Source organism: Qipengyuania benthica, assembly GCF_030717865.1.
GTDB lineage: Bacteria > Pseudomonadota > Alphaproteobacteria > Sphingomonadales > Sphingomonadaceae > Qipengyuania > Qipengyuania benthica.
Genome location: NZ_JAVAIL010000005.1, coordinates 112,691 through 166,946, shown reverse-complemented (window position 1 = coordinate 166,946; position 54,256 = coordinate 112,691). Strand labels below are relative to the sequence as shown.

Here is a 54,256-nt window from a genome sequence, read left to right as displayed (position 1 = left end):
CGCAGGCCGAACAACAACTCGCGATCGAGCGGCTCGATCTCGCGAGGCTGCGCAATCAGCTTGTTGTTCTTTTAGGGGGGGGCGTCCCCCCCGGACTGCCGCGCGGCTTGTCCCTCGCCGCTCAGCTTGACGATCGCCGTCTTGCTGCAGGCCTGCCTTCCGAATTGCTCCTCGTCCGCCCCGACATCATTGCGGCGGAGGAACAGCTACGCGCAGCCCGAGCCAACATAGGCGCGGCCCGAGCCGCTTTCTTCCCCACAATTTCGCTCACGAGCAGCGCCGGCCTCAGCTCCAACAGTCTCGATGGGCTCTTCTCCTCGGGTGGGCTGGGGTGGAGTTTCGGCCCCTCGATCACCTTGCCGATTTTCGACTGGGGCGCGCGTGAGGCCGACCTGAACCTCGCTAGGGCACTCGAAGTTGAGCAAGTGGCCAACTATGATCGCACTGTACAGACCGCCTTCCGCGAAGTTTCCGACGCGCTGGCCGGTCGACGCTACCTCGCCGAGCAGATCGAAACGCTCGAGCGTGCTCTCCTAGCGCAGGAGCGCATCGCGCGGATCGCACGGCTTCGCTACCGGGAAGGTGTGGCGGATTACCTCGAAGTGCTCGATGCCGAACGCAATCTGTTCAATGCACAGCAACAGCTTCTCGCCACGCGCCGCGCCTGGCTGCAGAACCGCGCCACCCTTTTTGTCGCGCTTGGCGGTGGGCTCGAAAAGGCAGGCCCCTTCGAGGAAGATTGAGTTGGTTGCACGGACAAGGCACATGGACGCGGTAAAACGAATGTTGGCATGGCGAGAGTGCTATCTCGGTGAGTGTCCATGGTAGAAAATTCCGAGACGCGAAACCCACGAAGTCACGCCGGCATTCGCTCCGCTGGGCAATGAAGGCACAAGGTCGTAGCCACACAGCGACGTCTCGGACCCACACCGAGAAATTTCCGTAGGAGCAGTTCATGAAGTTCTACTTTGTTGGCGGTGCTGCCGCAGTCCTGCTCCTTGCAGCGGCTCAACCCGCGCTTTCCCAGGATGATGAGGAACCACGCCGGACGAGGATCGCGCTCGGCGTCCAGATTGTGCCGAGCTATCCGGGTTCCGATGACCTGAGTTTTCGTCCGCTTGTCGACGTCGCTCGCGCTCGCGGGACCGATCCTTTTCAATTCGAAGCACCGGATGAAAGTTTCGGATTCCCTCTTATTAGATTTCAGCAACTGACCATCGGCCCCGCCCTGAACTTTGAGGGCAGCCGGGCTGCTGGGGATGTCGGCGTGGACCTCCCGAAGGTGGGGTTCACGGTCGAGCCGGGTGTGTTCCTTCAATACGATCTGTCTGAAAGCGTGAGGCTACGCTCAGAGCTTCGAAAAGGCCTGGGAGGCCACGAGGGGTGGGTCGGGAATATCGGTGCCGACTTCGTGGCCCGTCGGGGGGACGATTGGCTCCTTTCAGCCGGGCCTCGTGTTACCTTCGCGGACGAGACCTACAACAGCGCTTACTTCTCTGTTGCTCCCGATTCGGCATCCGGCCTGCCAGCGTTCTCGGCGGGTGGTGGGATTCAGTCGGTTGGGGCTACACTCGGCTATGTGCAGCAAATCACCAAACGTTGGGGAGTCTACAGTTACGCGAAGTATGATCGACTTGTGGGTGACGCTGCCGACTCGCCGGTGGTGCGAATAATTGGTTCACCAGATCAGATTTCGGGAGGGCTTGGCCTGACTTATACATTCGGCCCAGCCGGCTCCTAACTCCCGATGATGAGGGACTGCAGGTAGCAGCCGCCGCTCCGTATGACCGCCCGCACGACCGTAAGTCTTTGCGACAGCGATCCCGGCGCGTAAAGATGTTGAAGAGGCACGCTTCAGGAGGAGAGTTGGATGAATTTGCGAACGCCCGTCGATCCGGTTCCTGCCGCGACCATGCTGTTGCTGCGCGACGATCCGCAGTTCGAGGTTCTCATGGTAAAACGGCACCACCAGATCGATTTTGCCTCGGGCGCATTGGTGTTTCCCGGTGGCAAGCCCTCAGCCGGTGACAAAGTTCCTGAATGGATCGATCATTGCACTGGTTGGGATTCCTTCGATCACACGCAACGGACCTTGCGGATTGCCGCCATCCGTGAAGCTTACGAAGAAGCAGGAATCCTGTTGGCCGAAAATAGCGACGGTACGACATTCGAGGGCGCCTGCGACCTTGAAAGCCGCAAGGCGGTAGAGCGAGGGACTCAGGGATTTTTAGACATCGTGCGCGACGCCGGCGTGCGACTGCGGCTCGACCGGCTTACTCAGTTTGCAAGGTGGGTTACGCCAGCATTCATGCACAAGCGCTTCGACACCCATTTCTACGTTGTCCGCGCTCCCGACCGGCAGATTGCCGCCTGCGACGGATACGAAACCGTCGACGCGGAATGGCTTTCGCCGCGCAAGGCGCTGCAAATGGGAGAAGCTGGAGAGCGAACGGTTATTTTCCCGACCCGGCTGAACCTGCAATTGCTGGCAGAAGCAACGAGCGCGGAAGATTGCGTTGCACAGGCTGAAGCCCGCGAGATGGTGACGGTCCTACCCGAGATCGTCGAGCGCGACGGCAAGAACGTCCTCACTATCCCGGAGAACGCGGGATATGGTGCCGCTTACGAATTTGTAGATTGAAAGCCGACCTGCAAGAAGCCCGAGCTTTGCTGGTGTCTCCGTACATCGGGGGCCGCTACTGAGGCCTCATCGAAAATCTCACAGTGATCCGTCAGTATTGCTGCTCGGGGACGTGCAGAACTAAGCCGTCCAGCTCTGGCATTATTGGAATCTGGCAAGCAAGACGGCTGTATTCGCTCGTGCCTTCGGCGAACTGCAGAAGGTCGGATTCCATACTGTCGTCCGCCAGGCGACCTACCTTGTCGATCCACGCGGGATCGACATGGACGTGACATGTCGCGCAGGCGCAGACACCGCCGCAATCGCCGTCAATTCCTGGCACATCGTTGAAGAGCGCCGCTTCGCGCGCGGTTTCGCCTTCGGCCACCTCGACCTCGCGCCGCGTTCCCTTGCTGGAAACGAACGTTACCTTGACCATCTTGAACTCCGTATATTTGCTCGCGCGGGTAGCCGGTCATCGTGCGTGCAGCCGAACCGGTAGCTTGGTGATTCCCCGAACGAGGTTTGAGAACAGGCGTTCGGGCTCGCCGGTTACTTCGACTTGCGCGAACCGCTTGTGAATCTCTTCCCAGATGATCCGCAGTTGCAGTTCGGCAAGGCGGTTGCCCATGCAGCGATGTATGCCATAACCAAAGGACAGGTGATGACGAGGGTTCTTGCGGTCGATAATAAACTGGCTGGCCCTGTCGATCGCGGTCTCGTCCCGGTTGCCCGACAAGTACCACATGACGACCTTGTCGCCTTTCCTGATTTGCTTGCCACCGATCTCCCAATCCTGAACGGCAGTGCGCCGCATATGGGTCAGCGGGGTCTGCCAGCGGATGATCTCGGGCACCATGCTGGCGATCAGCGAAGGGTCCTCGTTCAGCTTTCGGTATTCGTCCGGGTTCTGGTTGAGCGCCAGGACGCCCCCGCTGATGGAATTGCGCGTGGTGTCGTTGCCTCCAACGATAAGCAGGAGGAGATTGCCGAGAAATTCGAGGAAGGGCATGTCCTGAGTCGCAGGCGAATGCGCCATCATCGAAATCAGATCGTTCTTCGGTTCTTCGTTGATGCGCTGCTCCCACAGACCTTTGAAATACATTGCGCATTCAATGAGCTCAGCTCGCCGTGCCTCGTAGGATTCCACGATTCCAGTTTCGGGCGCGGCCGTCGTCACGTCCGACCATCGTGTCAGCTTGCGTCGCTCTTCCCACGGAAAATCGAACAAGGTCGCCAGGGTCATCGTGGTCAATTCTATAGAGACCTTGTCGACCCAGTCGAATTCTTCGCCAACGGGTAGCGTGTCGAGAATTTCGCCTGCGCGCTCGCGAATAATCGGCTCGAGCAGCAGCAGGTTGGAGGGCGCGACCGCGGGAGTGACTGCCTTGCGCTGCTGGTCGTGCTTGGGCGGGTCCATGGCGATGAACATTTCGAGTTCGAGCGCGCCTTCGACGGAATGCATATCTTGGATTGCGATGCCGCCCAGTTTCGCCTCCGACGAAAAAACCTTGTGGTTGGTATCGACCGCCATGATGTCGTCGAATTTGGTAATCGACCAATAGGGCCCGACGTAGCTGTCCGGGCAGTAGTGGATCGGGTCTTCCCGCCGCAGACGATCGAAGAACAGGCCTATGTTGTCCTTCTGGAACAGGCTGGGTCGCGAAACATCGATCTCGTCGATCGGGATGGACGCGATCTTTTCTGCCGAATCCAGTTCAATCGTGGCGCTTTCCATGTCCCATCCTTCGTCGTGGCTAATCGTCGGCACTGGCGCAAGGTAGGCCGCCCACCCCTTGTCGTCAATAAACCTTATAATCTTTAATTTCTCGGCCCGGGCTCGGTAACGGCCGCAAGGATGTGTGGACAGGATTGTGATTTAAGTCTTATAAGCATTCTTGATGGGAGCTAATCCACAGATGCGGCCGAGGGCCGATGTTACGAAGAAGACCAAGCGCGCGCTTTCGCTCGCTCAGCACATCGTTCGCGATATCGAAGCTGGAGCCCATATTGCGGGGGACCGGTTGCCGCGCGAGGATGAAATGCTTGCGCGATATGACGTTGCCCGGGCAACCTTGCGAGAGGCGCTGCGCTTCCTCGAACTCCAGGGCGTCATTCATCTGCAACTGGGGCGCGGCGGCGGTCCGGTCGTCGCACGTCCGCAAACCGGCGATTTTGCTAACAGTCTTTCGCTTATCCTGCATTTCATGGAGGCAGACCTGCGGGGGCTGCTCGAACTGCGCGAAGCGATCGCGCCCGATGTTGCCGCTTACGCCGCCCAGCGAGCGACCACTGGCGACCTGAGCGCCCTTGCGGATTGCCTCAAGGAGCTCGAGCGCAATGTCGAAGGAAGCAGGTTCGAGGAATTGAATCGCCGCTTTCACGACCTTTTGGGCTGGGCCAGCGGCAACCCCCTATTCGGCCTGCTGACTTCGGCGATGCATTTGCTGACCCGCGAATTCTCGCACTCGCTGGGCTATTCGGCGCAGGAACGAGCTGTTCAATTGCGATTTCTGCGCCGCGTTCTTGAGGCCGTTCGCACCGGCGATAGCGAAGCTGCGCGGAACTCCATGGCCCGTCTTGTGTCGGGGTCCGCCGCCTATCTCGCGGAGAGAAGCCCGGAACTGGTGAGCCAAAAGGTCCGGTGGGGACACATTTAGCTACGCGTCCGGGACGGGCGCGGGATGGAGAGGAAGACAACAATGGCACTCAAGAGCCGCATTTGCGAAATTCTCGGGATCGAATACCCGATCCTCCTCGCCGGCATGGGCGGGGCGAGCGTTCCCGCGCTCGCGGCTGCCGTTTCGAATGCCGGGGGACTCGGCGTTCTGGGCGCAGCGGCGTGCTCGCCGGACCAGTTGCGTAGCTGGATCCGTCAGACCCGCGAGATGACCGATAAGCCGTTCGGGGTGGACACGCTTCTGCCAGCCTCGGTGAGGCGGGGTTCGTCGCCACAAAGTGGTGATGCGCCCGACAACCCGATGGCATTGCTAGGCGAATACCAGGAGTTCACCCGCGATTTCATGGAGCGGGAGCATCTGCCCCACGTCGATGCTGCAGCGGCGATGCGCGCCGCGGGTGCGCCGGAAATGGGCAAGAGCGGGCTCCAGCTGTTCTCGAGAGAGTTCTTCGAGGCGCAGATGGAAGTGGTGATTGAGGAGAAGGTGCCGGTCTATGCCGCTGGCCTCGGCAATCCTGGGCCCTGGATGGACCGTCTTCATGCCAATGGCACCAAGGTCATGGCGGTGATCGGCAAGGTCAAGCACGCTCGGCAGGTGGTCGATTCCGGTATCGACATGATCGTGGCGCAGGGTCACGATGGCGGCGGCCACAATTCCCCGATAGGAACCATGTCGCTGATCCCGCAGGTCGTCGATGCAGTCGGCAATCGTGTGCCCGTGATCGGGGCCGGCGGTATTTCCGACGGGCGCGGAGTCGCTGCGGCACTGATGCTTGGGGCCGAAGGCGCGTGGGTTGGCACGGCATTCCTCGCGACGGTCGAAGCCGGGATCGAGCACTTCCAGAAGGAAGCGATCACCGAAAGCGGCGATGCGGACACGGTCGTCAGTCGTTCGCTGACCGGCAAGCCCGCGCGAATGATCCGAAACAAATGGGCCGATGCATGGGTTGCTGCAGGCAAGGAGCCCCTTCCCATGCCGTATCAGTCGATGGTTTCGGGGCCGGTCATGGCCTCGGGCATCAAGGCCGAACGCAAAGACATCATGCCTGGCTTTGCTGGCCAGGGAATTGGCCTGATCGACGCGATCCGGCCAGCTGCAGAGGTCATGCGCGGTCTGGTGGATGAGGCGGAAAGAGCCCTGGCCAGCGCCCGTTCGTATTCCTGACCAGCGGCTGAACGGGGCATGGCATGACCACATCACCCTCACGCGGCTTCGCGGACAAGGCTGCAATTACCGGCGTCGGCGAAACGGACTTTGTGAAAGGCACGGAACGGACCGCGGTTGACATGATGCTCGAAGCATCGCGCCGCGCGATCGCTGACGCGGGGCTGAAGCCATCCGACATCGACGGCATGGTTCCGCCGCCGATCTACACGACATCGGAGGAAATGGCCGCCAACCTCGGCATCGACGTGCTGCGCTATGCGGCCACCGTCCACATGGGCGGCGCCAGCCCGACGACGGCGTTGCAGAACGCTGCGATGGCGATCGCCAGCGGCCTCTGCAATCACGTCCTCGTGACGCTGGGCTGGAATGGTTATTCGGCGCTCAGGCCTAAGGCCGGTGCGCCGCCAACCCGGCCGATGAACATGAACACGCTGACCAATACCATTCGGGGCTATTATATCCCCTATGGCGTGTTCCTGCCGGTGCAGATGTATGCATGGCTGGCGACCCGCCACTCGCAACTATATGGGGTAGGCGCGGACACGATGGCGGCCGTCGCGCTGGCCTGCCGTCGGCACGCGCAGTTGAACCCCCGCGCCTTTACTTATGGTCGGGCGCTCGATGCCCAAACCTATCACGCCGCGCGCTGGATTTCCGAGCCGTTTCGCCTCTACGATTGTTGTCTGGAAACCGATGGCGCCTGTGCGGTTGTCATTTCGCGAATCGATCGGGCCAAAGACATGCCCCATGTGCCCGTGACCATCGCCGGCGCCGCCGAAGGCCATCCTTATCCCGCAGATGATATCCCTTCTCGGCCAGATCCTTTCAAGATCGGGCTCACCTACGCCGCCCCGCGTGCCTTCGAGATGGCCGGGGTCAACCGGGAAGACATGGATTTCCTGCAGATCTACGACTGCTTCACATATGTCGTTCTGCTGCAGCTCGAAGCTCTTGGGTATTGCGAGCCTGGAGGGCAGGCGGAATTCGTCGCCAACGGACAGATTGAGCTCGGTGGCCGCTACCCGATCAATACCCATGGCGGCTTGCTCAGCGAGGCACACGTCTGGGGCCTTAACCATGTCATCGAAGCGGTGCGCCAGTTGCGCCACGATTGCGGCGAACGACAGGTGCCAGATGCCCAGACCGGCCTTGTGACCGGCTGGGGGGATCTCGGCGACGGGGCCATTGCTATCCTCAGGAGGTTTGCATGAAAGATGAGCAGGATCTGCCGCCGAAAATGCGGACTTCCGGCCAGAAGGTGCCTGGCAAGCCGCTGCCGCGCCCTCAGGATCCGGTCGAGCAGGAGTTCTGGGAACGCTGTCAGGATGGGCACCTCTATTTCCAGCGGTGTGGGAATTGCGGCCTTTTCCGCCACCTGCCCCGGTATATGTGCGCGAAGTGCGGATCGCCTGAATATTCGTGGGAACGCAGCAGCGGCAAGGGGACGCTGTATTCGTGGACTGTCACTCACCAGGCCCTGCACCCTGCGTTTGCCGCCGAGATACCCTTCGTGGCGGCCGTGGTGGAACTGGAAGAGGGCGTTCGCATGGCCACACGCCTGATCGACTGGAATCGCGAAAATCTCGCGCTCGACCTTCCGGTGCAAGTAGAATTCGAAACGGTCGGGGATGACTTCCGGCTGCCTGTTTTCCGTCCTCGCGAAAGATAGAAACGCCATGGATCTCGACTACGGACCCGAATACGATATCTTCCGCCAAGAGGTGCGCGCATTCATCAAAGAGCACCGCCATCTTGCGCCGCCTCCGGGTGATCGGGCTGCCCGCCCTTCGGCCGAGGCGATCGAATGGCAAAAGCTGCTGATCGCGCACGGCTACACCGCACGGACAATTCCTTGCGAGTACGGCGGATACGGAGCAGAGCCGGATATCCTCAAGTCGCGCATCGTCGCAGAGGAGTTTTCGCGGGCCAGAATGCCGGGAGGGCTAGCCAACCAGGGAATATCGATGCTGGTGCCGACCCTGCTCGAACTCGGCTCCGAGGAACAGAAGCGGCGCTGGATTGAGCCCACCTTGAAGGGCGACGTGGTCTGGTGCCAGGGCTATTCCGAACCTGGCGCCGGGTCCGACCTCGCCAACCTGAAGACGAGCGCGCGAGTCGAGAATGGCGAGTTCGTCATCAACGGGCAGAAGATCTGGACCAGCACCGCAAAGCAGGCCGACATGATCTTTTGCCTAGTGCGGACCGAACCGGACGCACCCAAGCATGGCGGCATTTCCTACCTGATCTTTTCGATGGACACGCCGGGGATCGAGGTTCGCCCCCTGAAGACGATGACCGGCCATGCCGAGTTCAACGAGACGTTCTTTACCGATGTCCGCGTCCCGGTGGACCAGATCGTTGGCCAGCGGGGCCAGGGCTGGCTGGTCGCGAACGCGACTTTAGGTCACGAGCGGGGGATGCTGGGCGATCCCGACGCGCTGGAAAACCGGATGCAGGCGCTCATCGCCCTGATGCAGGACGAACGCACCGGTGAGGGGCGAGCGATCGACAATCCGGTCCTGCGCGACCGACTGGTTGCGCTTCAAGCAGAAGTGGCAGCAATGAAGTACAACGGCATGCGCGTCCTTTCCGATAGCCTGAAGGGAGAACCGGGCGGGATGGCCAAGCTGATTGTGAAGTTGCAAAGCTGCGAACTCGCCCACCAGATTTCCGCGCTGGCGATCGACGCCATGGGCGAGATGGGTATCCTTTATCACCACAGCCCTCGCGAACGCGATGGAGGAGCGTGGCAATGGAACTACATGTTCCAGCTCGGTCTCATCATCGGCGGCGGGACCGCCCAGATCCAGAAGAACATAATCGCCGAACGCGGCCTCGACATGCCGCGCGAGCCGAAGCCGGCAAGGATTGCGGCTGCGGGGCAGCAAATCACGGCCCCCGCACACCAGGCGCAGGGAGCAAACTGATGGACTTCGGACTTTCGCAGGATCAGCAGATGCTGCGTGACGCGGTTGCGCGCTGCCTTCGGGACACCTGCCCGCTCGACCACGTTCGCAAGTGTGTGGAGCAGGAGAATCCGGCGAGCGACCGGGTGTTGGAGGCCCTGAACGTTCTGGGAGTCGGCGGAATGCTGGTCCCCGAAGAACATGGCGGCCTCGGCATGACCTTGCTTGATGCGACGGTAGTAGCGGAGCAGCTTGGCTTTGCGGTCGCGCCGGTACCGTTTCTCGCCAGTCAGGTTCTTGCACCGATCGCCTTGCGCGAGGCGGGTAGCAAGGAGCAAAAAGCGCGCTGGCTGCCCAAGATCGCGCGTGGGGAGGTGCGCGTCGGTGTCGCGATCTCCGAAACGTTAGAAACGCGGGACGGTTCGGGTGTTTCCTCCGCTGCCGGAGAGCTCACCGGCACTGCCCTGTTCTGCCTCGATTTCAAAGGCGCCGACGCCTATATCGTGGCCGACGCAAAAGGCAGGCTACACCTCGTCGACGCCGAAGCATCTGGGCTGACGACTATCTCGTTGACCACAATTGATCGCACCCGAAGCGTCGGGGAATTACGTTTTGACGGTGCCGAGGCAGAGCCACTTGCTGACGATGGCGGAGTTGCAACTTCCCGGCTGCGCGATGCGGGCCGTGTGATCCTGGCGGCAGACAGCCTGGGCGCGGGCGAGACCATGATCCAGAAGGCCGTCGCTTATGCTGGTCAGCGCGAACAGTTCGGTCGCCTCATCGGCAGTTTCCAGGCGGTCAAGCATATGTGCGCCGAGATGGCCGCACGGCACGAACCGTGCCGTTCGCTGGTCTGGTTCGCCGCCCACGCTTTCGACGCGATGCCGAATGAGGCATCGCTGGTCGCCTGCCAAGCGAAGTCCCACACGGCCGAAGTTCATCGATTCGTCGCCCGCACGTCCACCGAAGTACATGGCGGAATGGGCTTCACCGATCTGCTTGGCCTGCACTACTGGTTCAAGCGGATCGGGTTCGACCGACAGGTCCTTGGCGGGCCGGAAACGGTGCGGGCCGAGGCAGCGGTGCTTCAAGGCTGGACCAAAGCCGCCTGATAAGTTTTACCGGGAGGCCAGCGCGCCAGGTCCGCCAGCCCGTACGGAGAGGAGAACTGATGTGATCGAATGGAATCTCGGCGACATTCTCGACGCGATCGAGCCAGCCATGCCAAAGGATGCACCGGCCCTGATCCATGGTGAGCGGATGGTCACATGGCCCGAAATGTCCGCGCGTTCGAACAATGTTGCGCGCGCGCTGCGTAAACGTGGAGCCGGTGATGGCGCCAAGGTCGCTTTCTATATGCGTAACCGTCCCGAATACGGCGAGCTGATGGCAGCTTGCTTCAAGGGTCGCTTGACCCATGTAAACATCAATTACCGCTACCAGGCCGATGAAGTTCTATACATATTCGACGATTCCGACAGCGAGGTGATCGTCTACAGTTCGGAGTTCAGAGACTGCATCGTCGCGCTCAAGGAGCGCTTAAGCAAGGTTCACACCTTCGTGGAAGTTGGCGACGCTTCGCATATCGCGCCGTTTGCGGTTCCCTATGAGACCCTTGCGCAGGAAGGCGACGGATCGGCGCTCGGCATCGAACGTTCGCCCGGCGATCTTCTTTTCATCTATACTGGCGGGACTACCGGCATGCCCAAGGGGGTGATGTGGCGGCATGATGACATGCGCAAGGCGCAGCTGGATGCGCAGAAGCTGATCGGCCCGGTGCCCCAAACGCTCGAAGAAAATGTCGCGCTGATCCGGAGCGAAGGACCGGGTCGGCGAACCCTTCCCGCCTGCCCGCTTATGCACGGGACAGGCTTCATCACCGCGATCGGCACGCTTATGTCGGGAGGCGCCATCGTCACGCTGGGTGATCCGTCATTCGATGCTGTGGAAATGTGGGAAACCGTTAACAGGCACAAGGTGGAAAGCATCGCGATCGTGGGTGACGCCTTTGCCAAGCCCATGCTTCGCGCGCTCGATGAACACCCAGGCCGCTGGGATACCACCAGCCTCGTGACCATAATCTCGTCGGGTGTAATGTGGAGCAAGGAGGTCAAGGCCGAGCTCTGCAGGCATATTCCTCAGGTGGTCTTGATGGACAGCTTCGGCGCGTCTGAGGGGCTTGGTTTCGGCCTCTCGGTCACCACCGCGCAAGGAGGCACCAATACGGCCAAGTTCGGCATCGGGGAATTCTGCGATGTGTTCGATGAACAGGACCGGAAAGTGGAGCCCGGGAGCGGGGTGCCGGGATTTATTGCTCGCAAGGGTGCAATTCCCGCGGGATATTACAAGGATACCGAGAAGTCGGCGAAGACGTTCCGTACCATCGATGGCGTGCGCTACTCCATTCCGGGGGACTGGTGCACCGTTGAGGCCGATGGCAGCCTCACGTTGCTGGGCCGTGGCAGCGTATGCATCAACACCGCTGGCGAGAAGGTTTACCCCGAAGAGGTCGAGGAGATCCTCAAGACCCACCCCGCCATCGGTGACGCGCTGGTCGTCGGCGTCCCACACGACAAATGGGGCCAGGCCGTTACCGCAGTCGTCCATCTCATCGACGCCACGCTGTTCGACGAGCACGCGGTCAGGGCCCATGTCCGAAAGCAATTGGCAGGTTACAAGACACCAAAATCCATCCATCCGACAAAAACCCCCCTGCGCGCATCGAACGGCAAACCAGATTATGGCACCGCGAAATCGATCGCCGAAAAAGCGGTCCTCGGGCCGTGACCGAGCGGACACCTCCCGATTACGACGCCGTGGTTGTCGGCGCCGGCTTCAGCGGCATCTACCTCCTGCACAAGCTGCGCGAAGCCGGGTTCAACGTGGTGCTTGTCGACGCGGCGGCTGAGCCGGGCGGGATCTGGTACTGGAACCGCTACCCTGGCGCTCGCGTGGATTCTCAAGTCCCGTTATACGAATTTTCGCTACCCGAGTTATGGCGTCCATGGTCCTGGAGCGAGCGCTTTCCCGGATGGGAGGAGCTAAGGGCCTATTTTAGGCACGTCTGCGATACCCTTGCCCTGTGGCCGCTGATGCGTATGGGGTGGAAAGTCGAGAACGCGCGCTTTGACGAAACGCTCGGTTGCTGGCGCGTGCAGCGTGAGAGTGGGGAAACGATATCGACCCGCTTCCTTTTGCCCGCTGTCGGTTTCGCGTCGAAGCCGTATATCCCCGAACTTCGGGGTATAGGAGATTTCGCGGGCGAATGGTGCCATACGGCGCGCTGGCCGCAGCAAGGCATCGATCTGAATGGTCGCAAGGTTGCTGTGATCGGAACGGGTGCGAGCGGTGTGCAGGTCGCCCAGGAAGCGGCGAAATGTGCGCGAACGCTGACCCTGTTCCAGAGAACCCCTATCCTGGCCCTGCCCATGCGGCAGGAGATCCTGTCCAAGAAAGTTCAGGAGCGCGAAAAGCTGGACTACCCCGCAATTTTCGAACAGCGCCGGCTGACAAGCGGTGGATTTGAAGCCCAGTCGCTTGAAGTCTCTGCTTTGGAGGTCGACGAAGCGACGCGCAATGCCCACTTCGAAGCCCTCTGGCGGCGCGGCGGGCTGGGGTTCTGGTACGCCAACTTCGCCGACCTGCTGACCGATCGCAAAGCCAATCGCCATGCGTACGATTTCTGGCGCGACAAGGTTCGCGCACGCATCACAGACTCCGACCTGGCCGAGAAACTCGCGCCTTTCGCGCCCCCTCATCCATTTGGCACCAAGCGCCCTTCGCTAGAACAGGACTATTACGAGATTTTCGCCCAAGACAATGTTTCACTCGTCGATCTAGAGGCGAATCCGATCACCGGCATCGAGGCGCACGGCATCAAAACCCAAGACGGCGAGGTCGAATGCGACCTCATCGTTTTCGCCACCGGCTTCGACGCTGGGCGCGGCGGGTTGATCGACATGAACATCGCCGGGACTGGCGGCCGTGGACTTTCGCGAGCATGGGAAGATGGCTTGCGCGCCTATCTGGGAATGGCGGTATCGGGGTTTCCCAACATGCTGTTCGCTTACGGCCCGCTAAGCCCTTCGGGCTTTTCCAACGGCCCGACGAGCGCCGAGATTCAGGGTGACTGGATCTGCGATTTCATGGTCTGGCTGCGCAACGAAGGGTTCGACCGTTTCGAGGCCGAGCCGCAGGCAGAGGCAGCGTGGACCGAAATGGTCGCGCAGGCCGGCGCGATGACACTCTTCCCCGAAGCGGACTCTTGGTACATGGGCGCGAACATTCCCGGCAAGAAGCGACAGCTTATCAATTTCCCCAGCGTATCGATTTACGCAGCAAGCTGCGAAGACGTGGCGCGCGATGGCTACCGCGGCTTCGCTACCAGCAAATTTGCCAATGAGGGCTGCATAATCTGATGAATAAGACGGTCCGAACAGATACTCTTTCAGCCGACATCGATCCAGTCTGGGCGGGAGATGGTTCACATCTGCCAGAATGGTTCGTAGCGGCTCTCAACGTTCCACGCGAGGAAGGCTTCGTCGAGATCAACGGCGCAAGGACACGTTACTTCCGCTGGGGCGATCGCGCCAAGCCCAAGGTTTTGATGAGTCACGGCTTCCTCGCCCATGCGCGTTGCTTTGCATTCATCGCGCCGTTTCTCGCGGAAGACTACGATGTGGTGGCGTTCGATCTCGCGGGAATGGGCGACAGCGAAATGCGCGGGCGAGCCGATCTGGAGGAAAGGGGACGGGAGTTCGCCGAGATGGCCGAGGCGCTGGATTTGTTCGAGGGCGGCCAGAAACCTACAATCGTCGCGCACAGTTTCGGCGCAGGAGCCGCGTTGACCGCTGTGACCCAATCGCCGGAGGCCTTTTGCGGGGTGGTGGTCTGCGATCTGATGATCATGCGGCCCGAGCTTCTCGAGCAATACTGGAACCTTAGGCGGTCGAGCCCTGGCTCCGGCGACCCCGATAAGCCTAAAAACCGTTACCCGAGCTACCAAACGGCACGAACGCGATACATCCTTTCTCCGCCCCAGTCGGTCGGCGAGCCATTCCTGCTGGACTACATGGCATATCACTCCCTGCGTCAGGATGGCGACGGATGGACCTGGAAGTTCTCGCCTGAGGTCTTTCGGAGGAGCAACAAACCGGACGAATGGCTCACGGTTGGACAGCGCCTGGTGAGCGCCCCAGGCCGCAAGGCCATCGTACACGGGGAGAGTAGCCAGTTCTTCACAACGGACTCGGCGGAATACATCCGCGAACTTGGTGGCGCTAATATTCCCATAATTGCCGTTCCTGAGGCGCGACACCACCTGATGCTCGACCAGCCATTGGCATTCGTAACCGCGTTGCGGTCTGTTCTGGCTCTTTGGAACAACTAGCGGCCGATCGGTGGTTCCAGTGAGTTGTCGGGTCAACGTAGGAGACAAGGGCCCGGCGAATTGGAGATTGATGCCCCCGGTCGGCGGAACGGATTACGACCTCAACCATAGGTTCGAAACAGGCGACCCGGTTTGGTCGCTGTCAAGGCTGGGCTGGTGGGGAAAAATCTCCGGACGGTGGGCGTGCCCAAACAGATAAGGAATTGCAGATGCAAATTGCCACTCGAAAGCTCGGCTCGCAGGGCCTTCAGGTCTCTGCCCTCGGCCTTGGCTGCATGGGCATGTCGGAATTTTATGGAAGGGGGGACGAGACGGAGGCGGTCGCGACGATCCACCGCGCCCTCGATCTGGGAGTCACCTTTCTGGACACGGCCGACATGTACGGCCCTTTCACCAACGAGGTTCTAGTCGGCAAAGCCATAGCGGAACGGCGTGAGGAGGTAGTGCTGGCGACCAAGTTCGCCAACGTGCGCGGCGAGAATGGCGAATTTCTCGGTATTCGCGGAGACGCGGACTACGTACGCCAGTCTTGCGATGCCTCGTTGAAGCGCCTCGGAGTCGACTATATCGACCTATATTATCAGCACCGCGTCGATCCGAACACACCGATCGAGGAGACGGTGGGCGCGATGGCCGAACTGGTCAAGGCGGGGAAAGTCCGGTATCTGGGCCTATCCGAGGCCGCACCCGAGACAATTCGCCGCGCGCATGCGGTTTACCCGATTTCGGCACTTCAGACCGAATATTCGCTCTGGAGTCGCGACCCGGAAGATGAGATTTTACCCACAATTCGTGAACTCGGCATCGGTTTTGTTCCTTACAGCCCGCTGGGGCGAGGTTTCCTTACCGGACAGATTCGCCGTATCGAGGACCTGGACGAGGATGACTACCGCCGCACCGGGCCGCGCTTCCAGGGGGAAAACTTCCAGAAGAACCTCGATCTTGTGTTTGAGGTGGAGGCAATGGCCCGTGAGAAGGGCTGCACTCCCGCCCAGTTGGCACTCGCGTGGCTTCTGGCACAGGGCCAGGACATCGTGCCGATTCCCGGGACAAGGAAGCGTACGCGGCTCGAGGAAAATGTGAAAGCGATGGACGTCCGGATCACGACCGATGATCGCTCGCGGATTGACAGCATCTTCCCTCCCGAAGCGGCCGCGGGCACTCGCTATGCGGCGCCCCAGATGCAGGCGCTGAACGGCTGAGCAGCGAGCGTCCCGGGGGCCGCTTTTCGTTTATCGTTACCGATAGAGGGGTTGGTTCATCCAGACGTTGGGTCTGGGTCTGATACCAAAAAGCCGTGAGTTTGACTCACGCGGGGGGATTCCCAAGAGGCGAAAACTCTGAATCTATGACGCTCTGTCGGCCATGGGCTCAGTGATAGTCTTGCGAGATGATTTTGACGGGGCGGCGTTGCGGCGATTGGCGCGATTGTCGACAAGCGCGAACCAGGCGCGACGGATGCCGGCGTTGGCTCAGATTTATGACGGCGGCAGCCGGAGCGAGGCCGCCAGGACCGGGGGTGTGACCCTTCAGATCGTGCGCGACTGGGTCATCCTCTTCAACGCCCGGGGCCCTGATGGGCTGCTTGACGGCAAGGCTCCCGACAAGTCCTCGATCCCCAATGATGCCCAGCGCCGGGCGCTTGTGGAGATCGTCGAGCAAGGTCCTATTCCTGCAATCCACGGCGTTGTTCGCTGGCGGCTGATCGACCTGGTCCAGTGGCTCCAAGAGGGAGTTTGCGGTATTGCTCGACGTAACGACCGTGGGGCGCGAGTTGAGGAAACTGGGCTACGTCAAGCTCACCCCGCGACCTCGTCATCATGCTCAGAACGAACAGGCCCTGGAAGCCTTCAAAAGGGGGGCTTTGCATCCGAGCTGGCAAAGGTCAAAGCGACTCTCCCGAAGCGCACGCCCATAGAAATATGGTTTCAGGACGAGGCTCGCGTCGGCCAGAAAACCAAGATCACGCGGCGCTGGGCCAGGCGAGGGACGCGGCCGTCGGCGTCCAAGGACCAGCGGACCAGGTCGGCCTATATCTTCGGTGCAATCTGTCCGGAACACGGAAAGGCCGCCGGGCTGGTCCTGCCCTTTTGCAATACCGAAACCATGACGTTGCATCTTGCCGAGATATCGATCGCCGTCGCGCGCGGCGCCCACGCGGTTGTGCTGATGGATCAGGCAGGATGGCACATGACCGCCAAGCTCATCGTGCCCGAGAATATCAGCATCATCGCGTTGCCGGCCAAATGCCCCGAGCTCAACCCGGTCGAGAACGTCTGGCAGTTCATGCGCGACAACTGGCTCTCAAACCGCGTCTTTACTTCCCACGATAACATCGTCGACCACTGCTGCGAGGCCTGTAATAAGCTCGTCGATCTGCCATGGCGCATCATGACCATTGGACGCCGCCAATGGACTCGTGGGTCGTGATCAATGCAGTTTGGTATAAGGTTTGAAGACATACGATACCATTCTGGATAGCGAGACTAGCTCAATCGGAACGGTGATTACCCGGTGATTGCCAGCATGAATATATCACTCTTTAAAATCTCGATTACCATATATATATCAAAAACTTATGGATACCTGATCACAAAATCTGGTACTTCCGCTTCCGGCGCCGCTAGCGCTCGACGCTGGGCCGTCGGGCTTCGGGCCGTCGGGCTTGGGGGGCGGCGCCACCGGCACCCGTCAGTGGCGAAAGGTCTCGCCCCAGATCGTGTAGATGAAGGTCGCGGACCAGGTGATCAGCATGAAGCCGCTCAGCGCCAGCATCATGACCAGCAATCGTATCGCCCCATGCGCTTCGAGCTGGGCGTATCCCAGGGTGGAGAACGAAACTCCTGCGAAATAGAGGTAATCGGCGACGGTGCTGCCGAAGCCGCTGCTCAACGCGCCGTGCCCCGGATAGGACAGCAGAAAGGCGAGCAGCCCTGCACCCATCGCGATCTCGATCAGATGGAGGAGAGCCAGTCCCCAGAAGGTGAACAGCAGGCCCGCATATCGGTGCTTTTCCTGTTTGGGCTTGAGAGTGCGGATCAGCTCGAGGCCGGACATGTGAAGCAGACCGTAAACGAGCAACAAGCCGATACCGGAAGCCAGTACGGTCCATTCGCTGTCGGTCATGTATGCTACAATGGACCAGGCGAAGCCGCGTTCCAGCGGCGAGCGGGCGAGGGGACAGTCGCGCCGGTCGGGAACGATTTCGATCCTCCCGCGCTCGGGCCGCATGACGACTTCCAGCCATGAAGAACTGCTCCGCGTCGCGCTGCGGGATTTGCGCGAGGGACGCGGGGTGGTCGCGCATCGCCTCCCCGAAGTGGCGGCAGCGGTGGACGATCCCGAGACCCGACAGGCGTTCCAGCGCCTGATCGCGCAAGCGACGCAGGAGATGGAGACGCTGGCCGAGATGCTGCGCAATCCCGAGGGCGAGCCCAATCTGTGGGCGGGCGGGATCCTGGACGATGCCGGCCGCGATGTCGCATCGACTGCGGCGGGCCCGGTGCGCGATACCGCGCTGATCGGCGCGATCCGCAAATTCCTGGCGGCCGATATCGTCTCGCTGGAGACGGCGATCTGCCTTTCGCAGCATGAGGGCGACGCGAAATCCGCAGCGCTGGAAGCTCTGCGGCAGAACGCTTCGGCGCTCGATCATCTGCTGCGTGGGCAGCTGCGGCGGCTGACGGGCCAGGCGCCCGATCGCGCCGCAGACTGAAGAGGCGCCTCCCTAGCGGGGCGCGTCGCCCATCCTTTCGCCCAGCCGGACCGGCCCTTCGGGCAGCCAGTCGCGGTTGAAGTCGATCGCGCCGGGTTCGAACAGCATGACGATGGTCGAGCCGAGCAGGAAGCGGCCCATCTCCTCGCCCTTGGCCAGCACGATCTCTTCGTCCTCATAGCTCCATTCGGCCAGCCGTCCGCTGCGCTTCGGGTTGACCACACCGTGCCAGACCGTCGCCATGCTGCCGACGATCGTCGCCCCGACCAGCACCATTGCGAACACCCCATTTTCGGGCGATTCGAACACGCAGACAACGCGTTCGTTGCGCGCGAACAGGTTGGGCACGCCGCGCGCCGTCACCGGGTTCACCGAGAACAGCGCCCCGGGGACATGGATCATCCGCACCAGCCGGCCCTCGCAGGGCATGTGCAGGCGGTGATAGTCCCGCGGCGAGAGATAGAGGTTGGCGAAGCTGCCGTGCTGGAACCGCGCCGCCAGCGCGGCGTCGCCGCCGACCAGTTCGGTGGTGGTGAAGCGGTGCCCCTTGGCTTGCAGCATGTGGTGATCGTCGATGGCGCCGAACTGGCTGATCGTGCCATCGACCGGGCTGACGAAATCCGCCTCCGCGATCGGTCGCACACCGGGTTTCAGCGCGCGGGTGAAGAATGCGTTGAAGGTCGGGTAATGGGCGAAATCCGCATTCTCGGCCTCGCTCATATCGACGCCGTATTTCGCCGCGAACCAGCGGATCAGCCGCGTCGTGTTCACTCCCGCCCGCGCTCCCGCGATGCGACCGGCGAACACAGTCAGCGCCTGCTTGGGCAGCAGATATTGGGGCAGCACTTTGAGACGATCTAAGATAGCAAACCTCGCTCTTGCGCGATCATCGCCGCGGTCACGCCTTCGCCGCTTCGGCGACTAGCATCCTCAGCGCCGACACCACAGCCCTGTTGCACACCGCCTCGCGGCCGAGGTCGCCGTAGTGATGCACTTCGTGGAGCGGCTCCGCCCCGTCGCGGGCCAGCGCGATATGCACCAGCCCGACCTCTTCATCATCCTGTTGCGGCCCCGCGAAGCCGGTCACCGACAGCGCCAGATCGGCATGGCTGCGCTCCAGCGCGGCCTTCGCCATGCCGAGCGACACGTCGCGGCTGACGCCTTCGCAGGATTCCACCTCCGCCCGGTCGAGATCGAGCAGCTCGCACTTGGAATCCAGCGAGTAGACGATGAAGCCGCGCTCGAGCGCGCCGCTCACTTGCGGATCGGAAACGATCGCGGTGCAGATCATCCCCCCGGTGCAGCTTTCCGCCACCGCCAGCCGGGTACCCTGCGCGCCCAGCGCCTTGCCGAGCGCGCTCACCAGTCCCTCGATTTCCCGTTCGACTTCCCTGCGGTCGGTCATGCATTTCACCTTGGTTGAAAGGCGATAACGGGTTTCCGGCTCCCCGGTTTCCGTAAGCGGCAGAAGCGCGAGCGCCCGCTAGCCCACGACACCCGCGCTCGCCAGCACCGCCAGCGTCAGCATGTCGGGAGCGATCGCGGTCATCGGCGCGATCTGGACCGGCTTTTCCATCCCGATCATCATCGGCCCGATGGTCGCCTCGCCGCCCAACTCGCGCAGCAGCTTGGCCGAAAGGTTCGCCGATTGCAGCCCGGGCATCACCAGCACATTGGCGGGACCCGACAACCGGCTGAAGGGATAGAGCTTCATCACCTTGGGGTTGAGCGCGGCATCGGGGGCCATCTCGCCTTCGTATTCGAAACCCGGATCGCGTTCGTCGAGCAGCGCCACGGCCGCGCGAATGTTGTCGAGCCACTGGCCGGAAGGGTTGCCGAAGGTCGAATAGGACAGGAAGGCGACCCGCGGTTCGTGCCCCATCCGGCGCGCGACATGCGCGGTCTCGGTGGCGATATGCGCCAGTTCCTCGGCGCTGGGCCGCTCGTTGATCGTGGTATCGGCCAGGAAGGTGGTGTGATTCTTGCCGATCATCATGTGGATGCCGAAGGGGGTCGCGCCGGGCTTGGGGTCGAGCACCCGGCCCACTTCGCGCGCGCTCTGGCTGAAGGTCCGGGTGAGCCCGGTGATCATCGCATCGCCATGCCCCAGCGCCACCAGCAGCGCGGCGAAGACGTTGCGCTCCTGATTGACCATCCGCGCGACATCGCGCTCGGTATAGCCGCGCCGCTGCAGCCGTTTGTAGAGAAAGTCGTTCATCGCCGGGACCTTGTCCGACAGCGCCGAATTCTCGATGATGTAGCTGTCGGGGTCGTCGACCGCGAGCTCGACCAGCTTCTCGCGCACCTTCTCGGTCCGGCCGACCAGGATCGGTTCGCCATAGCCGAAATCGCGGAACTGGATCGCGGCGCGCAACGCGACCTCCTCCTCCGCCTCGGCGAAGACCATCCGGCTCGGATTGGCCTTGGCGAGGCCGTAGATATTGGTCAGCGCGGCGGTGGTCGGGTTGAGCCGCGATTTGAGCAGATGGGCGTATTCCTCGAAATCCTCGATGTGTTTCAGCGCCACGCCCGAATCCATCGCCGCCTTCGCGACCGCGGAGGAGACCACCTCGATCAGCCGCGGATCGAAGGGCGCGGGGATGATGTAGTCGCGCCCGAACTGATGGTTGACGCCATAGGCCGCGGCGACTTCCTCGGGCACCCGCTCGCGCGCCAGCCGGGCGATCGCCTCGGCGGCGGCGACCTTCATTTCCTCGTTGATCGTGGTCGCCTGAACGTCGAGCGCGCCGCGGAAGATAAAGGGGAAGCCCAGAACGTTGTTGACCTGGTTGGGATAGTCGCTGCGCCCGGTGGCGATGATCGCATCGGGGCGCACCGCCCGCGCTTCCTCGGGCATGATCTCGGGCACGGGATTGGCCATCGCGAAGATGATCGGCTGGTCGGCCATATGCTCGACCCATTCGGGCTTTAGCGCCCCGGCGGCGGAGAGGCCGAGAAAGATGTCGGCCCCGACCAGCGCTTCTGCCATGCTGCGCGCCTCGGTGTCGACCGCGTGCGCGCTCTTCCACTGGTCCATATTCTCCTCGCGGCCGCGATAGATCGGCCCGTCGCGGTCGCAGACGATGACGTTTTCATGCGGCATTCCCATCGCCTTGACCAAAGCGGTGCAGGCCAGCGATGCGGCGCCCGCGCCCGCGACCACCATCCGGCAGTCCTTGATATGGCGCCCGGTCAGCTCGCAGGCATTGATCAGCCCCGCCACCGCGATGATCGCGGTGCCGTGCTGGTCGTCGTGCATCACCGGGATGTTCATCCTGTCGCGCAGCGCGGCCTCGATGATGAAGCATTCGGGCGCCTTGATGTCTTCCAGATTGATCCCGCCGAAGGTCGGCTCCATCAGCGCGACCGCGTTGATGAAGGCTTCGGGATCCTCGGTGTCGAGCTCGATATCGATCGCATCGACATCGGCGAAGCGCTTGAACAGCACCGCCTTGCCTTCCATCACCGGCTTGGCGGCCAGCGCGCCGAGATTGCCCATGCCCAGGATCGCGGTGCCATTGGTGATCACCGCGACGAGGTTGGAGCGCGCGGTATAGCGTGCGGCATTGGCGGGATCGTCGGCGATCGCCTGGACCGGATGCGCGACGCCGGGAGAATAGGCGAGGCTGAGATCGCGCTGGGTCGCCATCGGCTTGGAGGCGACGATCTCCAGCTTACCCGGACGGATCGTCTCGTGATAGAACAGGGCCTCGCGTTCGGTGAAACCGGTCTGCTTCTCTTCGGCCATCGTCGCATCTCCATTCGCTTGCGGGCCCGCCCTAACTTGCCGCCCGGCCAAGCGATAGGGGAAAGGCCGGGCGCGCACGCTTCCCGAATCGGCTGGCGCTTGGCACTCGGGCGGGATGGCCGGCGGCGAAACCCCGATGATGCAGCAATACCACGCGCTCAAGCAGCAGGCGGGGGAGGCGCTGCTGTTCTACCGGATGGGCGATTTCTTCGAACTGTTTTTCGAGGATGCCAAGGTGGCGGCGGGCATCCTCGACATCGCGCTGACCAGCCGCGGCGCGCATGACGGCGAGCCGGTGCCGATGTGCGGCGTGCCGGTGCATGCGGCGGAAGGCTATCTCGCGCGGCTGATCCGCGGCGGCTGCCGGGTGGCGATCGCCGAACAGGTCGAGACGCCCGAAGAAGCCAGGAAGCGCGGCGGCTCCAAGGCGCTGGTGGCGCGCGACATCGTCCGCTTCGTCACCGCGGGCACGCTGACCGAGGACGCGCTGCTCGATCCGCGCAGCGCCAATCTCTTGGTCGCGCTGGCCCCCTTGCGCGACGCGGTCGGGATCGCCGCCTGCGATATCTCGACCGGACGGATGGAGCTGGAGGAATGCGCCCCCGACGCGCTCGAGGCGGCGCTGGCGCGGCTGGGCGCGAGCGAAGCGGTGGTGCCCGAGGATTGCGACCTCGCGCCAGAGGGTGCGATCCCCGATGCCATTCCCCGCCCGCGCGGCGATTTCCGCAGCGAGGAAGGCGAGGCGCGGCTGAAGGCGCTGCACGGGCTCGCGACACTGGACGGGCTGGGCGAATTCACGCGCCCGATGCTGGCGGCGGCGGGCGGGCTGCTGGCCTATCTCGACCACGCCGGCCGCGGCGAGATGCCGTTCCTGCTGCCGCCGCGCGCGCGCGGGGCCGCGGCGCATCTGGCGATGGATGCTGCGACGCGGTCGAGCCTCGAGATCCTGGCCGCGCAATCGGGCGGGCGCGCAGGCAGCCTGCTGGCGACGGTCGATCGCTGCGTCACCGGCGCGGGCGCGCGGCTGCTGGCGGAGGATCTCGCCGCGCCGCTCGCGACACGCGCCGCGATCGACGCGCGGCTGGCGGCAGTGCGCCATTTCCACACCGATCCGCTGCTGCGCGCCGATCTGCGCGGCCTGCTGCGCGGGGCGCCCGATATCGGTCGCGCACTGGGACGCGTGGTCGCAGGCCGCGGCAGCCCGCGCGATCTGGGGCAGGTGCGCGACGGACTGGCCGAGGCGCGACGGATCCGCGATTTGCTGCAGGGCCGCGAAGACCTTCCCGAACTGCTGGTGCGGACCAGTGGCGCGCTGGGCGGCCACGCCGAACTGGTCGACCAGCTCGATCTGGCGCTGGTGCCCTCGCCCCCGACCGAGCGCGGCCAGGGCGGCTTCATCGCCGCGGGCTACGATCACGCGCTCGATGCCTTACGCGAAACCAGCGGCAACGCCCGCCGCGCGATCGCCGCGCTGGAGGCGAAATACCGCGAAGAGACCGGGACTCCGACGCTCAAGATCAAGCACAACAAGGTACTGGGCTATTTCATCGAGGTGCCCGCGAAGCATGGCGACCGGCTGATGGCGCCCGACAGCGGCTTCACCCACCGTCAGACGATGGCGGGTGCGGTGCGCTTCAATTCGCTGGGGCTTCACGAGGAAGCGACCCGCATCGCCGAGGCGGGCGGGCATGCGCTGGCGGCGGAGGAAGCGCATTTCGAGGAGCTGGTCGGCGCGGTGATCGCGCGGCGCGAGGCGATCGCCGCGACCGCCGAGGCGCTGGCGCGGATCGATGTCGCCGCCGGCCTCGCCGAGCGCGCGGTCGAGGGGGGCTGGTGCCGCCCCGAACTGGTCGACGAGCCATGCCTCGTGATTGAGGCGGGGCGCCATCCGGTGGTCGAACAGGCGCTGGCGCGGGGGAACGATCGCTTCGTCGCCAATGATTGCCGGCTTTCGTCCGACGACCGGCTGTGGCTGATCGGCGGCCCTAACATGGGCGGCAAATCGACCTTCCTGCGCCAGAACGCGCTGATCCTCCTTCTCGCCCAAGCCGGCAGTTTCGTGCCCGCGACCAGCGCGCGCGTGGGGATTGCAGACCGGTTGTTCAGCCGGGTGGGCGCGTCGGACAATCTGGCGCGCGGGCGTTCGACCTTCATGGTCGAGATGGTCGAGACCGCCGCGATCCTCGCGCAGGCGACGACCCGCAGCTTCGTGATCCTCGACGAGGTCGGGCGCGGGACCTCGACCTATGACGGGATGGCGCTGGCCTGGGCGGTGGTGGAGGCGGTCCACGAGACCCTGCGCTGCCGCTGTCTGTTCGCGACGCATTACCACGAGCTGTCGCGGCTGGCGGAGACCTGCGATTCATTGAGCCTGCACCATGTCCGCGCGCGCGAGTGGAAAGGCGATCTGGTGCTGCTCCACGAACTGGCGCAGGGCGCGGCGGATCGCAGCTACGGGCTGGCGGTGGCACGGCTCGCCGGCGTGCCCCCGCCCGTGCTCAAGCGCGCCAAGGCGGTGCTCGACAAGCTCGAGAAAGGACGCAGCGAAACCGGCGGGCTGGCGGCCGGCTTGGGCGAGCTACCGCTGTTCGCGGCCAGCATGGCGGCGGCGCAAGAGCCCCGAAGCGATGGCTTGCGCGGCCGCCTCGAGGCTCTCGATGTTGACCGGCTCAGCCCGCGCGAGGCGCTGGACCTGCTTTACGAACTCAAACGGGAAGCGGCCGAACCCGGCGATCCCGTTTGACCGTCCGCAGTCGCACGAAGATCAGGTGCCGTCGCCGCGCAGCCCGTCGGGCTTGCGCTCCTTGCCGTATTTATCGACATTGTCGTCGTGATTGGGTTCGCCCTTGTAGGCGTCCATGTCGATCCGGCCCGAGCTTTCCATATCGCGCATGCGATCGACCGTATCCTGCGTGGAATCGTTCATCAGCCCCGATTTGTTGGCGCTCTTGGTGCTCTCGGTCGGCGAGGGGGTGTTGGGGGTCAATTGCTGCGCCTGGGTGGAGACTTCCTGCGCCTGGCTGCGGTGATCGTCCTGCTCGTCATTGTGCATTTCGGGCGCCTGGTCGGCCATGCGCTCTTCCTTGCTCTCACCGACAGGTGTGGCTTGTTTACTGGCTTGTTTTGCGTCGCTCATTTGAAAAAACTCCTTCGAGTTCTGAACGAGTGGCGCGGGCGGGCGGTTCCGGCGGGCGTCCTAGCGGGTCGGGACAGGTTCCTCGCCCGCATAGTCGTAGAAGCCGCGCCCGGTCTTGCGCCCCAGCCAGCCGGCCTCGACATATTTCACCAGCAGCGGCGCGGGGCGGTATTTGGTGTCGCGGGTGGTCTTGTAGAGCACCATCAGAATGTCGAGACAGGTGTCGAGCCCGACGAAATCGGCGAGCTGCAGCGGTCCCATCGGGTGGTTGAGCCCGAGCCGGCACCCCTTGTCGATATCCGCGATCCCGGCGGTCGACTGGCCGAGCACGAACACCGCCTCGTTGATCATCGGCAGCAGGATGCGGTTGACCACGAAGCCCGGCTGGTCCTGGCTCAGCACCACTTCCTTGCCCAGCCCCTCGGCGAAGGCGATCGTGCGCTGCGTGGTCTCCTCGCTGGTGGCGAGACCGGGGATCACCTCGATCAGCTTCATCACCGGCACCGGATTGAAGAAGTGCAGCCCCACGAAGCGCGCCGGATCGGGTGAGAAATTGGCCATGCGGGTGATCGGGATCGAGCTGGTGTTGGAAGCCATGATCGCCTCCGCGCCCAGCACCTTGCCCGCCTTTTCGAAGATCGCCTGCTTGATTGCCTCGCGCTCGGTCGCCGCCTCGATGATCAGTTCGGCCTCGGCCATGGCGTCGTAGCCGCCGATCGGGGTGATCCGCGCGAGCGTGGCCTCGGCCTCGGCGATTTCCAGCTTGCCCTTGCCGACCAGTCTGCCCAGCGCGGCATCGATGCCCTCGACCGACGCTTGCGCGGTGGCGAGATCGACATCGGCGAGCAGGACCTGCGTGCCATGCATCGCCACGGTCTGGGCGATGCCCGACCCCATCTGGCCCGCGCCGATCACGGCCACTGTTCTGGTCATCGGCTTCGTCATCGCATCTTCCTTCGCACTTGCAGCAAAATGCGGCTGTTATAGCTGTGCGAAGGTCTTGGCTAGCGGTTCGCGCCGGGGACCCATTTCACATCGTCCGCACCATCGTGGTTGGCGACTCGGGCGAGGACGAAGAGATAATCCGACAGCCGGTTGATATAGGCCAGCGCCTGCGGATTTGCGGGCGCTGCTCCGGCGAGCGCGGTCATCGCGCGTTCGGCACGGCGGGCCGAGGCGCGCGCGCAATGCAGCCGGGCCGCCGCCTCGCTGCCGCCGGGCAGGACGAAGCTGGTCAGCGGCTCGAGCCGGGCATTGGCCTCGTCGATCCGCGCTTCGAGCCATTCGACCTGGCCTGCGACGATCCGCAGCACCATCTGCGAGGGCGCGAAATCGTCGCCCGGTTCGGCCGGGGTGGCGATATCGGCGCCGAGATCGAAGAGGTCGTTCTGGATCCGGAACAGCGTATCGGCATGCTCGCTCCCGGCAAGCGCCACTGCGGCGAAGCCGAGCATGGAATTGGCCTCGTCCACCGCACCGATCGCTTCCATGCGCGGAGCATGTTTCTCGAGCCGCGAGCCATCGACCAGTCCGGTCGTGCCATCGTCGCCGGTGCGCGTGTAGATCTTGTTGAGCTTGACCATCGTCCATCCCTGTAGGTCGAATACCGGGACGTCCCTCGATCATGTGGGCCCTGAAAGCAACCGGGGCGGTTGCCGGGGCGGCGCTTACTGCGCGATCGCCAGCATCACCGCGACGACCACCACCGCCAGCGCCTGATATTTGATCCGCGCGAACATCATCTTGTTCTGCATCAGCTGCATATCGGTCGCGGTTTCGCCCTCGCCCGTTTCCAGATCGATCTTGGTGGTCTTCATGAAGGCCACGATCCCGCGCACCAGCGAAATCACAACGAAGAGACACAGAATGGCGAGAACGATGATGAGAAGTGTGTTCATGGTCCCGACAATCTAGGGACTGCCGAGCGAAATGCCAGCCGGCAATCGCTGCAAGCGCAGTTGCGCGGCAAGCAAGCGGCCATCCTCGCCGCGCTCGCGGCGGTCGGCCAGCGAGGGGGAATTGCGCCGCTTGGCAAGCTTGGTGCCGCTCGCGTCGAGCAGCAGCGGATGGTGGTGCCAGCGCGGCTCGGGCAGGCCGAGCAGCGCCTGCAGCAGCCGGTGGACATGGCTGGCGTTGAACAGATCCTGCCCGCGCGTGACCAGCGTGACGCCATCCGCCGCATCGTCGAGCGTGGCGGCGAGGTGATAGCTCGCGGGCTCGTCCTTGCGCACCAGCACCACATCGCCCAGCAGATCGGGCCGCGCCGCCTGCTCGCCCGTCAGTGCATCGGTCCAGGTCAGCGGTCCGGTACGCTCCATCGCCTCGGCCATCGCCTTGGCGACATCGAGCCGCCAGGCGACCGGCCGCCCTTCCACGGGTCCCTCGCGGCGACAGCGCCCGCCATAGACCGGGCCCTCGGGGCCGATGCTGGCGGCATGCTCGGCGATTTCCGCGCGGGTGCAGCTGCACGCATAGAGCAAGCCGTCGCTCCGCAACCGCTCCGCCGCGCGCGCATAATCAGCCAGCCGCGCCGATTGCGCCGGCGTCTCTTCCCATTCCAGCCCCAGCCATTCCAGATCGCGGCGGAATTCCTCCGCCAGCTCGGGCCGCGAGCGCGCCCCGTCGATATCCTCGATTCGCAGCAGGAACCGCCCGCCCGCTTCTGCCCCAGGATCATCTGCCCCAGGATCATGGGCCTCACGCGCCAGATCATGCGCCACGATCGCCGAATAGGCATGGCCCAGATGCAGCGGACCGTTGGGGCTGGGAGCGAAGCGGGTGACGGTCAAAGTGGCGCCTCGGTCACTGGGTGGCGGGACAAGTTTGTGGATAGGCTGTCTGTAACAGGCTTGACGCTTTTTCTTGCAAGTGCATTCTCGCTGCATCGGAGGAACGCTCGCCGTGTTGAGAGCCGAACTGATCGAACGGGCCGCAAGGTTCCGCACCAGCGACGAGGACCCCTCGCGGGATCTCCAGTCCTGCCCCTCGCTGGTGCTCAACGCGGACTACACCCCGCTGTCCTACTACCCGCTCAGCCTGTGGCCTTGGCAGACCGCGATCAAAGCGATCTTCCTCGACCGGGTGGATGTGATCGAAAGCTACGAGCGGCACGTCCATTCGCCCTCGCTCGACATGAAGATCCCCAGCGTGATCGCGCTCAAGCAATATGTGAAACCGAGCGAGTTTCCCGCCTTCACCCGCTTCAACCTGTTCCTGCGCGACCGCTTCTCCTGCCAGTTCTGCGGCAGCCAGAGCCATCTGACCTTCGATCATGTCGTCCCTCGTCGGTTGGGCGGACGGACGACATGGGAAAACATCGCCACCGCCTGCGCGCCGTGCAACATGAAGAAGGGCGGGCGGACTCCCAAACAGGCGGGGATGCACCTCTACGCCGAACCGATCCGCCCGACGCACTGGCAATTGCAGCAGCACGGCAAGCAGTTCCCGCCCAACTATCTGCACGAAACGTGGCGGGACTGGCTTTACTGGGACATTGAGCTGGAGGCTTGAGGCAAGAGCAAACATACGAGCATATGAAAGCAGAACTTGGGTCCTTGCTGCTTCGTTTTCGAGAAATCCACGGAGTAAGCCAGTTGGAACTCCCCGAACTTTATGTCGAATTTGAATTTGCCTCACATACTAGGCCCTCAACCCTGAAAGATGAGATCGGCGTCTACGCCTTCTTTCGCGAAGGTGAATGGCTCCGCATCGGCCAAACCAGTTACCCTCAGCGATTTACCAGTCAGCATTACGGGACACGTCGAGCTAACAGCACGTTCGCCAAGGACATTTGGATGAATAGAACCGAATTTGGTTATTTGGGTCTTGAGGACGAAATCGGGGAGTGGATATTCAGCGCTTTTGGTAGAGCGAACATCAGGTTGCCTCGAAGCTACGGAGATACGCTGAGCAAATTGCTTGAAGCGTTTCTACACCTCAACCTTAAACCCAGATTCGAAGGTCGTCGGTCAATCTGATCAAGTCACCGCAGCCCGCTGCGCGAACTCGGGCCGCTGCCATTCGCCCGTCGCCAACACCTCGCCCAGATGCCGCGCCGCCTCCGCCATATCCTCGAAGCGCAGATAGGCAGGCGCGAAGCCCAAGCGGAGGATGTCGGGGTCGCGGAAATCGCCGATCACGCCGCGGGCGATCAGCGCCTGGCTGAGCGCGTAGGCTTGCGGGTGGCGGAAGGAGAGCTGGCTGCCGCGCTTGGCTGGGTCGGGCGGGCTGACGAGGTCGAGCTCCAGCCCTTGCGCGGCGAGGCATTCGCGGAAGAATTCGGACAGCGCCTGCGATTTGGCGTGGAGCCGCGCCACGCCGATTTCCGCGATCAGTTCCACCCCGACCTCGAGCGCCGCCATCGCGAGGATCGGCGCGGTGCCGCACAGCAGGCTGTCGACGCCGGGCGCAGGCTGGTAATCGTCGGAGAAGGCGAAGGGTGCCGCGTGGCCCATCCAGCCGCTGAGCGGCTGTTGCAGCGCGTCGTGGTGGCGCTCGGCGACGAAGGCGAAAGCGGGCGCGCCGGGACCGCCGTTGAGATATTTGTAGCCGCAGCCGACCGCGAGGTCAGCTTCGCAACCATTGAGGTCGACCGGCAACGCGCCGCAGGAATGCGACAGGTCCCACAGAACCAGCGCCCCCGCTGCATGCGCGGCGCGGGTCAGCGCCGCCATGTCGAACAATTCGCCGGTCTTGTAATGGGCATGGGTCAACAATAGCAGCGCGACGTCCTCGTCCATCGCGTCGGCGATGCTTTCGCGCGGTGCCAGCCGCCGCTCGGCCAGACCCTGCGCCTCAAGCCCCTCGATCATGTAGAGATCGGTCGGGAAATTGCCCGGCTCGGAGAGGATGACCTTGCGCCGCTTTCCGTTCTGGGCCTGCATCGCGAGCGCGGCGGAGATGAGCTTGAACAGGTTCACCGAGACGCTGTCGCAGGCAATCACCTCGTGGGCTTGCGCCCCCACCAGCGGAGCGATCTTGCCGCCGATGCGCTGCGGCAGCGAAATCCAGTCGGCGGAATTCCAGCTGCGGATCAGGTTCTTGCCCCATTCCTGCGCCACAACTTCGGCCAGCCGCGCCGGCGTCGCCCTGGGCAGGCAGCCAAGCGAATTGCCGTCGAGATAGATCACGCCTTCGGGCAGGTCGAAGCGGTCGCGAAACGGCGCCAGCGAATCCGCCGCATCTAGCTCGCGCGCTTTTTCGAGCATCGTCATGTCAGCTCCCGCAGCACCGCGCGGCACAGGCCGGCATCGCCGCCCGTAACCTTGAGCGGCAGCGCGATCAGCTCGTAGCGGCCCTCGGGCACATCATCGAGCACCAGCCCTTCGAGGATCCGCATGTCGTGCTCGAGCACCGCCTTGTGCGCTGCCATGGTCTTGCTCTCCTGCGGATCGACCGAGGGCGCGTCGGTGCCGATCAGCTTGACCCCCTGCAGCGCCAGCCATTCGATCGTCTCGGGCGCGATCGGCAGCCAGTCGCTGCGCCATCGATCGTGCGGAAAGGCGTCCCAGGTGCGGAACAGCACGCGATCGACGCTGTCGATATGGGGAAGATCGGCGACATCGACCGCGCCGCGCACCCCGCGCGCATCCACCACCAGACAGGTGCCGATATAGGGGTCGAGCGCCATGCCCGCGGCATCGAGCCCTTCGGCGGCATAGTGGAGCGGCGCATCGGCATGGGTGCCCGAATGCGTGCTCATCGTCATCCGCCCGACATTGACCGGCGAGCCGTCCTCCATCTTCCAGGTCCGGTCGAACCCGAACGAGGTGTCGCCCGGCCAGACCGGCAAGCCGGGGCGCAGCACCTGGCTGATGTCCCACAACCGGCGGGTCGATTTCCAGCTGGTCAAAGCGCGGTCCTCACGCTCAGCAGTTCCGGAAAGAAGGCCTGTTTGAGCACGCCCGCGAGATAGGGCACGCCCGGAGTGCCACCGGTGCCCTTCTTGAAGCCGATGATCCGTTCGACCGTCTTCAAATGTCCGAAGCGCCAGCGCTGGAAGTGGTATTCCAGATCGACCAGCTTCTCCGCCAGTTCGTAGAGATCCCAGCACTCCTGCGGGTTGCGGTAGATTTCGGCCCAGACCGCTTCGAGTGCGGGCGAATGCTCCCAGGTGAGCCCGTGGTCGCGCTCCAGCACCTCGGCGGGAAGGTCGAACCCGCGCCGTGCGAGCAGATGCACCACTGTGGCGTAGATGCTCGGGCGCTCAAGTTCGGCGCGCAGTTCCTGCGCCACCTGCGGCACCGCCTCGTGCATGGTGATCATGTCGGGATTGCGCCCGCCGAGCAGGAATTCCATCATCCGGTATTGCGCCGACTGGAAGCCGGAGGAGCCGCCCAGATGCGGGCGCACGGTCGAGTAATCATGCGGTGTCATGGTCGAGAGCACGTCCCAGCTCTGGATCAATTGCCCCTGCGCGCGCGCAACCCGCGCGAGCATCTTGAAGGCCGGGCGCAGATTATCGGCGACGATGCAGTCGCGCGCGGCCTGCAGCTCGTGGAGGCACAGCTTGAGCCACAGCTCGCTCGCCTGGTGGACGATGATGAACAGCATCTCGTCATGCGCGTCGGAGGCAGGATGCTGCGCCGCGAGGATGCGGTCGAGATCGAGATAGGAGGAATAGGTTACATCGGCAGTCATGCCGGCTGCCCTAGCGCGAACCGCGCGCGGGCGAAACTATCCCTCGATGGTTCGCGCGGCGGGATGGTGCTTGTCGAGATGCTTGCGGATGATCTTCAGATTGCGCGTGTTGGAGCGGAACACGAGGTCGAAGGCGTCGCCGACCAGCGGCACCGCGCCCAGAGCGGTGTCGAAGGCGACATTGCCCGCCATGCGCCACAGCTTCCACTTGGGCATGCCCAGATTCTTGCCTTCCCAGACGATATAGGCACCCATCGCCGCGGTGATCAGATCGCCCACGACCGGCACCAGCCCGACGATCGCATCGAGCCCGACCGGATAGTTCACCCCCGGGATGCGGAAGCTGCGTTCGAGCACCTGTTCGAGCGCCTCCACCCGGCGGCGGATCGACACCGGATCGCTGCCGGTGGGCAAGTCCATTCCCATCGGGATCGGACGCTTGGGTTCCTCGGGTTGCATCGGCTCTACATGGGCGCGCGCGAAAGCGGGAACAAGGGGTGGAAGTTCCACGGGTTCTCGGAGAAGCCCACCACTTCCGCGCGCGCCAGCGACCAGCGGATCGGCGCCCCGATGGGGATATAGCCATTGAAGGCGGCGAAAGCGGTTTCGGCCTCGGCGAGATAGCTCAGTTGCTCCACCGGATCGCGCGATTCGACCGCCAGCTCGACCAGGAAATCGACATCGGGCGAACACAGTGCGCGCGACACCGCGCAGTTGAACTGGTTGAGGAACCAGCGCGCCCCGGCGTAGCGGGCCACCCGGTCGCGCAGGGCCAGATCGCTGCGATCGCCCATCCCGACGCGCTCCAGCGCGACCCCGATTGCGCCATATTGCTCGGCCAGTTCGGCAAACAGGATATCCGCTCCCGGACCCTCGGGCAGCGCCAGCCGCAGCGCCACTTCGGCATCGTTCTGCGCTTCCCAGGTCGCGACCCGCCGCGCCGCTTCGGCCCGGCGTTCCGCAATCGACAACGCCAGCCAGCGTTCGGGAACCGAGCCGTCGTCGTTGGGCAGGCCGGGGGCGACCACCCGCGTGGTGGGGATCCAGCCGCCGATGTTGAAGGGCTCGATCAATGCGGCGCGATCGAGCGCCATCGAGAGCGCCTCGCGGTTGGTCGGGGCGCTCAGGAAGCCGGTCGCGCGGCGAACATCGAGACCGAACAAGCCCTTGGCCGCATCGAAACGGATCGTCCCGCGCGCCAGTGCCCCGATATCCGCCAGCGGTAGATCGACCAGCCTTCCGTTGAGCACCAGATCGTAGCGGCCGGCGGAAAAGCCGTCGGTCGCCTCGCGGGCATCGACCGCGTAGACCCGCACCGGATGCACCGTCTCGTCCCAGTCGGGTTGCTGCGGAAGGCCGCGCTGTTCGGGGCGCAGCGCGATCAGATCGGCGGCGGCACCGTCGCGCTCGAAACGCATCGGGCCGACCTCCGCCTCGCCCAGCGCCAGCCCCATTTCGGGCTGGGCGAGCAATTGCAGCAGATCGGGCATCGGGCTGTGGAGACGGATCTCGACGACGCGCCCGGTCATCGCCCGGACATCGCGGATCTTCGCGAGGTCCAGCCCCATGGTGGTGCCCTCGAGCCCGGCCAGCGTCCGCTCGAGCGAATCGCGCACCGCTTGCGCGGTCAGCCGGGAGCCGTCGGGAAAGTCGAATTCGCGAATCCGGAAAATATAGCTCTCGCCGTCGTCGGTCACGATCCAGCGTTCGGCGATGGCGGGCACCACCTGCCCCTGTTCGTCGAGTGCAACCAGCCCTTGCCGGGTCGCGGCGCGCAGGTGCTGGCCTTCGAAAGGCAAGCGCAATCCGCCGGTGAACAACCCCTGTTCGGTGCCGATGATCGCGACGTCGGTCACGCCGTCGTCCTGGCTCGCGCTACAGGCGACCACAGTCAAAAGGAGGGGCGCCATCAGGAGGGGCGCGATCGGGAAGGACGGTGCAGAAGGGGCGCGCATGATCGGCGCCGAGGCCTAGCAGGTGGCCGGCCAGCCGTCAGCAGGAAGCTGCGGCTCCGTAGTCATGTGGCGGTCAGATGCGGCGGAAGCTGCGGTTGGGATCGTCGAATTTGGATGCGTCGAGCGCCGGGCGGGCAAAGGAGGGAATCTCCGAACCCTTGGTGCCCACCGGGGCGCGGGCGAGCTTGGGATCGATTTCCGCATCGAAGGCCACACCGATGCGCGATCCCTGAACCCAGGCGACCGTGCCCTTCACCTTGCCGACATTGCGCAGTTCGGCGGTCATGCGGTTGCCGCGTTCGACCTCGAATTCGCCTTCGACCATCATTCCGCCGGCCGACAGATTGCGGACCTTGCCGCGAACGGACTCGCCTCGCCCGTCGAAGCTGATCTGCGCCATCAGGAACAGGCTGTCGCGATCCAGATTGCGCGTATCGACAGCGGACATGATCGTGAATTCCTCTTGTGCACTCGCGCCGGCGATCGACGCCCGTGCAAATTTTCGTGCGACCGGGATTTTGGCTAACAAGAAAGGCTGAACAAAGCGTAAGCGCCAGCGCGATCTGCGGGCCTTTCTCGACCTATTTTTGCGAGCGATGCTTCAGTCGTCGCGGGAAATCTTTTCGCGGCGCTCGTGCGCCTGCTGCGCCTCGACCGTCATCGTCGCCACCGGGCGGGCGATCAACCGCTTGAGACCGATCGGATCGCCGGTCACCTCGCAATAGCCGTATTCGCCCTCGTCGATCCGGCGCAGCGCCGCGTCGATCTTGGCTGTAACCTTGCGTTGCCGGTCGCGGGTGCGCAGTTCGATCCCCCAGTCGGTTTCGCTCGACGCGCGGTCGGCCATATCGGGTTCGCGGATCGGGCCGTCCTGGAGCGATTGCAGCGTGTGTTCGGCGGAATTGCGGATCGACCGCTTCCATTCGAGCAGCAGCATCCGGAAATAATCGAGCTGGCGTTCGGACATATAGGGCTCGTCGTCATCGGGCACGTAGTCGTTTCCGACCGCCTCCCTGATCCGGACCAGCTCTTCCTTGTCTGCTGCTTCTGCGGACGCCGCCCCGACCATCGACACCTCTATCCCGTTGTTAAACCCTCTATTCATACCGGACGGCTTGCCGACCCACTTGTCCCGGGCCTTCCCGGCGACGCCGCAAGCATCCGTTGGGCGCGGCCTATAGGCGTGGCTCCGGTGGCGCACAAGCGGCAATGCCGCCAGGCACATGGCCGGGCCGCAAGCTTCGGCGAAATCGCCCCGCCGTTAACCTTTTCTTGACCATAAGTTGGGAGGCAGGGAGCGTCGGCTGAAGAGGGTGCCGACCCACAAGGGGACAATCGATGCAATTCAAGGCAATCGACGGCGGGGGTGCCGAAATCGTTCAGGACCAGCAGGCGGGTGCGCTGATCGCGGAATGCCTCGCGGCATTTACCGGCGGCTGTGTGAACGCGCTCTACGATCTGGGGGTGGCGTTTTCGACCGGCAGCCACGGGGTGGCGTGCGACATGGTCGAAGCGCACAAATGGTTCAACATCGCCGCCTCGCGCGGCCATGACGAGGCCGCCTGGTGCCGCGCCGACATCTCCGAAGAGATGACCGCGCGCGAGATCGCCGAGGCGCAGCGCCGCGCGCGCGAATGGCTGGGCATGGAAGGCCGCCGCGCCGCTTAGGCTTTGCGGAACGGGGTCCGTTCGACGAGGAAGCTCTTGTCCTGCGCCACCCCGTCGCGCTCGCGCTGGAGGAAATCGGCCACCGCGGCGCGAAAGCCCGGATCGGCGATCCAGTGCGCGGAGACGGTGGTGACGGGTCCATAGCCGCGCGCCAGCTTGTGCCCGCCCTGTGCGCCCGCTTCGACGCGGGAGAGGCCAAGCTCGATCGCCGCGTCGATCGCCTGATAATAGCACAGTTCGAAATGCAGGAAGCGCACGTCTTTGGTGCAGCCCCAATAGCGCCCGTAGAGCGCATCGCGGCCGATGAAATTGAGCGCGCCGGCGATCGGTTCGCCGTCCTCGCCACCGCCCTCATAAGCGAGCACCAGCAGCAGCGCATCGCCCATCCGCTGCTGGACCAGGTCGAAGGCTTCGCGGGTGAGATAGGGCGTCCCCCATTTGCGCGCGCCGGTATCCTGATAGAAGATCCAGAACGCGTCCCAATGCTCGGGGCGGATCTCGCCGCCGCGCAATCGCCGGATCGTCACCCCCCGCTGCGCCGCCGCGCGCTCCTTGCGCAGATCCTTGCGCTTGCGCGACGACAGGTCGGCGAGGAAGTGGTCGAAGCTGTCGTAGTCGCGATTGTGCCAATGGTACTGGATGTCGTGGCGCAGCATCCAGCCGGCCCGATCGAACAACGCCTGCTGGGCCGGTTCGATGAAACTGGCATGCGCGGAGGAAAAGCCGTTCTGGGTGCAAAGCTGCTGCGCCGCCGCGAGCAGCGGTTCGGCGAGCGCTTCGTCGGTCAGCAGCAGCCGCGGACCGGTGGCGGGGGTGAAGGGCGCGGCGATCTGCAGCTTGGGGTAATAGCGCCCGCCGGCGCGCTCGAAGGCATCGGCCCAGCTGTGGTCGAAGACATATTCGCCCTGGCTGTGCCCCTTGAGATAGGAGGGCAGCGCGGCGCACAAGCTACCCTGCCCGTCCTCGATCACGATCGGCGCGGGTTGCCAGCCGGTGCCATCGCCGACGCTGCCCGAATCCTCGAGCGCAGTGAGAAAGGCGTGGCTGACGAAGGGATTGCCGGCGGGATTGAGCGCATCCCATTGCGCAGCGGGGAAGGCCCCCACCGAACCGCCGACCTTTGCGACCCGTTCGCCGCTCATGCGAACCCCTCGCCCTCGGCGATCGGAGCGTCGGCGTGGAGCGCCGCGTGCCGCGCCTTTTCGGGCGTATCGATGGTCCAGCTCGGCACGGGAAAGCCGCGGGCGCGCAGGCCGTCAGCCATCGGGTTGGGCAGCGCGCGGATGTCGTAGGCGACGAATTCGGGGCGGGCGTGCCACAGCGCGAGATGGCGCTGCCAGCGGTGCGGCGTGGGTCCGTCGGCAGTTTCCTTGATCACGAGCCCCCGCAGAGGCCGGGTCGCATGTCTAGCGAACCACCTTGGCACTCTTGGATCGAAGCTCATAACCGAAACCGCGCCTTCATAGCTCTCGAGCGCGCGCGCCACCGCGCGGCAGGATCGCTTGACGTCGTAGCCGGCGCGCGACTTGATCTCGATCAGCACCGGCACCTTGCCGGCAACCAGTTCGAGCAGGTCGCTCAACCGGGCGATGCGGTGGTCGGAGTCGAGAAAGGCGATCTGCCCCAGTTCCTGGGCGCTGTGCGCCGCGAGCGGGCCGCCGACCCCGGTCAGCCGTTCGAGTTCCCAGTCGTGGAGCAGCATCGCCTCGCCGTCGCGACTGCGCTGGATGTCGCATTCGATCCCGTAGCCCGCGGCGATCGCGCCCGCGAAGGCGGCGAGCGAGTTCTCCGGCACGCCGTCCGAATGGAACCCGCGATGCGCATAGGCCCAGTTGCGCAACCAACCGACCCGCGCTGCGTCCGGCGGCGAGGTCAGCAGGCGATCAAGCGTCGGAAATAGCAAGGATAGCGTCCACTTCGACCGCCGCATCGAGCGGCAGCACCGGCACGCCGACCGCGCTGCGGGCGTGGCGACCGTACTCGCCGAACACCTCGAACATCAGATCGGAAGCGCCGTTGACCACCTTGGGCTGATCGGTGAAATCGGGGGTCGAGGCGACGAAGCCGCCCAGCTTGACCACCTGCGTAACCCGGTCGAGCAGACCGGCGGCCTCGAGCTGCGCCAGGATCATCAGCCCGCAGGCGCGCGCCGCCTCCTGGCCGCGCTCCAGGCTCACATCCGCGCCCAGCTTGCCGGTCACCAGCTCGCCATCGACGAAGGGCAGCTGCCCCGAAACGAAGCACCAGCCGCTCTGCACCACCAGCGGCTGATAGCTGGCGACGGGGGCGGCGGCTTTGGGCAGGGTGAGGCCGAGAGTTTCGAGCCGCGCGGAGATGGTCATGCGGGTGTTCCTTCGATCCGGTCGAGCAGCCAGGGCAAGGCTCTGGCCCAGTCGTCGATGCGGGCATCGGCGTGGCCGGCCCGGTGCGCGCAGTCGATATGAGGGGCCAGCGCGGGCTCGCCGCACAGATGCAGCGTGGTGATATCGGCGAGCGTCTCGCGCGCCGACTGGTGATGCTGCGGCAGGTCGTCGATGAAGATCGCCCGGCTGGGCCGGTACTCGGCGACGATCCGCTGCAGCGCGGGGCCCTTGGGGCCCTGATTGGTGTAGACCTTGGCCTCGACGCCGTGCTTGGCGAGCTGCTCGACGCGGTGCAGCTGGCGCTCGTCGGTGAGATTGGTGAGGATCACCACATCGGCCTTCTCGGCGAGCGTGTTGATCCCCTCGATCGCCCCGGCGATCGGCAATTGCCGGTCCATCTGCGTGTCGAAGAACTGGCCGAGATAGCGCCAGATCTCCTTCTGCTCGAGCGGCTCGCCGCTGTCGCGCCAGCGCATCGCGGTCCCGAAATCGGCACCTTGCATGTTGAACTCGACCTGCGTTTCCTCATCCAGCCAGTCGCGGAAATGCGCCACCATGTGGAGCAGCACCTCGTCGCAATCGGAGATCACCAGCGGGCGGTTCATACGGACAGGCTCCGTTGCGCGGCGACGATCCGCTCGGGCGGGACCGCGAGCGCTTCGGCGGCGGCGATCAGGTCGGGTTCGTGCGCGGCGAGGAAATCGAGCACCGCCGAGAGCACCGCGGGGTCGGTCAGACCGTCGCGCAACTGGTCGGGAGTGAGCCCCGAGAGCGTCAGCAGCCGTTCGGCGCGGCGCTCGTCCTCGAGCACCCACACCAGTGCGGAGAGCGCAAGCGCCTGGGCGTCGCTTCCGCTCGTCTCGGCGGTCTGTCTGCGCTGAAGAATTGTCAGCCTCCCGTGAAAGCCCTAACGCCCGCGCGATAGCGAGCAGGAGCGTGGTCCGTGGCAAAGAGAATCATGGTTGTCGAGGACAACGACCTCAACCGTAAGCTGTTTTGTGACGTGTTGAAGGCCAATGGCTATGAAGTGGTGCCGGTGGCCGATGGGCAGAACGTGGTGGAGACCGCCAAGAAGTACAACCCCGAGCTGGTGATCATGGATATCCAGCTGCCCAATGTCTCGGGCATCGATCTGATCGCGCAGCTCAAACAGGATGCCGCTTTCACGCAAACACCCGTGCTTGCGGTCACCGCCTATGCCGGCAAGGGCGACGAGGAACGCATCCGCGATGCGGGCGCCAGCGACTACCTCGCCAAGCCGGTGTCGATCGGCCCCTTCATGGCGGCGGTGCGCGAGCTGCTGGGCGATTGAGCGCTTCGCAAGCCCGTTCCGCGCACCCGCCAAAGGGCGCCCGCGCTTGACAAACGACCGCCCGAACCGCTTTGGCCGACCCTTTCCCGGCGCGGGCCCCATCCCCCGCCGCCTGACAGAATTGGACCGCCGATCATGGACAGAGCCGAAGTCGACAGCCGCATCCGCGCTCAGGTCGAGCCCTTCAACACCAAGGGCGTCGCGATCACCGAGGACACTTCGTTCCAGAACGATCTGGAGTTCGACAGCCTGACGGTGATGGATTTCGTCGCCGCGATCGAGGACGAGTTCGATATCATCATCTCGATGAACCAGCAGGCGGAGATCGAGCGCTGGGGCCAGCTGGTCGATGCGGTCCAGAAGCTCCAGGCCTCGCGGGAAGCCGACGCATGAGCGAAGGCATTCTCCAGCCCGACCAGCCGCCCGAGCTGACCGGCGATTCGCCCGATCTGTTCAGCAAGTTCGACGATCTGATCGCGATGCGCCAGGGGCTGCTCGACACCGGGATCGAGGATCCGTTCAACCTGGTGATGGAGAAGGTGCTTTCGCCCACCCGCGCGATCTGCAACGGCCGCGAGACCATTTTGCTCGGCACCTACAATTACATGGGGATGACCTTCGATCCCGATGTGATCGAGGCGGGAAAACAGGCACTTGCGGACTTCGGCGCCGGCACCACCGGGAGCCGGGTTCTCAACGGCACCTATCAGGGTCACCGCGAATGCGAGGACGCGCTGCGCGAATTCTACGCCATGGATCACGCCATGGTTTTCTCGACCGGCTACCAGGCCAATCTCGGGATCATCTCCACGATCGCGGGCAAGGGCGATTACGTGATCCTGGACATCGACAGCCACGCCAGCATCTGGGACGGCTGCGCCATGGGCAATGCCGAAGTGGTGCCGTTCAAGCACAACGACGTCGAAGCGCTGGAGAAGCGGCTCAAGCGGATTCCGGCGGGCGCGGGCAAGCTGGTGGTGCTCGAAGGCGTCTATTCGATGCTCGGCGATGTCGCGCCGCTCAAGGAGATGGTCCGCATCTGCAAGGAGAACGGCGCGATGGTGCTGGTCGACGAGGCGCATTCGATGGGCTTCATCGGCGAGCACGGCCGCGGGGTCTGCGAGGATCAGGGGATCATCGACGACGTCGATTTCATCATCGGCACCTTCTCGAAAAGCGTGGGCACGGTGGGCGGCTTCTGCGTCTCCAACCATCCCAAGTTCGAAATCATGCGGCTGGTGTGCCGCCCCTATGTCTTCACCGCCAGCCTGCCGCCAAGCGTCGTCGCAACCGCCGCGACCAGCATCCGCAAGCTGATGCACGGCTCCAACAAGCGGGCGCATCTGTGGGAGAATTCGCGCAACCTCCACGCGGGCTTGCGCGAACTCGGCTTCACGCTCGGCACGCCCGAGGCGCAGAGCGCAATCATTGCGGTGATCATGCCCGACCTCGAGAAGGGCGCAACGATGTGGGAGGCGCTGCTGAAGGAGGGGCTCTACGTCAATCTCGCCCGCCCGCCCGCGACCCCGGCCAATATGACGCTGCTGCGCTGCTCGCTCTGCGCCGAGCACAGCGAGCAGGAGGTCGCGACGATCCTGACGATGTTCGAACGCGCCGGCAAAGCGGTCGGGATCATCTGAGGGCCGCTTTCACGGAACATCGTCCCCCTCCGGCGCGTCTCTGCTTGTGAAAGGAGACCGCATCGATGAAGACCACCAACACCGCCAGCGCCAGCTACGAGGGCCTGGGCAAATCGGGCAAGGGCCATATCTCGACCGGATCGGGAGCGTTTTCGGCGCAGCCCTATGGGTTCCAGACCCGGTTCGAGGACAAGGCCGGGACCAATCCGGAGGAGCTGATCGCGGCGGCGCATGCGGCGTGTTTCACCATGGCGCTGTCGTTCAAGCTGGCCGAGGCGGGGCATGAGGACGGCTCGGTCGCGACCAGCGCGGAGGTGACGCTGGAGAAGGATGACAGCGGCTTCAAGGTAACCAAATCGGCGCTGTCGACCAAGGGCAAGGTCGCCGGTCTGGCACGCGAGAAGTTCGAGGAGCTGGCGCAGGAGGCCAAGACCGGCTGCCCGATTTCGCGGTTGCTCGACACCGAGATCACGCTGGATATCCGGTTCGAAGGCTGAACTACGGCTTCGTTGCCGCTGCGGCGGGTGGATGGCGTCGGCCCTGGGTCGCCGCGCCGCTTGCAGCGGCTCGCAATGACGAGGCAGGAAGTGTGGACGTTTTTCTCACCCCCTCGTCCTTGCGAGGAGCGTAGCGACGAAGCGATCCATGGGCTGAGCTTGCCGACTACCGCAACCGGCGTTTGAAACCGGCAGCTTCGGCGATGGATTGCCGCACCGCCGGTGGCGGCTCGCAACGACGTGACGGCTGGCCGTGCCCCCGGCCCGCGCCTCACGCCAGCGGGTTGACCGTCGTCGCTTGCGCGCAGACGTCGGTGCCGTCGTCCTCGCCCTGGCCGAGCTGCGTCAGCACCAGCACCCCGCCGACCACCAGCAGCACGAACAGCGTGGTCAGCAGGCCGAGATATTTGTCGATGAACAGCTTGATCGGCGCCCCGAACAGGCGGAACAATATCCCCACGGTCATGAAGATCAGCCCGCGCCCGGCGATGCTGGCGAGCGTGAAGGTGACCAGGTTCATCCCGATGAAGCCCGCGGTGATGGTCAGGAGCTTGAACGGCACCGGGGTGGCACCGGCGATCAGGATCGCCTCGAAATCATATTCGCGCAGATGGCAGGCGGCGACCGGGAAGGCCTCGGTCAGGCCGAGCGCACCGATCAGCCAGGCGCCGATCGTATCGTAGAGCCCCCAGCCGATCAGATAGCCGAACAATCCGCCCAGCACCGAGGCGGCGGTGCAGACCGCGGCGAAGCGGATCGCCTTCTTGGGTTCGGCGAGACACATCAGCCCGAGCAGCGGGTGCGGCGGGATCGGGAAAAAGCTCGATTCCACGAAGCTGAAGACGGCGAGCCACCACACCGCATGCGGATGCGCGGCCTTCTCCAACGTCCAATTGTAGAGACTGCGCAGCATGCGGTCCGACCCTTCCATCCCGTAGAATGCGCGCCGGTTACGGGCTGCGCAGGGCGCTGGCAAGCGGCATCGCATGGCGCAGCGGCATAGCGCATACGAACCTATTTGGTTTTTTGTCTTGACATCGTGACACTCTTTGGTTAGAGAAACGGAACATCGCGATAGTGTGATTCGATTTCGGGCGGTGCCGGGCTTTCCGGCGCCGCCCTTCGCATGCCTGCCGTCCGGCAGCGGGTCGCCCCGCTCGCCCCAGCTTACGGATACCCCCGCCATGACCGAGACCAAACCACCGGCAAAGGACCGGCCGCGCCCGTGGGAGCCCGGATTCTTCGCCGCGCTGCGCAGCGGTCTGTCCGTCGCCGCTGCCGCCCGATTGACCGGGATCCACCCCACCACCGTCTACAGCCGCGCGAGCACCAATCCGGCGTTCCTGCAGCGCTATCAGGACACCAGAACCGCCACCGGGCGCGTGGTCCGCAGGCGGCGCGGGGCGCGAACCGTCGCAACCGAGTGGCCGGATCGCTTTCTCGAAGCGCTGGCCGAGACCTCCAACGTCACCGCCGCGGCGTGGCGCGCCCGGGTGGTGCCGGGCAAGGCCTATGCGCTGCGGCGCGAGGATCCGGGGTTCGCGGCGCGCTGGCTGGCGGCGCTGACCGAGGGCTATCAGCATCTCGAGATGGAGGTGCTGGGCTATCTTCGCGACCCCGAACCCAAGCACAAGATGGATGTCGCCTCGGCGCTGCGGCTGCTCGCCGCGCACCGCGAGACCGTGGCCCGCGAGCGCGCCTTCCGCGAGGAAGAGGAGGACGAGCAGGCGGTGTTCGACCGGATCGACACCTTCATCGACGACATGCGCAATCGCCGCGCGGCCAACGCGCTGATCCTCGCGCATGACGGTGCGCCGGAGATTGGCGCGGAGAGCACCCCCGAACCGGTTCTCGAAAGCCGCGACCATGATCCGGTCTGACCGCGCCGAGGCGCTGCTGGGGCTCGAGCCCGAACAGCGCCGCGAGGAACTGCGACTGCTGTCGCATGCCGAACGTGCCGCGCTCGGGCGCCACTGGCGGCTCTGGGCGCATCCCGGTCAGCTGCCCCCGCCCGAGGCCTGGCACTTGTGGCTGATCATGGCGGGGCGCGGTTTCGGCAAGACCCGCGCGGGCGCCGAATGGGTCCGCGCCATCGCCGAGGCCGATCCCGCGGCGCGGATCGCGCTGGTCGCGGCCTCGCTGGGCGAGGCGCGGCGGGTGATGGTCGAGGGCGAGAGCGGGCTGCTGGCGATCGCCTCGCCGCGCCAGCGACCCCGCTTCGAGCCCTCGCGGCGGCAGCTGGTGTGGCCCGGCGGGGCGCGCGCGACCTTCTATTCCGCCGCCGAGCCCGAAAGCCTGCGCGGGCCGCAGCACAGCCATGCCTGGGGCGACGAGATCGCCAAATGGGACCAGAGCGGCGGGCGCGCCGAGGCGGCGTGGAACAATCTGCTGCTGGGACTGCGGCTCGGGTGCGACCCGCGCGTCGCCGCGACCACCACCCCGCGCGCGGTCCCGTTGCTGCGACGGCTGATCGCGCAGGACGCCATCGCGCTGACGGGCGGGCCGACCGCTGCCAATGCCGACAACCTCCCCACGGGGTTCCTCGACGCGGTGCAGCGCGATTTCGCGGGCACCGCGCTGGGGCGGCAGGAGCTGCTCGGCGAACTGCTCGAGGATGTCGAGGGGGCGCTGTGGTCGCGCTCGCTGCTCGAGCGGTGCCGCGCGGAGGACGCGAAGGACGAGCGGCCCGCACTGCTGCGGGTGGTGGTCGGGGTCGATCCGCCCGCATCGAGCCATGGCGACGAATGCGGCATCGTGGTCGCCGGGCTGGGCGCGGACGGGGCGGCGCTGGTGCTCGCCGATTGCTCGCTGGCGCGGCCCTCGCCCGAACGCTGGGCGCGCGGCGTAGCCGAGGCGGCGCGCGGCTGGAACGCCGACCGCGTCGTCGCCGAAGCGAATCAGGGCGGCGCGATGGTCGCCAGCGTGCTGCGCGCCGCAGAATTCTCGCTGCCGCTCAAGCTGGTCCACGCCAGCCGCGGCAAGACGGCGCGCGCCGAGCCGGTGGCGGCGCTCTACGAAGCGGGCCGCGTACGCCACACCGCGCTGTTCGCCGCGCTGGAGGACCAGCTGTGCGGGCTGATGGCGGGCGGCACCTACGAAGGCCCCGGCCGCTCGCCCGACCGCGCCGACGCGCTGGTCTGGGCGCTGACCGAACTGATGCTTGGGAGAAGGGTTAGGCCGCGAATACGTAGTCTTTAAGGCCCAATCGGTTCGAACGTATAAGTGGGGTAGCCCGCCACCTCCCAGATCAGGCGTTGCTCCAAGATTTCCTCCGCAAAGAATGTCGGCGGGATATGGGGGAATAGCCGGCAGGTCTCTTCGCGACCAATGAACTTGATCGACCACAGACGGGCAGCATTGTCCGCTCGCTCAGGGCTGTTCACGCCGCTTCGGAAAGCCAAACTGGGGGGCAGATCATCCGGAAAAGCCTCTCTCGGCGTCGGGTGACGACCCTCGAAGAAGGCGTTCCATTCGAAATCCGAAGCCCACGAACCTTCTATGACCTTCGGCTCCGAGTGTGGGACGCAGGCATACCACATCGCTTTGAAACCGAGGGAGGTGCTTCCCTCGGTCTCGATATACTTTTCGTAACAGCTCGGAAATTGCACCTTCGCTAGCTCACAATCGGCAGGCGGACCGTGAGGCTCAGCAGTGCAAGCCTGCAACGAAAAAACAAATGCGAGACATAGCCCAAATCGCATCAAGCCGTCCTAACCACAGTTTCGACAACGAGCCACCGTCTCGTTTCGGCAAGGAGCCACCCATGTCCTTCCTCACCACTCTGGCCTCCGCCTTCAAGGGCGCGGGGCCTGTTCGCGTGCCTTTGACGCGCGGCTTCGTCTCGCCCTGGGCGAGCGTCTTTGCGGGCGAGCCGCGCGAGAGCGCGTTCGACTATGCGCAATCGGTGCAGGCGGCCTATCTCGCCAATCCGGTGGCGCAGCGCGCGGTGCGGATCGTCGCCGAGGGGGTCGGCGGTGCGCCGCTGGCGGTGGCCGACCCGGCGCTGGCGAAGCTGGTCGATCGCTCCTGCACCGGGCAGCCGCTGCTCGAGGTGCTGGCGGCGCAGATGCTGCTGCATGGCAATGCCTATGTGCAGGTGCTGCGCGATGGCGCGGGCGCGCCGGTCGAGCTCTATCCGCTGCGGCCCGAGCGGATGAGCGTGGTCGCGGGGGAGGATGGCTGGCCCGCCGCCTATCGCTACCGGCTCGCCGAGCACAGCCGCACCATCGCGCTCGAGGACGAGGCGGGGTGGCCCAATTTGCTGCACCTGAAGTGCTTCCACCCCGCGGACGATCATTACGGCGCGGGCTGCCTCACCGCCGCGCGGCAGGCGGTGGCGGTGCACAACGCCGCGAGCGCCTGGAACCGCGCGCTACTCGAGAATGCGGCGCGGCCCTCGGGGGCGCTGGTCTATGACGGCGGCGAGGCTGCGGGGCTGAGCTCCGAGCAGTTCGAGCGGTTGAAGAGCGAGCTGGCCGACGCCTTCCAGGGTTCGGCCAATGCCGGGCGGCCGATGGTGCTCGAGGGCGGGCTGTCGTGGCAGGCGATGGCGCTCTCGCCCGCCGACATGGATTTCGCCAATCTCAAGGCGGGCGCGGCGCGCGACATCGCGCTCGCCTTCGGGGTGCCGCCGATGCTGCTCGGGCTGCCGGGCGACAACACCTATGCCAATTACCGCGAGGCCAACCGCGCGCTGTGGCGGCTCACGCTGCTCCCGCTGGCCAAGCGCGTGCTCGATGCGCTCTCGGCGGGGTTGTCGCCCTGGTTCGCGGATGCGGAAATGCATGTCGATCTCGATCGCGTGCCGGCGCTGGCGGAAGACCGCGAGACGCTGTGGAGCACGGTTACCGCGGCGGATTTCCTGTCGGGCGACGAGAAGCGCGCACTGCTGGGTCTGCCCGCCGCCGCCGCCACCGCCATATCGGGAGACGCGCGATGAGCACCGAGGAGATGCTCGCCCGGCTGCTGGCGCAGGCGCGCGCCGAGGGCGCTACGATCGTGACCCTGCGCGCCATGGTCGAGGAGGCGAGCGAGCTCGGGGCGCAGCGCGCGCTCAAGCGGCTCGGGCTCGGGGATGACGAGGCTCAGGACGATATCGACGAATTGCGCGAGCTGCTCTCGGCCTGGCGCGATGCCAAGGCGAGCGCCTGGAAGGCCGCGATCCAGTGGCTGGTGCGCGGGGTGCTGGCGCTGCTGCTGGTGGGGATCGCGATCCGGCTGGGCGCGGGCGAGATGCTGGGATGAGCGGGGGGATCGCGGCGCCTTTGCCCTCCCCGGGGGGAGGGGTCGGGGGTGCGGGTTCCAGCTCACCGACAGGCGCCGCACACCCACCCTCGACCCCTCCCTCAGGGAGGGGGGAACTCGCGCTTGCAGGTGGAGACTACGCTTGTCGGCTACGCTGCGCTGTTCGGCACCCTCGACACGCTGGTCCAGGCGACCGTGTTCGACGAACGCGAACAGCCGCCCGGAACGGCGCAACCCGGCGATGCCTATCTGGTCGCCGCCGATGCCGGCGGGGATTGGCAGGGGCAGGACCGGGCGATCGCAGTCTGGTTGGGGTCGAACTGGCTGTTTGCGCCACCGGTTGAGGGCGCCAGCGTGCGCCGGCTCGACACCGGGCAGATGCTGATCTACTCGGACGGCTGGAGCGCCGCGCTGGAACCCGCCGAGCCAACCGGGGGAACCACCGTCGACGCCGAGGCCCGCGCCGCGATCGCCGCGCTGATAAGCGCTTTGCGACATTCGGGAATTTTTCCTGCGGGCTAGCGGGAACCGGGACCGGGCAGCAGCGTTCCAATCGCCGGACGGTCGGAATCCACCTGCAATATGTACAGGACAAGCCATATCGCGGCATTCTTGCAACAGTTCCGGGTAATGTCCGCTTGCCACCCAACCGGGTAAAAGTTAGATATCTCGCCACTCGGTGGCTTTAATTCGCAATAAGGGGAATTTTATAATGCGGAAACTCGTCATAGGAATGGCGATGGCTTCGACGGCTCTGGCGTCGCCAGCTCTCGCACGCGACGGCCAATGGTACGTCGGCGTCGAAGGCGGTGCCATGATCGTCGAAGACACGGATTTCGACATCGGCGCGACCGGTGACAATCTGATCGTCGAAGCCGACAAGGGCTACGACGTCGGCGGTTTCGTCGGTTACGATTTCGGGGCGTTCCGTCTCGAAGCCGAAGCCAGCTATCGCGATGCGGATCTCGAAACCGTAACCGTCGGCAACACCGGCCTCGGCTTTGGTCCCTTCAACGCAGCGCCCGGCCTCTACGCGGCTGGCGGCAATGTCGATGTCCTGAGCTTCATGCTCAACGGCATGTTCGACTTCGGTCCCGATGACGGCCTTCAGGGCTTCGTCGGTGGCGGTGTCGGCGTTGCCCGCACCGGCATGGAAGGCTTCATCAGCCAGAGCCAGCCCGCTTCCTTCGACGATTCGGACAGCGGCTTCGCCTGGCAGGTCCTGGCGGGCGTCCGCGCTCCGCTGAGCGACAATGTCGATGTCGGCCTCAAGTATCGCCTGTTCAACTCGGACAATGTCGAACTCACCGATGCCGGCGGTCGCACGCTGCAGGGTGATGTCCGCACGCATTCGATCCTCGGCACGCTGAGCTACAACTTCGGCGCTCCGGCCGCGGTCGTTCCGGTGGCTCCGCCGCCCCCGCCGCCTCCGCCCCCGCCGCCCCCGCCGCCTCCGCCGCCTCCGCCGCCTCCGGCTCAGGTCTGCGAGACGGGTCCGTACATCGTCTTCTTCAACTGGGACAAATCGGACATCACCCCGGAAGCGGCGACCATCCTCGACAATGCGGTCACGGCCTACGCCAATTGCGGCACGGCTTCGGTCATGCTGGCCGGTCACACCGACCTCTCGGGTACGCAGGACTACAACATGGGTCTGGCCCAGCGTCGCAACGCTTCGGTACGCGATTACCTGACCGCACGTGGCATTCCCACGGGTCGCGTCAACAGCGAAGCATTCGGCGAACTGCGTCCGCGCGTCCCGACTGCCGATGGTGTTCGCGAACTGCAGAACCGTCGCGTCGAAATCACCTACGGTCCGGGTTCGGGCATGTAGGTCACGCGCACAGCGTCAATAAGTCAAAGGGGCCGGAGCAATCCGGCCCCTTTTTCGTTGGTCTACCGAGTACACCCCCCCAACCTCTCGGGAGACCTTCTATGTCCTTTCGCTTTCCGATGATTCTTCTGGGCGCAACCGCGCTCTCCGCCTGCTCGACCATCGACAATCTGGCCGACGACGTCGCCGATGAGCTAGCGACGCAGCAGGTGGGTACGGCTTCGCTGAGCTTCGCCAATGGTCAGCCTGCCGGGTCCGCGCGGCTGCTTTCCAACGGCGACCAGCTATCGATGGCGGTGACCGTGACGGGCGTGGAGCCGGGGCCGCATGGGTTCCACCTGCACACCACGGGCAGCTGCCGCGCCCCGGATTTCACCAGCGCCGGTGGCCATCTCAACCCCTATGATCGCAATCATGGGCGCCTGTCTCCAGGCGGCCCCCATCTGGGTGATATGCCGAATCTGCAGGTTGGCGCCTCGGGCAGCGCCAGCGCCACCTTCGATGTCAGCGACACGCCGGAAAGGGCGCTCGAAGAAATCTTCGATGCGGATGGCACAGCCGTGGTGGTCCATGCAGGCGCCGACGACTATCGCACCGATCCGGCCGGCGACGCCGGTTCGCGCATCGCCTGCGGTGTGTTGCAGCGTAGTAGCTGAGCCGCGCCCTGGCCTCAGCTAGATGAGTGCCCCGTCGCGGCGGGGGAGCATCCGCATCAGGCGGATGGCTCTCCCGCCGCCGCGGCGCGTTCCACCAGCGTCCGCTCGGCCTCCGGAACCGTCCTATAGGCGAAATACAGCAGCACCGTTCCGATCGGGGCGGCGACCAGCATCGACAGCACCCCGGTCGACAGGCTGCCGGTCAGGGTCGAGACCTGGCCGGCCATATAGGGCCCGAGCGCCAGACCCACGAGCGTCGTCGAAAGGAAGAAGGTGGCGGTCGCGGTGCCGCGCATCCGGGGCAGCACGAGATCCTGGGTGGTCGCCGCCGCCGCGCCCAGCGCCGAGCTCCCGAACAGCGACAGCACGAAGTTGAGGAAGTAGAACAGCACGACATCGTCGGTCGTGAAGGCGATGATCAGCGGGATGACCGGCGCCAGCACCCCGAAGGCGACGACGATCAGACGCCCGCCCGGATTGCGCTCGCGCAGCCAGTCGGAGACACGTCCGCCGATTATGACCCCCAGAAAGCCGCCCAGCGCACCGCCGCCGCCGATCCAGAACCCGAGTACCGCTTTAGAGGCACCGAGCACGCGTTCGGCATAGGGCGCCGCCCAGAAGGACACCGAATAGGACGCGAAGGCCACCATTCCATAGCCCAGGATCGTGAAGAGAAACGCCGGGTTCCCCCAGATAAGCTTGAAAGTCGGCGGATCGCGCTGCCGCAGCGATATCGCCCAGGAGAAGACGGCGTAATAGCCGATCGCGATCGCCCCCCATTGCTGATAGTTGTCGGTCAGACCGCCCATTATCCAAGCGAGAGCGAAAAACAGCGCCGCGGCGAGAACATTGGTCAGCAACGCTTTGGTGCCCCGTTGCGCCGCAGAAATGAAGGTAAAGGGCGGGATGACGGCGAATAGCTCGGTCAGAAACCCGCGGAAGGGATTGCCGGTGGGCTTCTGATCGAGCCCGTCCATCGCGCCGCGAGCCGGTTCGCGCAGGGTGAACACCCAGATCGCCAGCAGCAGTCCCGGCAGGCCAACCACCAGAAACGCCGCCTGCCAGCCGACCAGCCCCAGCGGGCCGCCGCCGGGATAGGCGTCGTTCCAGCCTTCCACGATCAACCCGCCGATAAGCAGGGAAATGCCGCCGCCGATGTAGAGCCCGGCCGAATAGATCGCGAGCGCGGTCGCGCGCATCTTCTTGGGAAACCAGTCGGAAATCAGCGAATAGGCGGCCGGGCTGGCGCTGGCTTCGCCGACACCGACGCCGATCCGCGCTCCGGTCAGGACCGTGCCGTTCTTGGCGAAACCCGACAGCGCCGTCATCATGGACCATAGCGCCAGGCCGATCGTCATCAGCCGCACACGGTGCCAGCTATCCGCCAACCGACCAAGCGGGATGCCGAACAGGGCGTAGAATACGCCGAACGCGGTGCCGTAGAGAAAGCCCAGATCGGCATCGGTCAGCCCGAGATCCGCCTTGATGTCGTTGGCGAGGATCGAGAGGATGTTCCGGTCGATGAAGTTGAGCACATAGACCAGTACCAGCACGCTCAGCGCGTACCAGCTGTAGGCCGGGACCTTCGCGTCGGGTTCGAGCGTCGGTACGCCGGTCGCTGGCGCAGTCTTGGTCGGCTCGGTCAATGTCCACTCCCTCCATCCGGGGTATGTTCCCCGTCGTAGCGGGTGGTATCGGCAAGCCCCGCTTCGGCAAAGCCTTTTCGCCGCAAGCGGCAGGAATCGCAGGCGCCGCAGGCATAGCCCTCCGGCGTCGGATCGTAGCAGGACCAGCTCCACGCCGGATCGAGACCCAGACGCACGCATTCGCGCGCGATATCGGCTTTGGTCATGTGCTGCAGCGGCGCGTGGATGGTAAAGGCACCCGCCTCGACCCCTTGCTTGGTACCGAGGCGGGCAGTCTCGGCGAAGCTGGCGATGAACTCCGGGCGGCAGTCGGGATAGCCGGAATAGTCCAGCGCATTCACCCCGATGAAGATGTCGCGCGAGCCGACGGTTTCGGCAAAGGCCGTGGTGAGCGCGAGAAAGACCAGATTGCGTGCCGGCACATAGGTGACCGGGATCCCGTCTTCGGGCCCGTTCTTGGGTACCTCGATGTCGTCGGTCAGGGCCGATCCGCCGAAGCGACGCAGATCGAGCGGCAATTCGACATGGCGCGCTGCGCCCAGCCGCCTGGCGATGGCCCGCGCGGACTCGATCTCGCGGACATGCCGCTGACCGTAATCCACGGTGAGGGCGTAGAGTTCGCGTCCGGCCTCGCGGGCAAGCGCCGCCGTTACCATCGAATCCAGCCCGCCCGAGAGCAACACGACCGCGGGTCCGAGGTTCTTCTTATCAGGATCGTTCATGGCTGCCGCGCTAGGGCGGCGCTTGCAGCGGCGCAAGCGTCAGCGGCAGGAACCCACGCGGCGCGCTTCGGCGGAAAACTGGAACGGCCTGCCCCCGGCAATGCCCTGGCTGTCGACCTGCACCAGCGTCGCGCTCTCGCGCCGCACGCTGGTACGACCATAGCCATTGCCGGGGCAGGTGTATTGCACGGTCACCTGCTTGGCGCCGTTTTCCACCACCAGACGATTACAATTGCCCCCGCGGTGGCGCAGTTGGAGCAGCTCGGTGCCGTTGCGCAGGCAGATCCGCTGGCTCGGCGCATCGTCGCGAAACCGCAATTCCCATTGGCCGCTATCGAGCTCGCCCAGCATCGCCAGGGTCGCATTCTGCGCGATCGATGGCGCACCCGCCAGAGCCAAGCTGCCGGCAATGCCAAGACCAGCCAGCGCGGTCAGAAGATGTTTGCGCATGTGACACCTCGCTTCCGGGTCGAAACTAGCGGCCATTCCGCCAAGCTTACCCATACCATAGATGAACCGTGCTCTGCCATCGATCAAACGGTCAGGCGGCGATGGGGAACTGGCGCGAGCAGAAGGCGCAATCGACCACGATCATACCCTCCTCGTCGCGCATCTCGGCCCGTTCGGCTTCGGGAAAGCGGGTCAGGACGGAGCGGTAGTGTTCGGAGGTGCAGCGGCAACCGCGCTCTATCGCGGCACCGCGCGCAGCGCGCACTTCCTCTTCCTCGTGGAACAATCGCCAGACGATCGCCTCCAGCGACAGTTCGGGATCGAGCAATTCGTCGTGGCGCAGCGACCCCGCCATGACCGCGACATGCTCCCATTCGGGATGGTCCAGCCGGACGTGCAGCCGCTCGCGTCCTTCCTCGCCATCGGCGAGGTGCTGGACGAGCATCCCCGCGGCGCGGGAGCCCTTGGGGCCGGTCGTCACAGAGGTGCGAATCAGCGTCGGCAGCTGCTCCGACTGGACGAAATAGCCCTCGCAGGCGCGCGCCAGGCTTTCGCCCTCCAGCGGAACGATCCCCTGATAGCGGCCGCGGCCGTCGGTCATGTCGAAGGTCAGCGCGAGATAGGCCTTGCCGAACAGCGCATAGAGCGTGGGATTGGCACCGAGTTCGGCGAGTGCATCGGCGTCGAAATCGACATAGCCGCGCAGCGCTCCTCCCCGATAGTCGCAGACGAACAGATTCACCGCACCGCTTTCGGTCTGCGCCTGCATGGTGACCTGAGAGCCGTCGTCCTTCAGCAGGCTGCCGATCAGCGCGGTCAGCACCAGCGCCTCGCCCAGCAGATTGGCGATCGGGGGCGGATAGGCATGCGCCGAGAGGATTTCGTCGACGGTGCGGTCGAGCCGCACCAGTCGGCCGCGGGCGTCGCGCGAGGGGATGCTGAAACCGAGCGTGCGCTCGGAGTAGGTTTCTTCGTGATCGGTCATCCGCGCCATATGGGGCGCGGATGCTTCGCTTTTAAGGCCCGGACTTGTCAGACGAGCCTTCAGCCGGTCGACAATTTCCCGTGACACCACAGCAGGATCGATTTCTGCGCGTGGATGCGGTTCTCGGCCTCGTCGAAGACCAGCGACTGCGGACCTTCGAACACTTCCTGCGAAACCTCCTCGCCGACATGGGCGGGCAGGCAGTGCAGGAAGCGCGCATCGGGCCTGGCCAGCGCCATCAGCGCTGCATCCACCTGGAACGGCGCCATCGCCGCCAGCTTGGCCTCGGCATGCTCCTGCCCCATCGAGACCCAGGTGTCGGTGACGACGACATCCGCGCCGCGCGCCGCTTCGGCGGCATCGCGGGTCACCGTGACCCGGCAGCCGGCATCGCGCGCCATGGCGAGGAATTCGTCTTGCGGATCGTAGCCTTCGGGCGCGCCTACGCGGATGTCGAACTTCATCAACGCCGCCGCCTCGAGCAGCGAATGCAGCACGTTGTTGCCATCGCCCAGCCACGCCAGTTCGAGCCCCGGGAGCGGCTTGCCGTGTTCGATCACGGTCAGCAGGTCGGCGACGATCTGGCAGGGGTGCGAGCGGTCGGTGAGCCCGTTGATGACCGGCACGGTGGCGTGCTCGGCGAGCGCCTGCGCCTTGGCGTGATCGTCGGTGCGGATCATGATGGCATCGACCATCCGGCTCAGGACCCGCGCGGTGTCGGCGATGCTTTCGCCTCGACCCAGCTGCGTTGTCGCGGCATCGAGGATCAGAGCGGAGCCGCCGAGCTGGCGCATCGCGATGTCGAAGCTGACGCGGGTGCGGGTCGAGTTCTTCTCGAAGATCATTCCCAGTACATGCCCCGCCAGCGGCGCATCGGCATCGGCTCGCCCCTTGGGCCATCCCCCCGAACTGTCGAACCGCGCCGCCTTTCGGGTCTGCGCATCGCCGATCATCGCCGCGATCGCATCGCCGCCGGCATCGCTAAGGTCGAGGAAGCTGCGCCCCTGCATCGCAGCACCGGTGCCCCCGCCAGCCATCAGGCGGGCTCGGGCATGGTAAAGCTCGCGGCACCGGCGGAGAGCTTGTCGAAGAATTCGTCGAATTCCGCATCACCCGCCACCAGCGGCGGCAGCACGCGCAGCGTCTGGTCACCCGCCGCCACGGTCATCAGCTGGTGATTGTCGCGCAGATGGACGAAGAAGGGCCGGCTCTCGATCTTCATCCGCAGACCCAGCATCAGCCCCTTGCCGCGCACGCTGTCGAACAGCTCGGGATAATTGCCG

Annotated in this window: 61 protein-coding genes (2 of these 61 cut by a window edge); 30 read left to right on the top strand and 31 right to left on the bottom strand. The window is 64.7% G+C overall.

The window, feature by feature from the left end; genetic code table 11:
• From Q9K01_RS13970 to Q9K01_RS13960, 3 genes are all read left to right on the top strand, one after another.
• Positions 1-743 carry the 3' portion of an efflux transporter outer membrane subunit gene (locus tag Q9K01_RS13970; protein WP_305930736.1) on the top strand. Its footprint begins 730 nt before the window's first position, so only the last 743 of its 1,473 coding nucleotides appear in the window; its start codon lies beyond the left edge, outside the window; it ends in the stop codon at positions 741-743.
• A gap of 212 nt (positions 744-955) precedes the next feature.
• Positions 956-1,741, top strand: coding sequence for a MipA/OmpV family protein (locus tag Q9K01_RS13965; protein ID WP_305930735.1), 786 nt, complete (start codon positions 956-958; stop codon positions 1,739-1,741).
• Between the two features lie 129 nt (positions 1,742-1,870).
• A complete protein-coding gene (locus Q9K01_RS13960) occupies positions 1,871-2,641 on the top strand; it encodes an NUDIX hydrolase (protein ID WP_305930734.1) in 771 nt (256 codons plus the stop codon).
• 91 nt (positions 2,642-2,732) lie between these two features.
• Here the strand turns inward: Q9K01_RS13960 and Q9K01_RS13955 are convergent, their stop codons facing one another.
• Positions 2,733-3,059 carry a 2Fe-2S iron-sulfur cluster-binding protein gene (locus tag Q9K01_RS13955; protein ID WP_305930733.1) on the bottom strand — a complete coding sequence of 109 codons (327 nt, stop codon included), beginning with the start codon at positions 3,057-3,059 and terminating at the stop codon, positions 2,733-2,735.
• A gap of 36 nt (positions 3,060-3,095) precedes the next feature.
• Positions 3,096-4,358: a cytochrome P450 gene (locus Q9K01_RS13950; RefSeq protein WP_305930732.1), complete on the bottom strand. Its 1,263-nt coding sequence runs from the start codon at positions 4,356-4,358 to the stop codon at positions 3,096-3,098.
• Between the two features lie 163 nt (positions 4,359-4,521).
• Between Q9K01_RS13950 and Q9K01_RS13945 the strand changes: the two genes are divergently transcribed.
• The 11 genes from Q9K01_RS13945 to Q9K01_RS13895 all read left to right on the top strand — a co-directional run bounded on the left by Q9K01_RS13945 (position 4,522) and on the right by Q9K01_RS13895 (position 17,193).
• Positions 4,522-5,280, top strand: a complete 759-nt coding sequence (locus Q9K01_RS13945; RefSeq protein ID WP_340324278.1) for a FadR/GntR family transcriptional regulator — start codon at positions 4,522-4,524, stop codon at positions 5,278-5,280.
• A 42-nt stretch (positions 5,281-5,322) separates the two neighbouring features.
• Positions 5,323-6,465 (top strand): NAD(P)H-dependent flavin oxidoreductase, encoded by a 1,143-nt coding sequence (locus tag Q9K01_RS13940; protein ID WP_305930730.1) that lies wholly within the window; start codon positions 5,323-5,325, stop codon positions 6,463-6,465.
• A 23-nt stretch (positions 6,466-6,488) separates the two neighbouring features.
• Positions 6,489-7,679: a thiolase C-terminal domain-containing protein gene (locus tag Q9K01_RS13935; RefSeq protein WP_305930729.1), complete on the top strand. Its 1,191-nt coding sequence runs from the start codon at positions 6,489-6,491 to the stop codon at positions 7,677-7,679.
• A complete protein-coding gene (locus tag Q9K01_RS13930; protein ID WP_305930728.1) occupies positions 7,676-8,137 on the top strand; it encodes a Zn-ribbon domain-containing OB-fold protein in 462 nt (153 codons plus the stop codon). The genes Q9K01_RS13935 and Q9K01_RS13930 overlap by 4 nt, the downstream gene beginning before the upstream one ends.
• Positions 8,138-8,144: 7 nt before the next feature.
• Positions 8,145-9,395, top strand: a complete 1,251-nt coding sequence (locus Q9K01_RS13925) for an acyl-CoA dehydrogenase family protein (RefSeq protein WP_305930727.1) — start codon at positions 8,145-8,147, stop codon at positions 9,393-9,395.
• On the top strand, positions 9,395-10,486 hold the full coding sequence (locus tag Q9K01_RS13920; protein ID WP_305930726.1) for an acyl-CoA dehydrogenase family protein: 1,092 nt from the start codon (positions 9,395-9,397) through the stop codon (positions 10,484-10,486). Before Q9K01_RS13925 ends, Q9K01_RS13920 begins: the two co-directional genes overlap by 1 nt.
• 61 nt (positions 10,487-10,547) lie before the next feature.
• Complete coding sequence (locus Q9K01_RS13915) at positions 10,548-12,161, top strand: acyl-CoA synthetase (protein WP_305930725.1); 1,614 nt, start codon at positions 10,548-10,550, stop codon at positions 12,159-12,161.
• Positions 12,158-13,792 (top strand): flavin-containing monooxygenase, encoded by a 1,635-nt coding sequence (locus tag Q9K01_RS13910; RefSeq protein WP_305930724.1) that lies wholly within the window; start codon positions 12,158-12,160, stop codon positions 13,790-13,792. Before Q9K01_RS13915 ends, Q9K01_RS13910 begins: the two co-directional genes overlap by 4 nt.
• Positions 13,792-14,763 (top strand): alpha/beta fold hydrolase, encoded by a 972-nt coding sequence (locus Q9K01_RS13905; RefSeq protein WP_305930723.1) that lies wholly within the window; start codon positions 13,792-13,794, stop codon positions 14,761-14,763. The genes Q9K01_RS13910 and Q9K01_RS13905 overlap by 1 nt, the downstream gene beginning before the upstream one ends.
• 209 nt (positions 14,764-14,972) lie before the next feature.
• Entirely contained in the window at positions 14,973-15,965 is a 993-nt protein-coding gene (locus tag Q9K01_RS13900) for an aldo/keto reductase (protein WP_305930722.1), read from the top strand.
• A 163-nt stretch (positions 15,966-16,128) separates the two neighbouring features.
• Positions 16,129-17,193, top strand: a complete 1,065-nt coding sequence (locus Q9K01_RS13895) for an IS630 family transposase (protein WP_422785324.1) — start codon at positions 16,129-16,131, stop codon at positions 17,191-17,193.
• 261 nt (positions 17,194-17,454) lie between these two features.
• Here the strand turns inward: Q9K01_RS13895 and Q9K01_RS13890 are convergent, their stop codons facing one another.
• Complete coding sequence (locus Q9K01_RS13890; RefSeq protein WP_305930721.1) at positions 17,455-17,994, bottom strand: ion channel; 540 nt, start codon at positions 17,992-17,994, stop codon at positions 17,455-17,457.
• On the opposite strand from Q9K01_RS13890, the gene Q9K01_RS13885 reads away from it, so the two are divergent.
• Complete coding sequence (locus tag Q9K01_RS13885; protein ID WP_305930720.1) at positions 17,993-18,478, top strand: DUF892 family protein; 486 nt, start codon at positions 17,993-17,995, stop codon at positions 18,476-18,478. The genes Q9K01_RS13890 and Q9K01_RS13885 overlap by 2 nt on opposite strands.
• A 12-nt stretch (positions 18,479-18,490) precedes the next feature.
• Here the strand turns inward: Q9K01_RS13885 and asd are convergent, their stop codons facing one another.
• From asd to Q9K01_RS13870, 3 genes are all read right to left on the bottom strand, one after another.
• Positions 18,491-19,324, bottom strand: coding sequence for an archaetidylserine decarboxylase (gene asd, locus Q9K01_RS13880; RefSeq protein WP_305930719.1), 834 nt, complete (start codon positions 19,322-19,324; stop codon positions 18,491-18,493).
• Between the two features lie 52 nt (positions 19,325-19,376).
• Positions 19,377-19,883, bottom strand: a complete 507-nt coding sequence (locus Q9K01_RS13875; RefSeq protein WP_305930718.1) for a CinA family protein — start codon at positions 19,881-19,883, stop codon at positions 19,377-19,379.
• 78 nt (positions 19,884-19,961) lie between these two features.
• A complete protein-coding gene (locus Q9K01_RS13870; RefSeq protein ID WP_305930717.1) occupies positions 19,962-22,226 on the bottom strand; it encodes an NADP-dependent malic enzyme in 2,265 nt (754 codons plus the stop codon).
• A gap of 115 nt (positions 22,227-22,341) precedes the next feature.
• Here Q9K01_RS13870 and mutS point away from each other — a divergent pair, with 115 nt between their 5' ends.
• Positions 22,342-24,969, top strand: coding sequence for a DNA mismatch repair protein MutS (gene mutS / locus Q9K01_RS13865; RefSeq protein WP_479692272.1), 2,628 nt, complete (start codon positions 22,342-22,344; stop codon positions 24,967-24,969).
• A 21-nt stretch (positions 24,970-24,990) separates the two neighbouring features.
• On the opposite strand, the gene Q9K01_RS13860 is transcribed toward mutS, so the two are convergent.
• From Q9K01_RS13860 to gluQRS, 5 genes are all read right to left on the bottom strand, one after another.
• Positions 24,991-25,362, bottom strand: coding sequence for a hypothetical protein (locus tag Q9K01_RS13860; RefSeq protein WP_305930715.1), 372 nt, complete (start codon positions 25,360-25,362; stop codon positions 24,991-24,993).
• Positions 25,363-25,422: 60 nt separating this feature from the next.
• Positions 25,423-26,307: a 3-hydroxyacyl-CoA dehydrogenase NAD-binding domain-containing protein gene (locus Q9K01_RS13855; protein WP_305930714.1), complete on the bottom strand. Its 885-nt coding sequence runs from the start codon at positions 26,305-26,307 to the stop codon at positions 25,423-25,425.
• Between the two features lie 59 nt (positions 26,308-26,366).
• Positions 26,367-26,945, bottom strand: a complete 579-nt coding sequence (locus Q9K01_RS13850; protein WP_305930713.1) for a cob(I)yrinic acid a,c-diamide adenosyltransferase — start codon at positions 26,943-26,945, stop codon at positions 26,367-26,369.
• A gap of 84 nt (positions 26,946-27,029) precedes the next feature.
• On the bottom strand, positions 27,030-27,260 hold the full coding sequence (locus Q9K01_RS13845) for an HIG1 domain-containing protein (RefSeq protein WP_305930712.1): 231 nt from the start codon (positions 27,258-27,260) through the stop codon (positions 27,030-27,032).
• 12 nt (positions 27,261-27,272) lie between these two features.
• Positions 27,273-28,151 carry a tRNA glutamyl-Q(34) synthetase GluQRS gene (gene gluQRS / locus Q9K01_RS13840; protein ID WP_305930711.1) on the bottom strand — a complete coding sequence of 293 codons (879 nt, stop codon included), beginning with the start codon at positions 28,149-28,151 and terminating at the stop codon, positions 27,273-27,275.
• 112 nt (positions 28,152-28,263) lie between these two features.
• On the opposite strand from gluQRS, the gene Q9K01_RS13835 reads away from it, so the two are divergent.
• On the top strand, positions 28,264-28,872 hold the full coding sequence (locus tag Q9K01_RS13835) for an HNH endonuclease (RefSeq protein ID WP_305930710.1): 609 nt from the start codon (positions 28,264-28,266) through the stop codon (positions 28,870-28,872).
• Positions 28,873-28,895: 23 nt separating this feature from the next.
• Positions 28,896-29,339, top strand: coding sequence for a hypothetical protein (locus Q9K01_RS13830; protein ID WP_305930709.1), 444 nt, complete (start codon positions 28,896-28,898; stop codon positions 29,337-29,339).
• Here the strand turns inward: Q9K01_RS13830 and kynU are convergent, their stop codons facing one another.
• From kynU to dksA, 7 genes are all read right to left on the bottom strand, one after another.
• Positions 29,340-30,569 carry a kynureninase gene (gene kynU / locus Q9K01_RS13825; protein WP_305930757.1) on the bottom strand — a complete coding sequence of 410 codons (1,230 nt, stop codon included), beginning with the start codon at positions 30,567-30,569 and terminating at the stop codon, positions 29,340-29,342. It lies immediately after the preceding gene.
• Between the two features lie 2 nt (positions 30,570-30,571).
• Positions 30,572-31,213 (bottom strand): arylformamidase, encoded by a 642-nt coding sequence (gene kynB, locus Q9K01_RS13820; protein WP_305930708.1) that lies wholly within the window; start codon positions 31,211-31,213, stop codon positions 30,572-30,574.
• Positions 31,210-32,001, bottom strand: coding sequence for a tryptophan 2,3-dioxygenase (locus Q9K01_RS13815; protein WP_305930707.1), 792 nt, complete (start codon positions 31,999-32,001; stop codon positions 31,210-31,212). The genes kynB and Q9K01_RS13815 overlap by 4 nt, the downstream gene beginning before the upstream one ends.
• A 36-nt stretch (positions 32,002-32,037) precedes the next feature.
• Positions 32,038-32,460, bottom strand: coding sequence for a DUF4112 domain-containing protein (locus Q9K01_RS13810; protein WP_305930706.1), 423 nt, complete (start codon positions 32,458-32,460; stop codon positions 32,038-32,040).
• 5 nt (positions 32,461-32,465) lie between these two features.
• Positions 32,466-33,911: an ABC transporter substrate-binding protein gene (locus Q9K01_RS13805; RefSeq protein WP_305930705.1), complete on the bottom strand. Its 1,446-nt coding sequence runs from the start codon at positions 33,909-33,911 to the stop codon at positions 32,466-32,468.
• A 118-nt stretch (positions 33,912-34,029) separates the two neighbouring features.
• Positions 34,030-34,404 carry a PilZ domain-containing protein gene (locus tag Q9K01_RS13800; RefSeq protein WP_305930704.1) on the bottom strand — a complete coding sequence of 125 codons (375 nt, stop codon included), beginning with the start codon at positions 34,402-34,404 and terminating at the stop codon, positions 34,030-34,032.
• Positions 34,405-34,557: 153 nt separating this feature from the next.
• On the bottom strand, positions 34,558-35,025 hold the full coding sequence (gene dksA / locus Q9K01_RS13795) for an RNA polymerase-binding protein DksA (protein WP_305930756.1): 468 nt from the start codon (positions 35,023-35,025) through the stop codon (positions 34,558-34,560).
• Positions 35,026-35,294: 269 nt separating this feature from the next.
• Between dksA and Q9K01_RS13790 the strand changes: the two genes are divergently transcribed.
• Positions 35,295-35,624, top strand: a complete 330-nt coding sequence (locus Q9K01_RS13790) for an SEL1-like repeat protein (protein ID WP_305930703.1) — start codon at positions 35,295-35,297, stop codon at positions 35,622-35,624.
• Here Q9K01_RS13790 and Q9K01_RS13785 read toward each other — a convergent pair.
• The 5 genes from Q9K01_RS13785 to Q9K01_RS13765 are packed head-to-tail and all read right to left on the bottom strand — an operon-like array spanning position 35,621 to position 38,873.
• Positions 35,621-36,766, bottom strand: a complete 1,146-nt coding sequence (locus tag Q9K01_RS13785; protein WP_305930702.1) for a GNAT family N-acetyltransferase — start codon at positions 36,764-36,766, stop codon at positions 35,621-35,623. The two genes, Q9K01_RS13790 and Q9K01_RS13785, sit on opposite strands and share 4 nt — an antisense overlap.
• Complete coding sequence (locus Q9K01_RS13780) at positions 36,763-37,527, bottom strand: glycerophosphodiester phosphodiesterase family protein (RefSeq protein ID WP_305930701.1); 765 nt, start codon at positions 37,525-37,527, stop codon at positions 36,763-36,765. The genes Q9K01_RS13785 and Q9K01_RS13780 overlap by 4 nt, the downstream gene beginning before the upstream one ends.
• Complete coding sequence (locus Q9K01_RS13775) at positions 37,508-37,966, bottom strand: RidA family protein (protein ID WP_305930700.1); 459 nt, start codon at positions 37,964-37,966, stop codon at positions 37,508-37,510. The genes Q9K01_RS13780 and Q9K01_RS13775 overlap by 20 nt, the downstream gene beginning before the upstream one ends.
• Complete coding sequence (locus Q9K01_RS13770; RefSeq protein ID WP_305930699.1) at positions 37,963-38,592, bottom strand: HAD family hydrolase; 630 nt, start codon at positions 38,590-38,592, stop codon at positions 37,963-37,965. Before Q9K01_RS13770 ends, Q9K01_RS13775 begins: the two co-directional genes overlap by 4 nt.
• On the bottom strand, positions 38,589-38,873 hold the full coding sequence (locus tag Q9K01_RS13765; protein ID WP_305930755.1) for a DUF3572 domain-containing protein: 285 nt from the start codon (positions 38,871-38,873) through the stop codon (positions 38,589-38,591). Before Q9K01_RS13765 ends, Q9K01_RS13770 begins: the two co-directional genes overlap by 4 nt.
• A 57-nt stretch (positions 38,874-38,930) precedes the next feature.
• On the opposite strand from Q9K01_RS13765, the gene Q9K01_RS13760 reads away from it, so the two are divergent.
• From Q9K01_RS13760 to Q9K01_RS13745, 4 genes are all read left to right on the top strand, one after another.
• Positions 38,931-39,299 (top strand): response regulator, encoded by a 369-nt coding sequence (locus Q9K01_RS13760; protein WP_305930698.1) that lies wholly within the window; start codon positions 38,931-38,933, stop codon positions 39,297-39,299.
• A gap of 135 nt (positions 39,300-39,434) precedes the next feature.
• Complete coding sequence (locus tag Q9K01_RS13755; protein ID WP_305930697.1) at positions 39,435-39,692, top strand: acyl carrier protein; 258 nt, start codon at positions 39,435-39,437, stop codon at positions 39,690-39,692.
• Positions 39,689-40,939 (top strand): serine palmitoyltransferase, encoded by a 1,251-nt coding sequence (spt, locus tag Q9K01_RS13750; protein ID WP_305930696.1) that lies wholly within the window; start codon positions 39,689-39,691, stop codon positions 40,937-40,939. The genes Q9K01_RS13755 and spt overlap by 4 nt, the downstream gene beginning before the upstream one ends.
• 65 nt (positions 40,940-41,004) lie before the next feature.
• A complete protein-coding gene (locus Q9K01_RS13745) occupies positions 41,005-41,436 on the top strand; it encodes an OsmC family protein (RefSeq protein WP_305930695.1) in 432 nt (143 codons plus the stop codon).
• 271 nt (positions 41,437-41,707) lie between these two features.
• Here Q9K01_RS13745 and Q9K01_RS13740 read toward each other — a convergent pair whose 3' ends face one another.
• Positions 41,708-42,349, bottom strand: a complete 642-nt coding sequence (locus tag Q9K01_RS13740; RefSeq protein ID WP_305930694.1) for a YqaA family protein — start codon at positions 42,347-42,349, stop codon at positions 41,708-41,710.
• Between the two features lie 271 nt (positions 42,350-42,620).
• On the opposite strand from Q9K01_RS13740, the gene Q9K01_RS13735 reads away from it, so the two are divergent.
• Entirely contained in the window at positions 42,621-43,316 is a 696-nt protein-coding gene (locus Q9K01_RS13735) for a hypothetical protein (RefSeq protein WP_305930693.1), read from the top strand.
• The gene (locus tag Q9K01_RS13730) at positions 43,303-44,634 is read left to right on the top strand and encodes a DNA-packaging protein (protein ID WP_305930692.1); all 1,332 of its coding nucleotides are present in this window, start codon (positions 43,303-43,305) and stop codon (positions 44,632-44,634) included. Before Q9K01_RS13735 ends, Q9K01_RS13730 begins: the two co-directional genes overlap by 14 nt.
• On the opposite strand, the gene Q9K01_RS13725 is transcribed toward Q9K01_RS13730, so the two are convergent.
• Positions 44,631-45,044 (bottom strand): hypothetical protein, encoded by a 414-nt coding sequence (locus Q9K01_RS13725; RefSeq protein WP_305930691.1) that lies wholly within the window; start codon positions 45,042-45,044, stop codon positions 44,631-44,633. The two genes, Q9K01_RS13730 and Q9K01_RS13725, sit on opposite strands and share 4 nt — an antisense overlap.
• Positions 45,045-45,199: 155 nt before the next feature.
• Here Q9K01_RS13725 and Q9K01_RS13720 point away from each other — a divergent pair, with 155 nt between their 5' ends.
• From Q9K01_RS13720 to Q9K01_RS13700, 5 genes are all read left to right on the top strand, one after another.
• Positions 45,200-46,375 (top strand): phage portal protein, encoded by a 1,176-nt coding sequence (locus tag Q9K01_RS13720; RefSeq protein ID WP_305930690.1) that lies wholly within the window; start codon positions 45,200-45,202, stop codon positions 46,373-46,375.
• Positions 46,372-46,680 carry a DUF6127 family protein gene (locus tag Q9K01_RS13715; RefSeq protein ID WP_305930689.1) on the top strand — a complete coding sequence of 103 codons (309 nt, stop codon included), beginning with the start codon at positions 46,372-46,374 and terminating at the stop codon, positions 46,678-46,680. The genes Q9K01_RS13720 and Q9K01_RS13715 overlap by 4 nt, the downstream gene beginning before the upstream one ends.
• Positions 46,681-46,809: 129 nt before the next feature.
• Positions 46,810-47,202 (top strand): DUF2793 domain-containing protein, encoded by a 393-nt coding sequence (locus Q9K01_RS13710; protein WP_305930688.1) that lies wholly within the window; start codon positions 46,810-46,812, stop codon positions 47,200-47,202.
• 190 nt (positions 47,203-47,392) lie between these two features.
• Entirely contained in the window at positions 47,393-48,514 is a 1,122-nt protein-coding gene (locus Q9K01_RS13705) for an OmpA family protein (protein WP_305930687.1), read from the top strand.
• Between the two features lie 101 nt (positions 48,515-48,615).
• Positions 48,616-49,170, top strand: a complete 555-nt coding sequence (locus Q9K01_RS13700; protein WP_305930686.1) for a superoxide dismutase family protein — start codon at positions 48,616-48,618, stop codon at positions 49,168-49,170.
• A 56-nt stretch (positions 49,171-49,226) separates the two neighbouring features.
• Here the strand turns inward: Q9K01_RS13700 and Q9K01_RS13695 are convergent, their stop codons facing one another.
• From Q9K01_RS13695 to Q9K01_RS13670, 6 genes are all read right to left on the bottom strand, one after another.
• On the bottom strand, positions 49,227-50,816 hold the full coding sequence (locus Q9K01_RS13695; RefSeq protein ID WP_305930685.1) for an MFS transporter: 1,590 nt from the start codon (positions 50,814-50,816) through the stop codon (positions 49,227-49,229).
• Positions 50,813-51,538, bottom strand: coding sequence for a 7-cyano-7-deazaguanine synthase QueC (queC, locus tag Q9K01_RS13690; RefSeq protein ID WP_305930684.1), 726 nt, complete (start codon positions 51,536-51,538; stop codon positions 50,813-50,815). The genes Q9K01_RS13695 and queC overlap by 4 nt, the downstream gene beginning before the upstream one ends.
• 39 nt (positions 51,539-51,577) lie before the next feature.
• Entirely contained in the window at positions 51,578-51,988 is a 411-nt protein-coding gene (locus Q9K01_RS13685) for a DUF3617 domain-containing protein (protein ID WP_305930683.1), read from the bottom strand.
• A 91-nt stretch (positions 51,989-52,079) separates the two neighbouring features.
• Positions 52,080-52,973, bottom strand: coding sequence for an Hsp33 family molecular chaperone HslO (hslO, locus tag Q9K01_RS13680; protein ID WP_305930682.1), 894 nt, complete (start codon positions 52,971-52,973; stop codon positions 52,080-52,082).
• Positions 52,974-53,032: 59 nt separating this feature from the next.
• A complete protein-coding gene (gene argF / locus Q9K01_RS13675; RefSeq protein ID WP_305930681.1) occupies positions 53,033-54,010 on the bottom strand; it encodes an ornithine carbamoyltransferase in 978 nt (325 codons plus the stop codon).
• Positions 54,010-54,256: the end of an aspartate aminotransferase family protein gene (locus tag Q9K01_RS13670; RefSeq protein WP_305930680.1), read on the bottom strand. Its footprint extends 947 nt past the window's final position; only the last 247 of its 1,194 coding nucleotides appear in the window; the start codon falls outside the window, past its right edge; its stop codon occupies positions 54,010-54,012. The genes argF and Q9K01_RS13670 overlap by 1 nt, the downstream gene beginning before the upstream one ends.

What these genes read in the sequence shown, in the direction of transcription:
- Q9K01_RS13790 (WP_305930703.1), top strand. Translation starts at nt 35,295, where the DNA reads ATGCAATTCAAGGCAATCGACGGCGGGGGTGCCGAAATCGTTCAGGAC.
- Q9K01_RS13810 (WP_305930706.1), bottom strand. Translation starts at nt 32,460, where the DNA reads ATGCAACCCGAGGAACCCAAGCGTCCGATCCCGATGGGAATGGACTTG.
- Q9K01_RS13940 (WP_305930730.1), top strand. Translation starts at nt 5,323, where the DNA reads ATGGCACTCAAGAGCCGCATTTGCGAAATTCTCGGGATCGAATACCCG.
- Q9K01_RS13745 (WP_305930695.1), top strand. Translation starts at nt 41,005, where the DNA reads ATGAAGACCACCAACACCGCCAGCGCCAGCTACGAGGGCCTGGGCAAA.
- Q9K01_RS13705 (WP_305930687.1), top strand. Translation starts at nt 47,393, where the DNA reads ATGCGGAAACTCGTCATAGGAATGGCGATGGCTTCGACGGCTCTGGCG.
- Q9K01_RS13930 (WP_305930728.1), top strand. Translation starts at nt 7,676, where the DNA reads ATGAAAGATGAGCAGGATCTGCCGCCGAAAATGCGGACTTCCGGCCAG.
- mutS (WP_479692272.1), top strand. Translation starts at nt 22,342, where the DNA reads ATGGCCGGCGGCGAAACCCCGATGATGCAGCAATACCACGCGCTCAAG.
- Q9K01_RS13860 (WP_305930715.1), bottom strand. Translation starts at nt 25,362, where the DNA reads ATGAGCGACGCAAAACAAGCCAGTAAACAAGCCACACCTGTCGGTGAG.
- Q9K01_RS13770 (WP_305930699.1), bottom strand. Translation starts at nt 38,592, where the DNA reads ATGAACCGCCCGCTGGTGATCTCCGATTGCGACGAGGTGCTGCTCCAC.
- Q9K01_RS13775 (WP_305930700.1), bottom strand. Translation starts at nt 37,966, where the DNA reads ATGACCATCTCCGCGCGGCTCGAAACTCTCGGCCTCACCCTGCCCAAA.
- Q9K01_RS13960 (WP_305930734.1), top strand. Translation starts at nt 1,871, where the DNA reads ATGAATTTGCGAACGCCCGTCGATCCGGTTCCTGCCGCGACCATGCTG.
- Q9K01_RS13950 (WP_305930732.1), bottom strand. Translation starts at nt 4,358, where the DNA reads ATGGAAAGCGCCACGATTGAACTGGATTCGGCAGAAAAGATCGCGTCC.
- queC (WP_305930684.1), bottom strand. Translation starts at nt 51,538, where the DNA reads ATGAACGATCCTGATAAGAAGAACCTCGGACCCGCGGTCGTGTTGCTC.
- Q9K01_RS13885 (WP_305930720.1), top strand. Translation starts at nt 17,993, where the DNA reads ATGACGACTTCCAGCCATGAAGAACTGCTCCGCGTCGCGCTGCGGGAT.
- Q9K01_RS13955 (WP_305930733.1), bottom strand. Translation starts at nt 3,059, where the DNA reads ATGGTCAAGGTAACGTTCGTTTCCAGCAAGGGAACGCGGCGCGAGGTC.
- Q9K01_RS13855 (WP_305930714.1), bottom strand. Translation starts at nt 26,307, where the DNA reads ATGACGAAGCCGATGACCAGAACAGTGGCCGTGATCGGCGCGGGCCAG.
- Q9K01_RS13845 (WP_305930712.1), bottom strand. Translation starts at nt 27,260, where the DNA reads ATGAACACACTTCTCATCATCGTTCTCGCCATTCTGTGTCTCTTCGTT.
- Q9K01_RS13805 (WP_305930705.1), bottom strand. Translation starts at nt 33,911, where the DNA reads ATGGCGCCCCTCCTTTTGACTGTGGTCGCCTGTAGCGCGAGCCAGGAC.
- kynU (WP_305930757.1), bottom strand. Translation starts at nt 30,569, where the DNA reads ATGCTCGAAAAAGCGCGCGAGCTAGATGCGGCGGATTCGCTGGCGCCG.
- dksA (WP_305930756.1), bottom strand. Translation starts at nt 35,025, where the DNA reads ATGGTCGGGGCGGCGTCCGCAGAAGCAGCAGACAAGGAAGAGCTGGTC.
- Q9K01_RS13785 (WP_305930702.1), bottom strand. Translation starts at nt 36,766, where the DNA reads ATGAGCGGCGAACGGGTCGCAAAGGTCGGCGGTTCGGTGGGGGCCTTC.
- Q9K01_RS13740 (WP_305930694.1), bottom strand. Translation starts at nt 42,349, where the DNA reads ATGCTGCGCAGTCTCTACAATTGGACGTTGGAGAAGGCCGCGCATCCG.
- Q9K01_RS13800 (WP_305930704.1), bottom strand. Translation starts at nt 34,404, where the DNA reads ATGTCCGCTGTCGATACGCGCAATCTGGATCGCGACAGCCTGTTCCTG.
- Q9K01_RS13870 (WP_305930717.1), bottom strand. Translation starts at nt 22,226, where the DNA reads ATGGCCGAAGAGAAGCAGACCGGTTTCACCGAACGCGAGGCCCTGTTC.
- Q9K01_RS13945 (WP_340324278.1), top strand. Translation starts at nt 4,522, where the DNA reads ATGGGAGCTAATCCACAGATGCGGCCGAGGGCCGATGTTACGAAGAAG.
- Q9K01_RS13755 (WP_305930697.1), top strand. Translation starts at nt 39,435, where the DNA reads ATGGACAGAGCCGAAGTCGACAGCCGCATCCGCGCTCAGGTCGAGCCC.
- Q9K01_RS13965 (WP_305930735.1), top strand. Translation starts at nt 956, where the DNA reads ATGAAGTTCTACTTTGTTGGCGGTGCTGCCGCAGTCCTGCTCCTTGCA.
- hslO (WP_305930682.1), bottom strand. Translation starts at nt 52,973, where the DNA reads ATGACCGATCACGAAGAAACCTACTCCGAGCGCACGCTCGGTTTCAGC.
- Q9K01_RS13895 (WP_422785324.1), top strand. Translation starts at nt 16,129, where the DNA reads ATGGGCTCAGTGATAGTCTTGCGAGATGATTTTGACGGGGCGGCGTTG.
- Q9K01_RS13700 (WP_305930686.1), top strand. Translation starts at nt 48,616, where the DNA reads ATGTCCTTTCGCTTTCCGATGATTCTTCTGGGCGCAACCGCGCTCTCC.
- Q9K01_RS13900 (WP_305930722.1), top strand. Translation starts at nt 14,973, where the DNA reads ATGCAAATTGCCACTCGAAAGCTCGGCTCGCAGGGCCTTCAGGTCTCT.
- Q9K01_RS13925 (WP_305930727.1), top strand. Translation starts at nt 8,145, where the DNA reads ATGGATCTCGACTACGGACCCGAATACGATATCTTCCGCCAAGAGGTG.
- Q9K01_RS13935 (WP_305930729.1), top strand. Translation starts at nt 6,489, where the DNA reads ATGACCACATCACCCTCACGCGGCTTCGCGGACAAGGCTGCAATTACC.
- Q9K01_RS13815 (WP_305930707.1), bottom strand. Translation starts at nt 32,001, where the DNA reads ATGACTGCCGATGTAACCTATTCCTCCTATCTCGATCTCGACCGCATC.
- Q9K01_RS13735 (WP_305930693.1), top strand. Translation starts at nt 42,621, where the DNA reads ATGACCGAGACCAAACCACCGGCAAAGGACCGGCCGCGCCCGTGGGAG.
- Q9K01_RS13730 (WP_305930692.1), top strand. Translation starts at nt 43,303, where the DNA reads ATGATCCGGTCTGACCGCGCCGAGGCGCTGCTGGGGCTCGAGCCCGAA.
- Q9K01_RS13715 (WP_305930689.1), top strand. Translation starts at nt 46,372, where the DNA reads ATGAGCACCGAGGAGATGCTCGCCCGGCTGCTGGCGCAGGCGCGCGCC.
- Q9K01_RS13905 (WP_305930723.1), top strand. Translation starts at nt 13,792, where the DNA reads ATGAATAAGACGGTCCGAACAGATACTCTTTCAGCCGACATCGATCCA.
- Q9K01_RS13720 (WP_305930690.1), top strand. Translation starts at nt 45,200, where the DNA reads ATGTCCTTCCTCACCACTCTGGCCTCCGCCTTCAAGGGCGCGGGGCCT.
- Q9K01_RS13920 (WP_305930726.1), top strand. Translation starts at nt 9,395, where the DNA reads ATGGACTTCGGACTTTCGCAGGATCAGCAGATGCTGCGTGACGCGGTT.
- Q9K01_RS13890 (WP_305930721.1), bottom strand. Translation starts at nt 17,994, where the DNA reads ATGCGGCCCGAGCGCGGGAGGATCGAAATCGTTCCCGACCGGCGCGAC.
- Q9K01_RS13850 (WP_305930713.1), bottom strand. Translation starts at nt 26,945, where the DNA reads ATGGTCAAGCTCAACAAGATCTACACGCGCACCGGCGACGATGGCACG.
- Q9K01_RS13685 (WP_305930683.1), bottom strand. Translation starts at nt 51,988, where the DNA reads ATGCGCAAACATCTTCTGACCGCGCTGGCTGGTCTTGGCATTGCCGGC.
- Q9K01_RS13830 (WP_305930709.1), top strand. Translation starts at nt 28,896, where the DNA reads ATGAAAGCAGAACTTGGGTCCTTGCTGCTTCGTTTTCGAGAAATCCAC.
- Q9K01_RS13875 (WP_305930718.1), bottom strand. Translation starts at nt 19,883, where the DNA reads ATGACCGACCGCAGGGAAGTCGAACGGGAAATCGAGGGACTGGTGAGC.
- argF (WP_305930681.1), bottom strand. Translation starts at nt 54,010, where the DNA reads ATGGCTGGCGGGGGCACCGGTGCTGCGATGCAGGGGCGCAGCTTCCTC.
- spt (WP_305930696.1), top strand. Translation starts at nt 39,689, where the DNA reads ATGAGCGAAGGCATTCTCCAGCCCGACCAGCCGCCCGAGCTGACCGGC.